General features: G+C 58.4%; 50 protein-coding genes and 2 pseudogenes (2 of these 52 only partly in view). 20 read left to right on the forward strand and 32 right to left on the reverse strand.

Features of this window, described 5'->3' with window-relative positions:
* Positions 1-400 carry the 5' portion of a LysR family transcriptional regulator gene (locus BVH06_RS15400; protein ID WP_075934632.1) on the reverse strand. 503 nt of this gene lie to the left of the window's left edge, so the window shows 400 of its 903 coding nt (coding positions 1-400); it begins with the start codon at positions 398-400; the stop codon falls past the left edge of the window.
* Positions 401-508: 108 nt separating this feature from the next.
* Here BVH06_RS15400 and BVH06_RS15405 point away from each other — a divergent pair, with 108 nt between their 5' ends.
* Positions 509-1,255, forward strand: a complete 747-nt coding sequence (locus BVH06_RS15405) for a sulfite exporter TauE/SafE family protein (protein ID WP_075934633.1) — start codon at positions 509-511, stop codon at positions 1,253-1,255.
* Positions 1,256-1,260: 5 nt separating this feature from the next.
* Here BVH06_RS15405 and BVH06_RS15410 read toward each other — a convergent pair whose 3' ends face one another.
* Positions 1,261-2,451 (reverse strand): aspartate aminotransferase family protein, encoded by a 1,191-nt coding sequence (locus BVH06_RS15410; RefSeq protein WP_075934634.1) that lies wholly within the window; start codon positions 2,449-2,451, stop codon positions 1,261-1,263.
* 104 nt (positions 2,452-2,555) lie between these two features.
* Here BVH06_RS15410 and BVH06_RS15415 point away from each other — a divergent pair, with 104 nt between their 5' ends.
* Entirely contained in the window at positions 2,556-3,479 is a 924-nt protein-coding gene (locus tag BVH06_RS15415; protein WP_075930822.1) for a LysR family transcriptional regulator, read from the forward strand.
* Between the two features lie 268 nt (positions 3,480-3,747).
* Here the strand turns inward: BVH06_RS15415 and aroQ are convergent, their stop codons facing one another.
* The 6 genes from aroQ to BVH06_RS15445 all read right to left on the reverse strand — a co-directional run bounded on the left by aroQ (position 3,748) and on the right by BVH06_RS15445 (position 8,254).
* A complete protein-coding gene (gene aroQ, locus BVH06_RS15420) occupies positions 3,748-4,200 on the reverse strand; it encodes a type II 3-dehydroquinate dehydratase (protein ID WP_218189107.1) in 453 nt (150 codons plus the stop codon).
* 206 nt (positions 4,201-4,406) lie between these two features.
* Positions 4,407-5,225: a shikimate dehydrogenase gene (aroE, locus tag BVH06_RS15425; RefSeq protein ID WP_075934635.1), complete on the reverse strand. Its 819-nt coding sequence runs from the start codon at positions 5,223-5,225 to the stop codon at positions 4,407-4,409.
* A complete protein-coding gene (locus tag BVH06_RS15430) occupies positions 5,222-6,454 on the reverse strand; it encodes a CaiB/BaiF CoA-transferase family protein (protein ID WP_075934636.1) in 1,233 nt (410 codons plus the stop codon). The genes aroE and BVH06_RS15430 overlap by 4 nt, the downstream gene beginning before the upstream one ends.
* The gene (locus BVH06_RS15435) at positions 6,451-6,909 is read right to left on the reverse strand and encodes a MaoC family dehydratase (RefSeq protein WP_075934637.1); all 459 of its coding nucleotides are present in this window, start codon (positions 6,907-6,909) and stop codon (positions 6,451-6,453) included. The genes BVH06_RS15430 and BVH06_RS15435 overlap by 4 nt, the downstream gene beginning before the upstream one ends.
* Positions 6,906-7,307, reverse strand: coding sequence for a VOC family protein (locus tag BVH06_RS15440; protein ID WP_075934638.1), 402 nt, complete (start codon positions 7,305-7,307; stop codon positions 6,906-6,908). The genes BVH06_RS15435 and BVH06_RS15440 overlap by 4 nt, the downstream gene beginning before the upstream one ends.
* Entirely contained in the window at positions 7,304-8,254 is a 951-nt protein-coding gene (locus BVH06_RS15445; protein ID WP_075934639.1) for a ketopantoate reductase family protein, read from the reverse strand. The genes BVH06_RS15440 and BVH06_RS15445 overlap by 4 nt, the downstream gene beginning before the upstream one ends.
* Positions 8,255-8,346: 92 nt before the next feature.
* Here BVH06_RS15445 and BVH06_RS15450 point away from each other — a divergent pair, with 92 nt between their 5' ends.
* Positions 8,347-9,261, forward strand: coding sequence for a LysR family transcriptional regulator (locus BVH06_RS15450; protein WP_075934640.1), 915 nt, complete (start codon positions 8,347-8,349; stop codon positions 9,259-9,261).
* Between the two features lie 25 nt (positions 9,262-9,286).
* Here BVH06_RS15450 and BVH06_RS15455 read toward each other — a convergent pair whose 3' ends face one another.
* The gene (locus BVH06_RS15455) at positions 9,287-10,312 is read right to left on the reverse strand and encodes a GlxA family transcriptional regulator (protein ID WP_075930814.1); all 1,026 of its coding nucleotides are present in this window, start codon (positions 10,310-10,312) and stop codon (positions 9,287-9,289) included.
* Positions 10,313-10,433: 121 nt separating this feature from the next.
* Here BVH06_RS15455 and BVH06_RS15460 point away from each other — a divergent pair, with 121 nt between their 5' ends.
* Both BVH06_RS15460 and BVH06_RS15465 read left to right on the forward strand, forming a co-directional pair.
* Positions 10,434-11,336 (forward strand): NUDIX domain-containing protein, encoded by a 903-nt coding sequence (locus tag BVH06_RS15460; protein WP_075934641.1) that lies wholly within the window; start codon positions 10,434-10,436, stop codon positions 11,334-11,336.
* A 14-nt stretch (positions 11,337-11,350) separates the two neighbouring features.
* On the forward strand, positions 11,351-11,797 hold the full coding sequence (locus BVH06_RS15465) for a GNAT family N-acetyltransferase (RefSeq protein ID WP_075930812.1): 447 nt from the start codon (positions 11,351-11,353) through the stop codon (positions 11,795-11,797).
* 40 nt (positions 11,798-11,837) lie between these two features.
* Here the strand turns inward: BVH06_RS15465 and BVH06_RS15470 are convergent, their stop codons facing one another.
* The 3 genes from BVH06_RS15470 to BVH06_RS15480 all read right to left on the reverse strand — a co-directional run bounded on the left by BVH06_RS15470 (position 11,838) and on the right by BVH06_RS15480 (position 14,331).
* Entirely contained in the window at positions 11,838-12,149 is a 312-nt protein-coding gene (locus tag BVH06_RS15470; protein ID WP_075934642.1) for a hypothetical protein, read from the reverse strand.
* 46 nt (positions 12,150-12,195) lie between these two features.
* Positions 12,196-13,200, reverse strand: a complete 1,005-nt coding sequence (locus tag BVH06_RS15475) for a TerC family protein (RefSeq protein ID WP_075934643.1) — start codon at positions 13,198-13,200, stop codon at positions 12,196-12,198.
* A 207-nt stretch (positions 13,201-13,407) separates the two neighbouring features.
* Entirely contained in the window at positions 13,408-14,331 is a 924-nt protein-coding gene (locus tag BVH06_RS15480; protein WP_075934644.1) for an AraC family transcriptional regulator, read from the reverse strand.
* A gap of 289 nt (positions 14,332-14,620) precedes the next feature.
* Here BVH06_RS15480 and BVH06_RS15485 point away from each other — a divergent pair, with 289 nt between their 5' ends.
* A complete protein-coding gene (locus BVH06_RS15485; protein WP_075934645.1) occupies positions 14,621-15,130 on the forward strand; it encodes a nuclear transport factor 2 family protein in 510 nt (169 codons plus the stop codon).
* Between the two features lie 125 nt (positions 15,131-15,255).
* Positions 15,256-15,495, forward strand: coding sequence for an Atu4866 domain-containing protein (locus BVH06_RS15490; protein WP_093506018.1), 240 nt, complete (start codon positions 15,256-15,258; stop codon positions 15,493-15,495).
* Positions 15,496-15,532: 37 nt separating this feature from the next.
* On the opposite strand, the gene BVH06_RS15495 is transcribed toward BVH06_RS15490, so the two are convergent.
* From BVH06_RS15495 to BVH06_RS15525, 7 genes are all read right to left on the reverse strand, one after another.
* Positions 15,533-16,015, reverse strand: a complete 483-nt coding sequence (locus tag BVH06_RS15495; RefSeq protein WP_075934647.1) for an OsmC family protein — start codon at positions 16,013-16,015, stop codon at positions 15,533-15,535.
* Positions 16,016-16,211: 196 nt separating this feature from the next.
* Positions 16,212-17,504 (reverse strand): sorbosone dehydrogenase family protein, encoded by a 1,293-nt coding sequence (locus tag BVH06_RS15500; protein WP_075934648.1) that lies wholly within the window; start codon positions 17,502-17,504, stop codon positions 16,212-16,214.
* Positions 17,501-17,929, reverse strand: coding sequence for a DUF2231 domain-containing protein (locus BVH06_RS15505; protein ID WP_013790323.1), 429 nt, complete (start codon positions 17,927-17,929; stop codon positions 17,501-17,503). The genes BVH06_RS15500 and BVH06_RS15505 overlap by 4 nt, the downstream gene beginning before the upstream one ends.
* 193 nt (positions 17,930-18,122) lie before the next feature.
* Positions 18,123-19,139: a histone deacetylase family protein gene (locus BVH06_RS15510; protein WP_075930804.1), complete on the reverse strand. Its 1,017-nt coding sequence runs from the start codon at positions 19,137-19,139 to the stop codon at positions 18,123-18,125.
* 59 nt (positions 19,140-19,198) lie between these two features.
* Positions 19,199-20,152 (reverse strand): glyoxylate/hydroxypyruvate reductase A, encoded by a 954-nt coding sequence (locus tag BVH06_RS15515; protein WP_075934649.1) that lies wholly within the window; start codon positions 20,150-20,152, stop codon positions 19,199-19,201.
* Positions 20,136-20,891 carry a class II aldolase/adducin family protein gene (locus BVH06_RS15520; RefSeq protein WP_075934650.1) on the reverse strand — a complete coding sequence of 252 codons (756 nt, stop codon included), beginning with the start codon at positions 20,889-20,891 and terminating at the stop codon, positions 20,136-20,138. The genes BVH06_RS15515 and BVH06_RS15520 overlap by 17 nt, the downstream gene beginning before the upstream one ends.
* The gene (locus BVH06_RS15525) at positions 20,888-22,201 is read right to left on the reverse strand and encodes an MFS transporter (RefSeq protein ID WP_075934651.1); all 1,314 of its coding nucleotides are present in this window, start codon (positions 22,199-22,201) and stop codon (positions 20,888-20,890) included. The genes BVH06_RS15520 and BVH06_RS15525 overlap by 4 nt, the downstream gene beginning before the upstream one ends.
* 165 nt (positions 22,202-22,366) lie before the next feature.
* Between BVH06_RS15525 and BVH06_RS15530 the strand changes: the two genes are divergently transcribed.
* Positions 22,367-23,332, forward strand: a complete 966-nt coding sequence (locus BVH06_RS15530; protein WP_075934652.1) for a LysR family transcriptional regulator — start codon at positions 22,367-22,369, stop codon at positions 23,330-23,332.
* A gap of 264 nt (positions 23,333-23,596) precedes the next feature.
* Here BVH06_RS15530 and BVH06_RS15535 read toward each other — a convergent pair whose 3' ends face one another.
* Entirely contained in the window at positions 23,597-24,253 is a 657-nt protein-coding gene (locus tag BVH06_RS15535; protein WP_139315653.1) for a hypothetical protein, read from the reverse strand.
* A gap of 268 nt (positions 24,254-24,521) precedes the next feature.
* Between BVH06_RS15535 and BVH06_RS15540 the strand changes: the two genes are divergently transcribed.
* Positions 24,522-25,049 carry a hypothetical protein gene (locus BVH06_RS15540; protein ID WP_256575185.1) on the forward strand — a complete coding sequence of 176 codons (528 nt, stop codon included), beginning with the start codon at positions 24,522-24,524 and terminating at the stop codon, positions 25,047-25,049.
* A 469-nt stretch (positions 25,050-25,518) separates the two neighbouring features.
* Here the strand turns inward: BVH06_RS15540 and BVH06_RS15550 are convergent.
* From BVH06_RS15550 to BVH06_RS15560, 3 genes and pseudogenes are all read right to left on the reverse strand, one after another.
* Positions 25,519-26,793 (reverse strand): annotated as a pseudogene (locus BVH06_RS15550) (amidase); the annotation flags it as partial.
* A gap of 16 nt (positions 26,794-26,809) precedes the next feature.
* Entirely contained in the window at positions 26,810-28,177 is a 1,368-nt protein-coding gene (locus BVH06_RS15555; protein WP_075934656.1) for a glutamine synthetase family protein, read from the reverse strand.
* A gap of 66 nt (positions 28,178-28,243) precedes the next feature.
* Positions 28,244-28,660 (reverse strand): annotated as a pseudogene (locus tag BVH06_RS15560) (aspartate aminotransferase family protein); the annotation flags it as partial.
* Positions 28,661-28,736: 76 nt separating this feature from the next.
* Between BVH06_RS15560 and BVH06_RS15565 the strand changes: the two are divergent.
* From BVH06_RS15565 to BVH06_RS15575, 3 genes are read left to right on the forward strand one after another with little or no spacing between them, the layout of a single operon-like run.
* Positions 28,737-30,203 carry a site-specific integrase gene (locus tag BVH06_RS15565; RefSeq protein ID WP_075934657.1) on the forward strand — a complete coding sequence of 489 codons (1,467 nt, stop codon included), beginning with the start codon at positions 28,737-28,739 and terminating at the stop codon, positions 30,201-30,203.
* Positions 30,193-33,507: a VPA1269 family protein gene (locus tag BVH06_RS15570; protein WP_083652068.1), complete on the forward strand. Its 3,315-nt coding sequence runs from the start codon at positions 30,193-30,195 to the stop codon at positions 33,505-33,507. The genes BVH06_RS15565 and BVH06_RS15570 overlap by 11 nt, the downstream gene beginning before the upstream one ends.
* Positions 33,508-34,152 carry a hypothetical protein gene (locus BVH06_RS15575; RefSeq protein WP_075934659.1) on the forward strand — a complete coding sequence of 215 codons (645 nt, stop codon included), beginning with the start codon at positions 33,508-33,510 and terminating at the stop codon, positions 34,150-34,152. It begins immediately after the preceding gene.
* Between the two features lie 379 nt (positions 34,153-34,531).
* On the opposite strand, the gene BVH06_RS15580 is transcribed toward BVH06_RS15575, so the two are convergent.
* The 3 genes from BVH06_RS15580 to BVH06_RS15590 form a co-directional block, all read right to left on the reverse strand.
* Entirely contained in the window at positions 34,532-35,038 is a 507-nt protein-coding gene (locus tag BVH06_RS15580; protein WP_075934660.1) for a hypothetical protein, read from the reverse strand.
* A gap of 168 nt (positions 35,039-35,206) precedes the next feature.
* A complete protein-coding gene (locus tag BVH06_RS15585) occupies positions 35,207-36,559 on the reverse strand; it encodes a DNA-processing protein DprA (protein ID WP_075934661.1) in 1,353 nt (450 codons plus the stop codon).
* Positions 36,556-38,652, reverse strand: coding sequence for a RecQ family ATP-dependent DNA helicase (locus tag BVH06_RS15590; protein WP_075934662.1), 2,097 nt, complete (start codon positions 38,650-38,652; stop codon positions 36,556-36,558). The genes BVH06_RS15585 and BVH06_RS15590 overlap by 4 nt, the downstream gene beginning before the upstream one ends.
* Positions 38,653-39,041: 389 nt before the next feature.
* Between BVH06_RS15590 and BVH06_RS15595 the strand changes: the two genes are divergently transcribed.
* From BVH06_RS15595 to BVH06_RS15600, 3 genes are all read left to right on the forward strand, one after another.
* The gene (locus BVH06_RS15595; RefSeq protein ID WP_075934663.1) at positions 39,042-39,611 is read left to right on the forward strand and encodes a DUF6037 family protein; all 570 of its coding nucleotides are present in this window, start codon (positions 39,042-39,044) and stop codon (positions 39,609-39,611) included.
* Positions 39,612-39,900: 289 nt separating this feature from the next.
* Positions 39,901-40,056, forward strand: coding sequence for a hypothetical protein (locus tag BVH06_RS25745; RefSeq protein WP_168172915.1), 156 nt, complete (start codon positions 39,901-39,903; stop codon positions 40,054-40,056).
* 65 nt (positions 40,057-40,121) lie between these two features.
* Positions 40,122-40,352 (forward strand): hypothetical protein, encoded by a 231-nt coding sequence (locus BVH06_RS15600; protein WP_075934664.1) that lies wholly within the window; start codon positions 40,122-40,124, stop codon positions 40,350-40,352.
* Between the two features lie 182 nt (positions 40,353-40,534).
* On the opposite strand, the gene BVH06_RS15605 is transcribed toward BVH06_RS15600, so the two are convergent.
* The 3 genes from BVH06_RS15605 to BVH06_RS15615 all read right to left on the reverse strand — a co-directional run bounded on the left by BVH06_RS15605 (position 40,535) and on the right by BVH06_RS15615 (position 41,737).
* Positions 40,535-40,864: a hypothetical protein gene (locus BVH06_RS15605; RefSeq protein WP_139315654.1), complete on the reverse strand. Its 330-nt coding sequence runs from the start codon at positions 40,862-40,864 to the stop codon at positions 40,535-40,537.
* A gap of 120 nt (positions 40,865-40,984) precedes the next feature.
* The gene (locus tag BVH06_RS15610) at positions 40,985-41,203 is read right to left on the reverse strand and encodes an AbrB/MazE/SpoVT family DNA-binding domain-containing protein (RefSeq protein ID WP_075934665.1); all 219 of its coding nucleotides are present in this window, start codon (positions 41,201-41,203) and stop codon (positions 40,985-40,987) included.
* Between the two features lie 39 nt (positions 41,204-41,242).
* Positions 41,243-41,737, reverse strand: coding sequence for a hypothetical protein (locus BVH06_RS15615; protein ID WP_075934666.1), 495 nt, complete (start codon positions 41,735-41,737; stop codon positions 41,243-41,245).
* A 290-nt stretch (positions 41,738-42,027) separates the two neighbouring features.
* Here BVH06_RS15615 and BVH06_RS15620 point away from each other — a divergent pair, with 290 nt between their 5' ends.
* The 4 genes from BVH06_RS15620 (at position 42,028) to BVH06_RS15635 (ending at position 48,738) form a co-directional block, all read left to right on the forward strand.
* Positions 42,028-42,486: a helix-turn-helix transcriptional regulator gene (locus BVH06_RS15620; protein ID WP_075934667.1), complete on the forward strand. Its 459-nt coding sequence runs from the start codon at positions 42,028-42,030 to the stop codon at positions 42,484-42,486.
* 273 nt (positions 42,487-42,759) lie between these two features.
* On the forward strand, positions 42,760-45,189 hold the full coding sequence (locus BVH06_RS15625) for a TerB N-terminal domain-containing protein (RefSeq protein WP_075934668.1): 2,430 nt from the start codon (positions 42,760-42,762) through the stop codon (positions 45,187-45,189).
* Positions 45,186-46,481, forward strand: coding sequence for an ATP-binding protein (locus tag BVH06_RS15630; protein WP_075934669.1), 1,296 nt, complete (start codon positions 45,186-45,188; stop codon positions 46,479-46,481). Before BVH06_RS15625 ends, BVH06_RS15630 begins: the two co-directional genes overlap by 4 nt.
* Positions 46,456-48,738 (forward strand): DEAD/DEAH box helicase, encoded by a 2,283-nt coding sequence (locus BVH06_RS15635; RefSeq protein WP_083652070.1) that lies wholly within the window; start codon positions 46,456-46,458, stop codon positions 48,736-48,738. Before BVH06_RS15630 ends, BVH06_RS15635 begins: the two co-directional genes overlap by 26 nt.
* Before the next feature lie 314 nt (positions 48,739-49,052).
* On the opposite strand, the gene BVH06_RS15640 is transcribed toward BVH06_RS15635, so the two are convergent.
* The gene (locus tag BVH06_RS15640) at positions 49,053-50,099 is read right to left on the reverse strand and encodes a DUF4062 domain-containing protein (protein WP_075934670.1); all 1,047 of its coding nucleotides are present in this window, start codon (positions 50,097-50,099) and stop codon (positions 49,053-49,055) included.
* Positions 50,100-50,637: 538 nt separating this feature from the next.
* On the opposite strand from BVH06_RS15640, the gene BVH06_RS15645 reads away from it, so the two are divergent.
* Positions 50,638-50,973, forward strand: coding sequence for a hypothetical protein (locus BVH06_RS15645; protein WP_075934671.1), 336 nt, complete (start codon positions 50,638-50,640; stop codon positions 50,971-50,973).
* Between the two features lie 102 nt (positions 50,974-51,075).
* Here BVH06_RS15645 and BVH06_RS15650 read toward each other — a convergent pair whose 3' ends face one another.
* A complete protein-coding gene (locus tag BVH06_RS15650) occupies positions 51,076-53,958 on the reverse strand; it encodes a PAS domain-containing protein (RefSeq protein ID WP_371915296.1) in 2,883 nt (960 codons plus the stop codon).
* A 483-nt stretch (positions 53,959-54,441) separates the two neighbouring features.
* A protein-coding gene (locus BVH06_RS15655) for an AAA family ATPase (RefSeq protein ID WP_075934672.1) crosses the window boundary here: on the reverse strand, positions 54,442-56,838 show its 3' portion. 30 nt of this gene lie beyond the right edge of the window; only the last 2,397 of its 2,427 coding nucleotides appear in the window; its start codon lies beyond the right edge, outside the window; its stop codon occupies positions 54,442-54,444.

A 56,838-nucleotide genomic window follows, 5' to 3' on the forward strand; every position in this document is an offset into this window, starting at 1 on the left:
TATCCACACTGGTGCGCTCCTTGAGTTCGATGCGCAGGCGCGGCCGCTCGGCCAGCCACGGCGCCAGCCGGTTGGGCAGGAACACCGTCAGCGCTGCGGTATTGGCGTACAGGTGCAGAGTGCCTCTGGCGCCGGCTGCGTAGTCCTGCAGCTCACCCTTCAAGGTGTCCTGCTGGCGCAGTATCAGCCGCGCGTGATGGGCTAGCGCCTCGCCGGCCTCGGTGGTGGTCACGCCGCGGGGGCGGCGCTCCAGCAGGGTCACTCCGACGCTACTTTCCATCTTGCGCAAACGTTCGCTGGCAGAGGCCAGCGCGAGGTTCGCCCGCTGCGCGCCCGCGGTAATGCTGCCGGCATCGGCGATGCACAGAAACAGCTGAAGGTCTGCCAGGTCGAGTCGCATAGGGCCTCTCTGCCTCTGGTTTTGCCGAAGGCTGCACTGAGTTTTCCGCATTGTGCCGAGCCCCCCGGGCAGCTTCAATCGCACCGACCACTCAATCGAGCCTTGCCCATGTACGACGCCACGCTCTACCTGCTATTGCTGATCGGTACCTTCCTGGCAGCGGGAATGGTCAAGGGCGTCACCGGCATGGGCTTGCCGACCGTGGCCATGGGGCTGCTGGGCACGCTGATGGCGCCTGCGGCAGCAGCGGCGATCCTGATCGTGCCGTCTTTCGTGACCAACCTCTGGCAGCTGTTCAGCGGCCCTGCACTGGCGCCACTGCTGCGCCGGCTGTGGCCGATGATGCTGTGCATCGTGCTCGGCACGCTGGCCGCTTCGACCTTGCTGGTGGTGGCCGATCCGCTCTGGTCGGGGTTCTGGCTGGGCATCGCGCTGATCGCCTACGCGCTCTACGCACTGCTCGCACCGGCCTTGCGTGTGGCGGCGCAGCTGGAGCGCTGGTTATCGCCAGTGGTGGGCTTGGCAACGGGGGTGGTGACCGGCGCGACCGGCGTATTCGTGATGCCGGCAGTGCCCTACCTCGGTTCGCTGAACCTGAGCCGCGACGAGCTGGTGCAGGCGCTGGGCCTGTCCTTCAGCGTGTCTACCCTGGCGCTCGCCATCGGGCTCTACTGGCACGGCGCCTTTCAGGTCAGCCAGCTCGGCACCTCAGCCGCGACCATCGTCCCGGCGTTGCTCGGCATGTGGCTGGGCCAGCGGCTGCGCGCACGGATCAGCCCCGTGCACTTTCGGCAGTGCTTCATGGCGTTCCTGATCCTGCTTGGCGTCGAGCTGGCCGCGCGGCCGTTGTTCTGAGGCGCTCATTCGCGAGCGTCTTCAGCGCCATTCAGGGTGTCGGCGATGCCCTGCACGATCGCCTCGATATCTGCAGTGCCGACGATCAAGGGTGGCAAAAGCCGGATGGTCTGGCCTCGTGTCACGTTGATCAGCAAGCCGTGATTACGAGCGGCCAGCGCCACCAGGTCGGGGATCGGCTTGCGTAGCTCGATGCCGATCATCAGGCCCAGGCCCCGCACGGCCACCACCGCCGGATGCCCGCTCAGCACCTCGCGCAGCCGTTCGAGCAAGTGCAGCCCCTGTTCACGCGCGTTCTCTACCAAACCTTGCTGCTCGATGATGTCCACCACGGTACAGGCTGCGCGACAGGCCAGCGGGTTGCCACCAAAGGTGCTGCCATGGCTGCCGGGCGTGAACAGGTCGGCAACGCTGGCTTTTGCCAGGCAGGCACCGATGGGCACGCCATTGCCCAGACCTTTTGCCAGGGTGATGACGTCGGGCACGATGCCTTCATGCTGAAAGGCGAACCATTGCCCGGTGCGGCCCATGCCGGTCTGGATTTCATCGAGCATCAGCAACCAGTTGCGCCGCGTGCAATGCTCGCGCAGCGCTTTCAGGTACCCCGATGGCGCCACCTGCACGCCGCTCTCGCCCTGTACCGGTTCGACCAGTACGGCTGCGATGCGATGGCCATGCTGTGCACAGATGCGCTCGAAAGCAGGCAGGTCGCCGAATGGCGCCTTGACGAAATCTCCCGGCAAGGCGCCGTACGCCAACCGCACGGCAGGGCCATCGCTGGCAGCCAAGGTCCCCAGCGTGCGCCCGTGGAAGGCGTTTTCCATCACCACCACAAGCGGCTGTTCGATACCTTTGCGCCAGCCATGCAAGCGCGCCAGCTTGAGGGCCGTCTCATTGGCTTCCGCCCCGGAGTTGTTGAAAAACGTCCGGTCCAGGCCGCACAGGCGAGTGAGCTTTTGCGCCAACCGGTGCTGCCAATCGATGCTGTACAGATTGGAGGTATGCAGCAGCAGGCCCGCTTGCTCACTGATGGCGGCGACCAGCAAGGGATGGGAGTGGCCGACGTTGGTCACCGCAACGCCAGCCACTGCGTCCAGATACTCTCGCCCGGCCTGATCCCAGAGTCGCGCGCCCAGGCCACGGACAAAACTCAGCGCCAGGGGCTTGTAGGTGGACATCAGGCAGTCGGTGGTCATGACGTAACGCTCCAGAGGTCATCAGGTGGTTTTTGCAGTATCGTTAGCCACCCAAACTGGATAAACACCGTAATCCTTCAATCATCTTCAACCAGGGCTTGATAATGGACTTGTTCCAGGCAATGTCGGTGTACGTGAAGGTCGTGGAAACCGGCAGCATGACCGCCGCTGCTCAGGCATGCTCGATCTCCACCACCATGGTCGGCAACCACCTGCGGGCTCTGGAGCAGCGTCTGGGCATGAGCCTGCTCAAGCGCACCACCCGCCGTCAGCGCCTGACGGAGTTCGGTACGGCCTATTACGAGCGCTGCCTGGAAGTGCTGGGGCTGGTGGCCGCCTCCGAACGCCTGGCCGAACAGGCCCAGGACGAGCCCGCAGGCACCTTGCGCATCACTGCGCCGCTGACTTTCGGCTCGGAAGTGTTGGCCCCCGCGCTGTGCGAATTCTCGCAGCAGTTTCCCAAGATCAAGCTGGACCTGGTGCTCAGCAACCTGCGGGTGGACCTGCTCGACAGCGGCTTCGACGCCGCTATCCGCATGGGCAACATGCAGGACAACGCCCGCCTGATCGCACGCCCCCTGCAGGACTACACCATGACCCTCTGCGCCTCGCCGGAGTACCTGAAGCGCCGTGGCGTACCCCTGAGGCCGCAAGACCTGCAAGCGCACAATTGCCTGACCTTCGCCTACCCCGCCGGCGACGACTGGAGTGGCGTGGACAAACACTGGCGGCTGATGGGGCCGGACGGTGAAACCACCGTGGAGATAAGCGGCACCATGGTGATGAACAGCTCGGCAGCGCTGTACAGAAGCGCCACGGTAGGCGGCGGCATCGTCATGCTGCCCGATGCCTATGCCGAACAGGATCTGCGTGAAGGCCGGCTGGTAGCGCTGCTACCCGACCACCAATTGCCTAGCAGACCGATGCACCTGATCTACTCGCCTGATCGCTATCAGCTGCCCAAGTTGCGCAGCTTCGTCGATTTTGCGCTGGCGCGCTGGGGCCAGCAGATACCGTCGACGCAATGAAGCATCGCCGCTCGTCCCTGAGAACCTGTTCATAATCGTTCACGATTTTGGCAGCTAAGTGGCGGGAGCGGCCGTTATCCGATCCATTGTGGGAGCCGCGACCTCGCGGCGAATGAGTCAGGCACCGCCGATAGGCAGTCAGGCTGCAATCGTTTCGCCCCGAGGTCGGGGCTCCCACAAGTTGGGTTGAGTGGCCGCTTCTGCCTTGTAGCAGCCTCTTTAATGTCGCCTAAAAAGATCGTGAACAGGTTCTGAGCGGCCAGTTCGCTCAAGCCTGTTCGCCGCGTGCTGCCGTCACCGCGGTGCGTAAGCCCAGCAGGTAGCTGTCCACGCCAAAGCCGCTGATCTGCCCGCGCACCACTTCGGCGAACACCGAGTGGTGGCGGAAGGCCTCACGGGCGTGAATGTTGGACATGTGGATTTCCACCACCGGCACGGTGAGGATCGCCAACGCGTCGCGGATGCCATAGCTGTAGTGGGTCCAGGCGCCGGCGTTGATCAGCACGGCGTCCGTGCCCTCCAGGAAGGCCTGGTGGATACGCTCGCACATGGCGCCTTCGTAGTTGCTCTGGAAGCTCTCGATTTGCACACCGAGGGTTGCGGCCAGCTCGCCCAGGCGTGCATCGATTTCGGCCAGGGTGATGGTGCCGTACTGCAGCGGATCGCGCTTGCCGAACATGTTGTGGTTGATGCCATGCAGCATGAGTACGTTCATCGTCAGTTCCTTTAGAGCCTGTTCAAAGTATCGCGAGCTAGAGCAATGCAAGGCCTAGGCGGCCCCGCAAAAACAGGCGAGGACCGGTCGCAGTCGCGCCCGACTTTACGAGCTGTAAATGAGCAGTCTGACGGGAACGCCTAGTTTGGGCTGGCAATCCAGCCTGTTTTTAACGCCGCACTGCCGACGCGCAGCAGACTTCGAACAGGTTTCTATACCAGTGGCACGGTGAGTCGTTGGATTACCGGCCCGGTTTCAGGGCGCACGCCGCGCCACCACTCGAAGGCTTCGGCCGCCTGCTCGACGAGCATGCCGACGCCATCCGCCAGCGTGCTTACGCCGGCCTTTTTGGCCACCTGCAGAAACGGCGTCAGCCCCTTGCCGTAGGCCAGCTCATAGGCCAGTGCCGCGTTGGCGAACACCGATTCCGGCACGGGCGGCAGCTCGCCGGTGAGGCTGGCCGAAGTGGCATTGATGACCAGGTCGAACGACTCCCCGGCCAGCTCGTCGTAGGTGCTCAGCTGTAGGCGCGGGTCACTGACTTCTCTCTCCAGCACCCGTGCCTTGGCCATGTCACGGTTGGCCAGCACCAGGCGCGCCGGGCCAGCCGCCAGGAATGGCAGCAGGGCACCGCGCACCGCGCCGCCGGCACCGAGCAACAACACACGGCGCCCAGCCAGCGGCTGGCCAAGGTTGTGCTCGATATCGCGCAACAGGCCGACGCCATCGAAGTTCTCGGCCAGCAGCGCATCGCCCTCGAACTTGAAGGCGTTGGCGGCCCGCGCCAGACGCGCCCGCTCGCTGGGCTGGGTGGCCAGCTCGAAGGCCTGTAGCTTGAACGGCGCAGTGATGTTCATGCCGCGCCCGCCCCGGGCCTGAAAACGCGCCACGTCAGCGGCGAAGTCGGTGGTCGAACCTTCGATGGCGGTGTACTCGATCCGCTGCCCGCAACTCTCCGCGAACAGCCCGTGAATCAGTGGGGACTTGGTGTGACCGATGGGGTTACCGATCACGGCGTATTGGTCTGTCATGCTTTTGCTCCATGGCTGTACAGCACGCCTTCTGCCTGTAGCTGGGCGATTTCATCGAGGCTGAGGCCCAGTTGCGCGGCGACCTCGGCGTTGTGCTCGCCCAGGTCCGGCGCGACGCGGGTGACCGTGGTGTCGCAGTCGGAAAAACGGAACGGCAGGTTCGGCAACTTCAGGGTGCCGTAGCGTGGATGCTGCTGCTCGATGAGCATGCCGCGGGCCTGGATCTGCGGGTCGTTGACCACTTCGTCGATGCGCTGCACCTTGGCGCTCGGCACGTCCACCTCATCGAGCAGCGACAGCAGACGGGCCACCGGATTGGCGCCCACCCAGCGACGCACGACGGCGAGGATTTCCTCTCGGTACTCGTTGCGCCCATTGAGCGTGTGGAAGCGCGTGTCGCTGCTGAACCCGGCAACACCGGCATCGGCCTCGACCAAGGCGGCGAAACGCTTCCATGAATCGTCGACCTGGGCGGCGATCACCAGATCGCCATCGGCGGCGCGGAATACCCCGTAGAGCGTCGAGGTCGGCATGTCATGGCCGGTTTGCTGGGGCAGGATTTCCCCGCCGGACAGGGTGTAGCACTGCACTGCATACTCGTGCATCGACACCAGGGTGTCGTACAGCGCCATGTCGATGTGCTGGCCCTTGCCGCTGTTCACACGCCCCAGCAGGGCGGCGTTGATGGCCGCCACGGCGTGGATGCCGGTGTACATGTCGCCCAGGGAAATGCGCAGCAGCGGCGGCGCTTCACCCGGCGTGCCGACCATCTGCATGATGCCGCTCTTGGCCTCGGCGATCAGCCCGAAGCCGGCGCGGTGGGCATCCGGGCCGGTGTGGCCGTAGGCGGAAATCGAGCAATACACCAGCTTCGGGTTACGCTCGGAGAGCTCCTTGTAACCCAGGCCGAGTTTGTCCAGCGCGCCGGGACGGTAATTCTCGATGAACACGTCGGCGCTGTCGCAGAGCTTGTGCATGAAGGCTTTGCCACGCGGGTCCTTCATGTTCACGCTGACGCCCTGCTTGCCCATGTTGAGCTGCAGGAAGTAGCCGCTCTGCTGGTCGTCGAGGATGAAGGCGTGTTGCCGGCCAGCGTCGCCGCTGCCAGGCCGCTCGACCTTGATCACTTCGGCGCCCAGTGCCGCCAGGCAACGCCCGACATAAGGGCCGGCGAGAAAATGGCTGTAATCGATGACGCGGATGCCTTTGAGCGGCAGTGGCTGACTCATACGCTGGCCTCCCGGCGCGGCACCATCAGGCGGTGTTCACCGCGCTGCACCACCTCGCCTTTCTGGTTGATCAATTCCGACGGCAGCACCACGATGCCCCAGCCCGGCTTGCTCTTGCTGGCACGCATGGAGCCGACGCGCATCTTTACGTGCAGCACGTCGCCGACGCGGATAGGCAGCAGGAAATCCCAGGTCCAGCCCAGTGACATGCCGGGCAGGAAGCGGTAATCGCACTGGGTCTTCAGGCCATCGGCGATGGAGAGGCCCATCAGGCCGTGAGCGACCAGGCCACCGAAATGGCTGGCCTTGGCGTATTCCTCATCAACGTGCACCGGTGTGTGGTCGCCGGTCAGGTCGGCGTACGCCAGGATGCGTTCCTTGGTCACCGTGTAGCTGGGGGTGATGGCTTCGTCGCCCTCTTGGGCATCTTCCCAGTATTTTTCGACGACGCTCATGCCGACACCTCCACACGCGCATTCACCGCCAGGGCTTCGGCCACCGCACTGGCCGGCGAGGCCTGGATGAACTCCACCGCCAGGCCATCGGGCAGGCGCAGCCAGTTGCGGCCCTGGGGCATCTCGGTCACACCCTCGAAACGCCGGGCAGCGGCCAGCGCCGCTTCCATGTCTTCGCACATCATGCCCAGGTGGCCCATGCGTCCTTCCGGACCGGCGAAGCCGGGCTGGCTGATGAACTGCATGCCGCCGAGGGTCCAGTATTGGGTTGGCTCTTCGAGGGTGCCGTGCACTTCGCGCATGGTCATGCCGAACACGTCGTGGAAAAACTCGATGTACCAATGGATATCACTGACCCAGAAGGCCACGTGCTCCAGATAGGCTTTGGGAATACTCATCGCTTGGTTTCCTCTTTTTGTTGGTCGGCCATGGCCCGCTCGATGCCCTTCACGCACGCCACCAGCGTGGCGTTGACGGGCGTGGCGATGCCGTAGCGCTGGCCGAGCCGCACCACGGCGCCGTTGATGAAATCGATTTCGGTGATCGAGCCCTTCTCCAGGCTCTGCAGCATGGACGTCTTGAACGAGGCCGGTAGCCCTTCGCTCGCCAGGTTCCAGGCCTGCTCGGGCTTGGTGAGGCTTAGGGTCACGCCCGCCGCCCGCGCCACGCCGATGGCTTCGGCCACTGCGGCCAGGGCGGTTTCGCGCAGCAGCGGCTCGCTGTAGAGCTGGCCGTAGGTGAGCATGGTGATGCCCGTCAGCGCGCCAGTGGAGACGTTGACCAAGAGCTTGTCCCACATGGTGCCGAGAATGTTTTCGCTGACCGTGGTATCCAGGCCGGCACCGCGGAACACCTCGGCAATATGGCTGACCCGCGCGCTGACCCGGCCATCGAGTTCGCCGATGAACGTCTGCTTGCCCGCCACGCCACAGCGGATACGGCCCGGTGCCAGCAACACGCCGCCCACATAAGTTTTGCCGGCAATGACTTTGTCACGGCCGAACGCCTCGGCGAGCAAGTCTTCGTGACCCAGGCCATTCTGCAGCGACAGCACCACGGTCTGCGGCCCGATCAGCGCGGTGGCGTCAGCGATAGCGCGGGCGGTGGCGAACGACTTGACCAGCACGATCAGCAAATCGACAGGGCCGACCTCTCTGGCACGCGAGGTGGCATTGATGCGCACGCTGCGCTCGATGTCGTCTTCGATCACCGTCAGGCCGCCGTGCCTGATGGCATCGATGTGCGCGCCGGCACGGTTGAGCAGCCAGGTTTCATGGCCCGCCTCGCTAAGCGCGGCGCCAAAGGTGCTGCCCAGCGCACCGGATCCGAGGATGCAGATTTTCAAGATGAGGCGCTCCTGCTTTTTTCCTCACCTTAACCACGCCCCCATTGTTGAGCTATACAATGGAATCAATAGCGCTATCAGAAAAATAAATAATGACCGCCATCGACGCCCTGCCCGAACCCAAACTGCTGCACCTGTTCGACGTGCTGTACGACACCCGCAGCGTGACCCGTACCGCCGAACAGCTGGGCCAGAGCCAGCCGACCATCAGCCTGTGGTTGGGCAAACTACGCGAGCAGCTGGGCGATCCGCTGTTCGTGCGCACGCCCACCGGCATGGCGCCCACGCCCCAGGCCGATGCGCTGATCACGCCGTGCCGCGAAGTGCTCGAATCACTGCGCCGGCTGGCGGCCTGGGAGATCGGCTTCGATCCGGCCAGCGCCCAACGGCGCTTTCGCCTGTGCCTGAGCGACGCCAGCCATATCACCCTGCTGCCGAAGATTCTCGAACACCTGCGCAGGCAGGCGCCCGGCATCCGCCTGGAGGTGGCGCGTATCGACGGCAATACCGAACGCGCCCTGGAAACCGGCGAGGCCGACCTGGCAGTCGGCTTCGTACCCTGGCTGGGCGGCGGTATCTATCAGCAGGTGCTGTTTTCGCAAGACTGGATCTGCCTGGCCAGCCCGTCCCATCCGCGCCTCAAGTCAGCACTGAGCATCAAGAAATACGTGGCCGAGGGCCATGTGTTCGTCAGCGCCGGCACGGGCCAGAAGCTGCTGGAGGCCGCCCTGGCACGTAACGCCATCGAGCGGCAGATCGTGCTGGAGCTACCGGGGTTCCTCGGATTGGGCGCCGTAATCGGCAGCACCGACCTGATCGCCACGCTGCCGCGCCACATCGGCGAAACGCTCGCCGCCGCCCATGGCCTGAAAGTTCACGCCTGCCCGTTGCCCATCGACACCTTTCTGGTCAAGCAGCATTGGCACGCCCGTTACCACCACGACCCCGGCAGCCGCTGGCTGCGCACGACCATCTCGATGTTGTTTCAGGGAACCGAGCCCAGGTGATTCCCGCAAACGCCGTCGACACGCCCTAGCGCGTCGACTTCACGTTGCCATGGCGGATTTCCCTGGACGGTGAGTTGCCGAAATAGGCCGTGTAGCACTTGCTGAAATGGCTCGGCGAGACGAAGCCGCATGCCACGCTGACGTCCAGCACCGGCAAGTCCGAGTGCTGCAGCAGGCGGCGCCCTTCGGTGATGCGCAGCTCCAGGTAATAGCGCGCCGGCGTGGTGCCGAGCTGCTGCTGGAAAAGCCGTTCGATCTGCCGCCGCGAGCGTCCCGAATAGGTAGCTAGCTGATCGGTGCTCAGGGGCTCTTCGATATTGGCGCTCATCAGGTTGATCACCGTGCGCAGCGGCTCGCTCATCTTCGCGTGCAGGGTCGGTTTGACCCGTTTGTAACGCGACTCCTCGAACGCCAGGATGCCGACGATGCCCTCGACCAGATCGTTGCCATGCAACGCGCCTATCCACTCCAGAATCATGTGGAACGCCCCGGTCGGGCTGGCCGCGGTCAGCCGGTCGCGGTCGACCACGAAACTCTCCGCGGTCACCTGGCTGTGCCGGGCGATCTCCGCCAGTGCCGCGCGGTGCTCGGGGTGGATCGCGCAGCGGTAGCCATCGAGCAATCCGGCCTGGCCAATGAACCAGGCGCCGCTCCACAAACCGGCCAGCGCCACCTGCTTGTCGGCAGCCGTCCGTAGCAGTTGCCTGAGAGAGGGAATGGGCCGCAGCGGCGTGCGCAGGCCGGCGCAGATCACCAGCAGATCCAGCTCGGCGAGTTCCTGGCCGTTCAGCTCGGCGTCCGGGCAGATGACGATGCCCAGGTCACTGGTCACCGCCTGGCCGTCGAGGCTGAAGGTGCGCGTAGCGAACAACCCTCGGTCGATCAGGTTGGCGGTGACCAGCACGTCCAGCGCCTGGGTGAAGGCCGGCAGGGAGAAGTGCTCCTGCAGAAGAAAGCCCACGCGGGTCTGCCGGGAGGCATCTTTCTTCGCCGCCACGAAGCGCAGGTTCTGCCCCTGCAGCGTCTCGCTGAAACTGCGTCTGTCCGCCATTGTGCGCCCTGCCTGCAAGCTCGATCACGTGCAGCCGATTGTGGCAGCTGGCGCGGCACTTGGGGTGGTCATTTGATTGTGAAACACTGCAGCGCTCTGATGGCCCGCGAGGACACTGCCGGTGAGCAGCCCCAACGTTCGCATCCTCAAGCAGCATCTGCTTTCGGACAATTGGTACGTACTGAAGAAGATCGACTTCGAGCTGCAGCGCCGCGACGGCAGCTGGCAGCCGCAAACCCGCGAGGTGTACGACCGCGGCAATGGTGCCACCATCGGCCTGTACAACCGGGCCCGGCGCACCGTGATCCTGACTCGCCAATTTCGTATCCCGGCGTTCGTCAACGAGCACCACGGCTACCTGATCGAAGCGGCCGCCGGGCTGCTGGACAACGCCAGCCCGGAAGAGCGCATTCGCCTGGAGGCCGAGGAAGAAACCGGCTACCGGGTCAGGTCGGTGCGCAAGATCTTCGACGCGTTCATGAGCCCAGGCTCGGTGACCGAGCGCGTGCACTTCTTCGTCGGCGAGTATCAACCCGAGGACCGCATCAATGATGGCGGCGGCCTGGCCGAGGAAGGCGAGGATATCGAGGTGCTGGAGCTGCCCTTCGCCGAGGCCCTGGCGATGGTCGACGACGGCCGCATCATGGACGGCAAGACCATCATTCTGCTGCAGTACCTGAAGAAGCTGATACCCGTTTCGCCGTTGATGATTCTGCTGACCGGCGCCGATGAGCAAGCACGGGCCTGCGCAGCGAGTCTGTTGCTGGCGGGCCATATACCGGTTCCCGCCATATGGCCCGGTCAGATGTCACAGGCAGCCGCTGCGCACGATGCCGATGAATATACCCGGCTGCTCGTGAAACGCTGCGACGCGGTACTGTGCACAGGCGCCATTTCGCCGCACACGAGCCGGCTCGTCGAACTGGCGCAGCAATACGACGTGGCCGTGTACCGCGACGTGAGCGAGATTCCGGCGACAGTGACGCACCACCCCGATGCCCGCCCCAGCGCATCGATCATCTAGAAAGGATTTCTACCATGGCAACGACCATTCGACAGGCCACCGTGGCCGACATCGACACCCTGTTCGATATCCGTACCAGCGTCACCGACAACCACCTCTCGCGCCAGCAGCTCGACGAGCTGGGTGTCACGGCAGACGCGTTGCGCCAGGCGATAGAAGAATCGCCGTGCGCGTGGGTGGCGGAGCTGGACGGTGTGCCTGCGGGCTTCGCCATGGTCGATATGGACGGTGGTGAGCTGTTCGCGCTGTTCGTGCGCCCGCAGCATGAGGGCAAGGGGCTCGGCACGCGGTTGCTGGAGGCCGCCGAACAGGCGTTGTTCGCCCGGCATTCGCTGATTCACCTGGTGACGGACGGTGACGAGGCGATTCGCGCCAACGGCTTTTACAGTCGCCAGGGTTGGTTGCAGGTTGGTGAGGTGGACGAGCGGGATGTGCGCTATGAAAAGCGCCGTGATCGATAAGGGCCGTGGGGCCTCCCTTCCCCGTTGAACAAAGCGCCGATCAGGTCTCTACACTTTCGTTGGGGAAGGTGCGTGGCTTTTCCTGCTCAGGCTGTTCCTGCTGCTGCGGCTTTTCCTCGGTGCCTTCCTTCTCTGGTTTGCCGAGCATTTCGTTGGTGGATTTCTGCACCTCGTCGATCTGTTCGTTGAAGGCATTGATCGTATCGCTGACCGCTTCGCGGGCAATTTCCTGCACGGCCTGCTCGGCCTTTTCGGTGAATTTCTGCGCCGATTCCTCGGCCATGTCGCAACCGGCCAGGGTCAGGCCGATCAAGGCGGTCAACACCAGTGCGCAAAGCGGTGATGGGTTCATGATGTATCTCCAGTGAAAAGCCCCGGCGTCGCCGGGGCGTCTGACGTCAGTGCGGGGTCTTTTCGGCGTCGACGGCCGGCGGGTCGTTGCGGGTTTTCCACATCGACAGCAGCACGCCACCGATCAGCAGGCCCAGGGTCACACTCAGGGAGATCACCGGCGGGGTCTTGCCGATGATGCCGACCAGGAAGATCTTGCCGCCGATGAACACCAGCACCAGGGCCAAGGCGTACTTGAGGTAGGCGAAGCGATGGATCATCGCGGCCAGGGCGAAGTACAGGGCGCGCAGGCCGAGGATCGCGAAGATGTTCGAGGTATAGACGATGAACGGGTCCTGGGTGATGGCGAAGATCGCCGGCACACTGTCGATGGCGAACACCAGGTCGGCACACTCGATCAGCACCAGCGCCAGGAACAGCGGCGTGGCCCAGCGCACCATGTTGCCTTTTTCATCCGGCTGACGAACGAAGAAGCGACCTTCGTGCAGGCGGTCGGTAACCCGCATGTGTCGACGGACGAACTTGATCAGCTTGTTTTCGGACAGGTCCGGGTGGTCGTCGACCTTGCTGAACAGCATCTTCACGCCGGTCAGCAGCAGGAAGGCGCCAAACACGTAGAGGATCCAGCTGAACTGCGCGATCAGGGCAGCACCCAGGCCGATCATCAGGGCACGCAGCACGATGACGCCGAGGATGCCCCAGAACAGCACCTCGTGCTGGTACTTACGCGGGATGGCCAGGAAGCTGAAGATCATCGCCATCAGGAACACGTTGTCCATGGACAGCGACTTCTCGATCAGAAACCCGGTATAGAAATCCATACCGGAGGCGGCGCCTTTCATGTGCCAGACCCACAGGCCGAACAGCAGGCCTGCAGTGATGTAGCCGCCGGACAGCAGCAGGCTTTCCTTGACGCCGATTTCGCGATGCTCGCGGTGAAGCACCCCGAGGTCGAAGACCAGCAGACTGACAACGATGGTGATGAAGATCAGCCAAAACCAGGCTGGCGTGCCGAGGAAGTCGGCGGTGAGGAACGGTACTAGGGTGCTCATGAGCCCCTCCTAAGTCAGAGTTGTACAAACTGCAACTCCGACATGGCAGCTGGTCAGCTGTCAGAGGGGCCCGGCGTCGCAGCGCCAATCTAGCAGGCGCTGCGCGCTTCTCAAGAGCCGACTCGTTGCAAATTATAACGAGCCAAAAATCGGCGAATCACTTTGAAATTCATGAAAAAGTTCCCGTAATGCGCTTTAAAATTCGCATCAGGCCTGGGCTGCAAGAGCGCCCGACTCTCGAACCGGTACCCAGGCGCTGCCACGCAACCGGCTGGCATCCCTGGCCGGTGGCAGGCCGAACAGGCGCACGTAATCGCGGCTGAACTGCGAGGGACTTTCGTAACCGACACGGTAACCAGCGCCTGCCGCATCGAGCGCTTCGGCGACCATCAGGCGGCGCGCTTCCTGGAGGCGCAAGTGGGTGCGAAATTCCAGCGGGCTCATCGCCGTGACGGCTTTGAAGTGGGCATGGAAGGTCGAGCGGCTCATGCCGGCGATATCGGCCATGTCGTCGATCCGGCAGGCCTCGGCGTAATGATTGCGCAGCCAGACGATGGCCTTGGCGATCTGATTCAGGCGGCTGTCGACCTTGACCATCTGCCGCACCATGGCGCCGCCCCTGCCGATCAGCAGGCGGTAGAGGATCTCGCGCACGGTCAGCGGTGCCAGCTCGGCGATGTCGCCGGGCGCATCGAGCAGGCCGGCAAGTCGGGCGGCGGCGTCGAGCAGTTCCGGCGTGGTTTCGCCGAGCTGGATGCCGGCAGCGGGTGCACCGTCCTTGTCGTCCGCCGGATAGCGCAGCACCAGGTCGCTCAGCACCGTCATGTCCAGGTCGACCACCAGACACAGATAGGGCTCCTGCTCACTTGCCTCGATCACCGAGCCCATCACCGGCACGTCCACGGAGGCGATCAGGTAATTGGCCGCATCGTAGACATAGGTCGTGGTGCCGGCCGTCACTCGCTTGCGCCCCTGGACGATCAGGCAAAGGGTCGGTTCGTAGACCACCGGCATCGGCACGGTCGGCGTGCAGGAGCGCACCAGGCTGACGCCGGGAATCGCCGTCGAACGAATGCCGTCACCCGGCGTATGGCGACCGATGATCTCTACCAGCTTGTGCAGCGAATCCATGGCAGCTCCTTTGATAACCAGGGTATTACAAGGTTTTTCAAGCGGACGATCAGGTAAGTATCCGGGACGATCCAGCTACGAGTTCGGCCCGGCGCAGCGGCAGACTCGGTCAGGACAGATCGGCACTCGAGCCACTGCGGCGCTCGCTTCTGCCTGCGCCGCGCAGCTTTCCGACTTCAGACGATCAGGCAGGCGAACCCGTCTGCAGGTTCCACGAAATCGATGGCCCTCGCCAGCATAGGCCAGGCGCGTCGATCAGGCAGATCAAATAGAAACGAGGAGTCCAACCATGCGTATCGAATCTCTGCGTAATGTCCGTGCCGCGGCCCTGTATGGTGCTCTGCTGCTCGGCGCCCTGTCGCCAGGCATGTCCCACGCCAACGCCGATCTGGAGGCCCGCAACAAACAGGCCGTCAGCGAAGCGTTCGATCGCTGGGCAGCCGGCGGCAACACCTTCTTTCGCGACATCCTGACGCCCGACGTGGTGTGGACCATCAGGGGGTCGGGCCCCAGCGCCGGCGTCTATCGCGGCGTGGACGCCTTCGTGGCCGAGGCGGTACAGCCTTTCGTGGCGCGCCTGTCCGAGCCGGTTCGGCCGGTGAGCAAGCAGGTGTGGGCCGATGGCGACCACGTGATCATCCAGTGGGACGGCACCGGCGTGGCCCGCGATGGCCAGCCCTATCGCAACAGCTACGCGTGGATCTTTCGCATGCGCGACGGCAAGGCCTACGAGGTATCGGCGTACCTCGACCTGCCGGCCTACGACGATGTGCTGCAGCGCATCCCAGATCCGGCGTGACGGCCATGAGTTGCCGAGCTACCTGCCTGCGCGCCCTGCTAATGGGCGCGCTTCTGGCGGCACCCGCTGCGGTGCTTGCTACCTCATCCACCACGGCGACAACGTCGCCCAACCAGGAGAACGCCATGGCCAACCATCCCTACGTCGGCATGTGGGTCACCGACGACGGTCAGATCCGCCACGAACTGCTGCCCAACGGGCGCTACGACGAAGCACGCGGCAGCCGGGAAAGTGCCTATCAAGGTCGTTATGAAATCACCGGCACCCATATCGACTACTGGGACGACACCGGCTTCACCGCCGATGGCGAGTTCGTCGACCGCGACACGCTGCACCACGGCGGCATGATCTTTCGCCGCCGCTAGCGGATGCGGGCCGCCTCGGTATCGGGGCGGCCTTTTTTCAGGCGGGAGTCTCGATCAGCAGCTCGGGCTCGTGGCTGACCGGGAAATTCATCGAGCGGGCGATAAAGCACATTTCATGGGCCTGATGATGCAGTGCACGAGCCTTTTCCAGATCGCTGCCGGCGGACAGCGTCACTTTCGGCCGCAGCACCACTGAGGTGAACTGCCCGGCACCGTCGGCCTGTTCGAGCATGGCGCCCTGGGCGTTGTCCTCGTAGGCGATCACAACGATGCCGGCACCGGCGCACAGGCCCAGATACCAGAGCTTGTGGCAGGCGGAAAGCGACGCGACCAGCAGCTCCTCGGGGTTCCAGCGCGCCGGGTCACCGCGAAAGCTCGGGTCGGACGAGCCGGCGATGGTGGGCTTGCCGCCGGCCTCGATGCTGTGGGCACGGCTGTAACCGCGATAGGAGGAAGTGCCGCTGCCCTCGTTGCCGGTCCAGGTCACGCGTACGTCGTAGTGATGCTGTTTGTCCGCCATCTGCTGCTCCTGAAAATGGATGACTGATCCAGGCAGACGAGCGTAGCGCGTAAACGCATTGGCAGTGGCGATTTCGAGGTGATTGGAGAACGCGGCAGGACGACTTAGCACAGACATTGCATCAGCGCGGTACAGCTCGATAGTCTGCTGTGATTGAGTGAATCTCGAGGCGGCTAGCCGCCCCGAGACATCAGGCTCACTGATTGCGCGTCACGCGCCAGATGGTGTTGGACAGATCGTCAGCGATGATCAGCGCGCCTTTCGGGTCGACCGTTACGCCCACCGGGCGGCCACGGGTCTTGCCATCCTCGCCGCGGAAGCCGGTGGCGAAGTCGATGGGCTCGCCAGCCGGACGGCCATCGGCGAACGGCACGAAGATCACCTTGTAGCCCACCGGGTTGTCGCGGTTCCAGCTGCCGTGCTCACCGACGAACACGCCGTTGGCGAACTGCTCGCCCATCTCCGGGATGGAGAAGTCGACGCCCAGCGCCGCCACGTGGGAGCCGAGGGCGTAGTCCGGCTTGATGGTGATATCGACCATTTCCGGCTTGTGCGGCTGCACGCGGGTGTCGGCATTCGGGCCCCAGTAGGCGTAAGGCCAGCCGTAGAACTTGCCCTCCTGCACCGAGGTCAGGTAATCCGGCACCAGGTCCGGACCCAGCTCGTCACGCTCGTTGACTACCGCCCACAGCTGGCCGGTTTCCGGCTGGATGGTCAGCGCGGTCGGGTTGCGCAGGCCGGTCGCGTAGGGTTTGTGCATGCCGCTTTCGGCATCGATCTGCCAGACCAGCGCACGGTCGGCCTCGACTTCCATGCCGCGCTCGCCGATGTTGCTGTTCGAGCCGATGCCGACATACAGATAGCGACCATCGGGGCTGATGGTCATCGCCTTGGTCCAGTGATGGTTGATCTCTTTCGGCAGGTCGGTGACCTTCGCCGGCTCGCCGCTGGCCTGGGTCTGACCGTCCTGGTAGTCGAAGCGCACCACGGCGTCCTGGTTGGCCACGTACAGGTTGCCCTCATGGAAGGCCAGGCCGTAGGGCGCATTGAGGTTCTCGGCGAATACCGTCTGGGTTTCGTAGGTGCCGTCACCGTCGGCATCACGCAGCAGGGTCAGGCGGTTACCGCCTTTGACCTTGGTATTGCCCTGGGCCTTGATGTAGCTGGCGATCACGTCCTTGGGCTTGAGCTTGGCCGCATTGCCGCCACGGCCCTCGGCCACCAGGATGTCGCCGTTGGGCAGCACCAGGGTCTGGCGCGGAATCTTCAGGTCGGTGGCGATCGCCGTGATGCTGAAGCCTTCCGGCACGTCGGGCTTGCGATCGCCCCACTCCGCCGGCTCGGCGATCTTCATGCTCGGCAACAGGCCGCGTTGCGGCTCGGGCAATTTCGGGTTGGGGCCGCGCTCGATGGTGGTGTCCGTTTCGCCGCCGCAGGCGCCGAGCAGCAGCGCCATACTCAGGGTGGTCAGTGCGCTTGCCGTTTTCATCGTTCACCTCCCGAACGCAGGTTGCTCAGGCCCAGCCAGGCGGTGATCACCGCCAGCACGGCGACGACGGCCGACAGCACCAGCCCGGTAGGCATCACCGCCCAGGCGTCCTTGGCGTGTTCGAAGGCGTTGATCAACCCGATTACCCAGGTGACCAGCAGCAACAGGAAATACAGCACCGGGCGACCGGCCTTGCGCTGCGCGCCGATCAGGTTGCCCAGGGCGAACAGCAGCGCCAGGCCGGCGAACAGCAAGCCGCCGGCGATCAGCCAGGCCGCGAAGTTGGCCCACTGGATCTGGAAGCTGTTGTAGTAGGCGATATCGCTCAGCAGCGCGCCGAGAAACAGCGGAACGGTGCCGGCCAGCAGCATCGCGTGCAGCGGCCCTGGCCTGTAGCGGTAGTCGGGGTGGGTGGTAACGGTCACGGTGGCTCCTTATCGTTCAGCGATCCCGGGGCTGGAAGCCGGCGCACCTGCACCGGCCCGTCTGGCTCGCGCTGACAGCGCATAGGGGAAGATTGCGCTGCCGGAACGTTAGTTCACCTCCATTTCAGGGCGGAAATATCTTGAAAGATCCAGTAACAGCCGGCCCGGTTCATCCTGGCTGACATCCGCCTGCTCAGCCCAGCAGCCCCTTGAAGAACCGCGAGGCGTTTTCGTCGAGGGTGGCGATGTCGTACCCGCCTTCCTGCACCACCACGCACGGCAGGCCAAGGGCGCGGATGCGCCGGCCCAACTCCTCGAACCCGGCGTGACTGACCGCGACCTTGGACTGCGGGTCGTTCTCGTAGATATCGAAGCCCAGCGACAGCACCAGCACCTGCGGCGCAAACGCGCTGATCGCCTGTTCCGCCTGGCCCAGGCAGGTGAAGAAGTCCGCCTCGGAGGCGCCATGGGCCATCGGCAGGTTCAGGTTGTAACCCTTGCCGGCCCCTGCGCCCTGCTCGTCGTCGAAGCCGGCCACCACCGGGTAGAAGTTGGTCGGATCGCCGTGGATGGAGACGTACTGTACGTCGTCACGCTCGTAGAAGATTTCCTGGATGCCCTGGCCATGGTGCATGTCGGTGTCGAGGATGGTGACCCGCTCGAAACTGGCGCGCAGCACCTGGGCAGCGATGGCCGCATTGTTGAGAAAGCAGAAGCCGCCGGCCGCCTCGGCCCGCGCGTGGTGGCCCGGCGGGCGACACAGCGCATAGGCCTGGGGCTCGCCATCGCGTACCGCCAGGGCGGCGGCGACGGCGGCCTGGGCCGACCAGTAGGCGGCCTTCCAGGTGTGCTCGCCGATCGGGCAACTGCCGTCGGCCAGGTAGCGCGCGGTTTTGCCGAGAATGCCACGCAACGGATTGTTCTCGCGGATGAAGATGTTCGACATCACCTCGTCGCCCCAGTCCTCGTCGACCTCGTGCCACTGGGCGTAGGCACTTTGCAGGTAGTCCAGATAGGCGTCGCTGTGCACCGCACGCAGCGGCGCGAGGCCGTGATCCGCCGGCTCGACGACCGCGAAGCCGAGCTGGCGGGCCATGGCCAGCAACGGGTCGATACGTGCCGGAATTTCCTGGGGCTCGCGCATCTGCCCACGGGACAGGTAGCTGCGCGGATGATGCAGGCGTTGCTGAGGGTGGAAAAAGGTTTTCATGGCGATTGTCCGTAGTCGTGACAGAGGGGGCGCGCACCCTGGCGGCGCCCGTCGGCGATTCAGTAACCCAGCGCGGGATCGACCTGATGGTTCAGCGGCAGGCCGACGTGCAGGCGCTGCAGGTTGTCGGCGATCTGCCGGGCGATGCAGGCATCGGACGCCGACGACGCCATGTGCGGCGTGACCCATACCCCAGGCGTCTGCCAGAGCGGCGAGTCGCGGTGCAGCGGCTCACTGGCGAACACGTCCAGCAAGGCGCCGCGCAACTGGCCGCTGGCCAACGCATCGAGCAGATCGGCCTCTACCAGATGCTCGCCGCGACCGCAGTTGATCAGCGCCGCGCCCTGGGCCAGATGCCCGAACAGTTCATTATCGAGCAGGCCACGCGTGGTGGCGGTCAGCGGCAGCAGGTTGACCAGCAGGTCCAGGCCATCGAGAAAGCCGGCCAACGCGTCGGCGCCGGCAAAGGTGGCGATGCCCTCCAGCTCCCGCGACGTCCGCGCCCAGCCACGTACCCCATAGCCGGCCTGGGCCAGCCGCGCGGCCACTGGCGTGCCGATGGCGCCCAGCCCCATCACGCCGACCCGATAATCCCGCGCCGCACGCTGCACCGGCCGCTGCCATTGCTGGCTCGCGCGCCCCTCGATCACCTGGTCGAACCCGCGATGAAAATGCAGCACGCCCCAGTGCACGTATTCGGCCATGCCCTGCGAGTGATCGGGGTCGACCACCCGGCACACGGGAAGCCCGGCAGGCCTGGAGCGATCATGCTCCAGGTGGTCGACGCCCGAGCCGATCGAGTGGATCAGCCGCAACCCCGGCAAACGGCCCAGGCTGCCCTCGGCGGGGTACCAGCAGGCCGCGACCTGGGCCCGTTCGGCGCCCGGTTCATCGGGGCGCAGCACCCTGAGTTCGGGGGCATGGCGGGCGAACAGCTCGGCGAGCCAGTCTTCGAGCGGCCGCTCACGGCACAGCAGCACCACGCTGGGCAGGGTTTCAGCGGCACCAGTCATCACGCTGCTCCTCGATCAGGCTGAGAGCGGCCTGCCAGGCCAGGTCGATGATGCCGTCGATGCCGTCGCGGGCGAACTGCGCAGCGGTGTGCTGGCATACCGCTTCGCTGAGAACGTTCAACGCCACGCCCGCCGCCATCGCCTGGATCTGCGCCTGGCAGGCACGCTCCAGGAAATAGATCTCGTGAAAGGCGTGGGCCACACTCTGGCCGCCGGCCAGCAGACCATGGTTACGCAGGATCATCGCCTTGTGGCTGCCCAGGTCCGCCACCAGGCGCACGCGTTCTTCCAGCGACAGGGCGATGCCTTCATAGGTGTGATACGCCAGGTTGCCGTAGAACTTCAGCGCATGCTGGGTCAGTGGCAGCAAGCCGTCACGCTGGGCGGCCACGGCCATGCCGGCAGCGGTGTGGGTGTGCACGATGCAGCGCATGTCCGGGCGGGCTTCGTGAATCGCCGAATGGATGACGAAGCCGGCAGCGTTGACCCGCCGCTGGCCACCCAGGCGATCCACCACATTGCCCTGCAGGTCGATCAGCACCAGGTCGCTGGCGCGCATCTTCTCGAACGCCACGCCGTAGCGGTTGATCAGGAAGTGATGCGCCGGCCCCGGCACCCGCAGGGTGATGTGGGTGTCGATCAGATCGGTCATGCGGTAGTAGGCGACCAGCCGGTACAGGGCGGCCAGCTCGCAGCGCGCCTGCCATTCGGCATCGCTGATGATCTCGGGCTTGCTCATGGGGTCACGACCTCCGGGTTGGACAGGCTGGGGTTGCGGCGCTCCTCGGCGCGCAAGCGCGACAGGCCGATCACGCCGACCAGCGACATCAGGGCCAGCACACTGAAGAACAGCGCCAGCGGCATCCACTGCCCGGCGAACTGCCCGGCCAGGTAGGTGCCGATCAGCGGCGTGAGGCCGCCGGTCAGGCCGCTGCCCAGTTGGTAGGCGATGGAAATGCCCGAATAGCGCACCTGGGCGGCGAAGGCCTCGGCCATGTAGCCGGCGATCGCCGAATACAGCGCCGCCAGCAGCAACACGGCCAGGGCGATACCGGCGGTCATGTAGACCAGGTTGCCGGTCTGCACGAGCAGGAACATCGGGTACGGCACCAGCATGCACAGCGCCGCCACCCCCTTCAGGAAGCGCCCTTCACCGAAGCGTTCGGCCAGCAGTGCCGAACACGGCTGGGAGAGGAACTGCAGGATGGTGACCAGGAACAGGCAATCGAGAATGGTCGACTTGGAGATGCCCTGGTACTGGGTCACGTAGGTGATCATGAAGGTGTTGGTAAAGAAGAAACCGCCCGAACCGATGGTCACCGCCGCTGCGGCGAACAGGATCTGCCGCCAGTTGTGGCGCAGCACGTCCTTCACCGGGCTCTTGGAGGTCTGCTTCTGCTCCTTGACCCTGGCGAACTCCGGCGACTCGGGCACGCCGAAACGAATCGCCAGGCCCACCAGCATCAGCACGCCGCTGAGCAGGAACGGCACGCGCCAGCCCCAGGTCATCAGCGCCTCGTGATCCATCTCGCTGATGGCGCGAAAGGCGATCAGCGCCAGCAGCAGGCCCGCCGGGCTACCCAGCTGGGCGAAAGAGGCGAAGAACACCTTGCGGCCCTTGGGCGCGTGTTCGCTGGCCATCAGCACCGCCCCGCCCCACTCGCCGCCGACCGAGATGCCCTGCAGGAAACGCAGCGCCACCAGGCCGATCGGCCCCCAGATGCCGGCCTGGGCATAGGTCGGCAGCAGGCCGATGCAGGTGGTCGCCACGCCCATCAACACCATGGTGAACAACAGCATCTTCTTGCGCCCCAGGCGATCACCCAGGTGGCCGAACACCACGCCGGCGAATGGCCGGGCGATGAAGCCGACGGCGAAGGTGGCGAACGCCGCCATGGTGCTCAGCATCGCGTTGTCGCTGGGAAAGAACAGCTGCCCGAGCACCAGCGCCGCGGCGAAGGCGTAGATGTAGAAATCGTAGAATTCGATGGTAGTGCCGATGAAGGCGGCCGCCGCGGCACGACGCGGCGTGGAGGTTGGGGTGGTCATCGCAGGCTCCCGGATTCGTTTTTATAGGCAGGAGAAAAAGCACATCCCCGGTGGGGATCGGTCGCACTCTGGCGGTGCATTGTCAGATCATGCCCCCGACCCTATGCTAAGCAAAGCTTCTAATTTCAATACTCAAGTATAAGTAAAATGGATACTTAAACGCCTATGAATGCCGGCTACCGCCATGCCGAAGCACGCCGTTTTCTCAACGACCGGCTGGACTGGAACCTGCTGCGCACCTTTCTGGTGATCGGCCAGGAAGGCAGCATCAGCCGCGCCGCTGCGCGCCTGCACTTGAGCCAGCCGGCGGTGAGCCAGGCGCTCAAGCGCCTCGAGGAGCAACTGGAAAGCGCCCTGGTGATCCGCAGCGGGCCGCGCATCACGCTGTCCAAGGCGGGTGAGGAAGTCATGCAGATCGCCGCCGAGCTGTACGGCACGGTGTCGCGCCTGGGCCCGGCACTCGACGCGCCGGAAGAAACCGTCGCCGGCAAGATCCGCATCCTGATGATCAGTCGCATCGAGTCGAGCTTCTACGACGACTTCCTGGCCAACTTTCACGTCGACTACCCACGGGTGGAGTTCGAATTCGACGTGCTGCGCAGCTCCCACGTGGTCAGCGCCCTGCTGCAGAAAACCGCCTCGTTTGGGCTGAGCCTGTGCCGCACGCCACAGCCGCGGCTGGAGCAGCGGGTGATGCTCAAGCAGCGTTACGCCTTTTTCTGCGGCAAGCGCCACGCCCTGTTCGGGCGCAACGACCTGAAGCTGGCGGATCTGAAAAGCGAGAATTTCGTGAGTTTCACCAGCGACCAGATTGGCGGCAATCTGTCGCCGCTGACCATCTTTCGCGACCAGCAGGGCTTCACCGGGCGCATCGCCGCTTCTTCGTCGAGCCTCGACGAGATTCGTCGCCTGGTCGCTGCCGGCTACGGCATCGGCTGCCTGCCCGAACATATCGTCGCCAAGGACGTGCAGGCCGGCGAAGTGTGGCGCCTGCCTCCGGCGGAGGGGGTGATCGACGTGAACGTCTACCTGCTGTGGAACCGGGACCAGAAGCGCACCCACGCCGAGGCGGTGTTTCTGGAGCGCTTCGAGCAGGCGCTACTGGCCACCGACGTGCGCAACAGGTTCTGAGAGCCTGCTCATGATCTTTCCGGTAATTTCGGCAGCGACGTGGCGGGAGCGGACGTTATCCGATCCACTGTGGGAGTCGCGACCTCGCGACGATTCGCTCAGGCACCACCGATAGGCAGTCAGGCTGCAATCGTTTCGCCCCGAGGTCGGGGCTCCCACAGGTTGGTTTGAGTGGCTGCTCCTGCCTTGTAGCTGCCGCTTCAGGCACATAAGGATCGGGATCAGGTTCTGAGCCGGGCGGCGCCAGGGCCGCCCGCGAGAAATTCAGTCCGCCGACGGCTCGCCGTAGCGCCAGCGAATGAAGTTGTGCAGGGCCAGCAAGCCGCAGATGATCACGAATGGAATCAGCAGCACGCCGGCGATGATCGAGCCCCACCAAGCCACGCCGCTCTGCCAGGTCTGGCCCTTACCGGCTGCCACGAAAACCAGGCGGGTATCCACTTCGCCAAAGCGAGCATCCGGGTTCAGCACCTGCACCTGCAGGCGGTAGTCACCGGGCTGCATGGGAATGCGCGCCACGGCGCGGGTAATCTGGTCGCTACCGTAGCTGGTCAGCTCGTCGCCCAGCGCCCCCTGCCCTTCGGACAACAGCTCGCCAGCCGGGGTGAGCAGCTTCCAGGCCAGGGTCAGCGGTGCCGGCGGGTACTCGACCCACTGCTCGTTCTCCCAGATCGGCCCGCCAGACAGCTTGCGCACCGTGAACAGCGGCAGCTCGGCGGTGGAGAACACCACGGCCAGGGTGTCGAATTCCAGGGTCCGGGTCTCTACCGGCAGCTCGACGGTTTCGCCCTGGTCGAGGCGCACCGGGGCGTCCAGCGGCAACGTGGTGGCCCAGACGAAGAACAGCCGGAACGCGACGACCAGCACCAACAGGCTTAGGCCCAATCCGCCCCAGAGAAGCGCTTTACTCTTGTGACTCAATGCTCGACTCCTACCGACCGCAGCGAAAACAGAAGCGCAAGGCTACTCGATATGAGGCGTTGGATTCACCTGCGCCAATGCGTCGCAGGCGGTGCCTGCCGCGTCAAGGCGGCTCATCTAGACAGGTTCGTGCTTTACTCCAAACCGCAGTGGCATGCGCATACGTAGATAACGCAAAAAACTTAGCTGCCACGGCCAGGTAATCCTAAGCGCTTCAAATCGGCATTTTGCCAATAGAGTCTGCGCACCCTTCAGGCAGGAGGCCTCAGTGCTCGAACCTACCCAAAAATCTGAAAAAGCACCTAATCGCCAATTGCTAAATGCCCGATTTCTTCTAGGCAAACAGCTGAGACGCCTGCTACATGATCAATATTATTTCAACGGTGAGAGAAGCCGAGAAGACATAGGTTCTCTGGAATGGCACATAGGCGACAGAGAAACTATATCGATGTATCTATTGAGTGATGGTGAAAGCGTTGGAGCAAACTTAGCCCCACTAAACATCCCGGTTTCATTTGAGTTAGGGCATGGGGCTTTCTGCTCCTGGAAACGAGAAGACCTCCTAGTACAAGTATCAGCTACTCATCTCGTCAGCACTAGGATTCATGAGGTCGAAGGAATTTTGAACTCTTTTGAAGGTCAGCAGCCTCGGCTGGCAGGTTTCAGGGTGACATTCGAAACAGGAGATTTTTTAATCTTCCTCAATCAGGGGGACGATGCCGCGGTGTTTTTCAATACTTTGCCACCGGTATGTGAAGGTCTCAGAACACGTTTCGTAAAGCAAATTGAAGATTAAGAATCCGGCCAAGTTAATTGCCGATAAATTCCACAAGCAAATTTAGGCTGCAATCTACTGCCCCCAATTGCACGGACACCTTATGTACAGAGTCACTATCAATCGGGCTCGTCCGGACTTCAGATGCTTTATCGACTTGCTCTATGGCGCCGATGAAGCGGTAGACAGCGACGGGAACGCGCACCCGGTTAGCGACCGCTCTTGGAGCTTTCTGTATCTGTGCGCCAGAAGAAGCCAGAGGTCGCCCATCGAGATATGGGCGGGTCAAGAAGATATCTCGCAATTTAGCGTCAGCTCAGACTCGTCGCAGCTTGAAGAGCTCGCAGCACTTTATCTTTATCTAACCTGTGGCGAGTCGATTTCGAGCGCAGGCCAGAAGCTCGATCAATCCACCATCGATGATTTATGCGAGCGATACTCGGTCGAGCTGAAACGTGCTCGCGAGTCGATATGGCATCAGTCGACCGAGGACAGTCCGTATCCGAACCGACAGACACCGGCTTAGCTGGATGGCCCCTGCCACGACCCAGATGCCGTTGCTCCAGCCGATATCGGCGGAGACCGGATTGACGTCCGCATCGGCCACCGCCGGGAAGATCATCGCGTCGAGCTGCAGGCTGTCCATTCAGTCCTCGAGCAAGAACTGGTGCGGCACCAGGCCACGTTTGAACAAGGTCGGAGCGCCAGGGCGGCCGCCCTCGCAATTGGAAATCAGCGGGAAGTCCCCTTCGATCACCGTCGCGCCAACGCTCTCCAGCGCCGAGCGGGCCTGTTCCCACAGCGCGATCACCGAAGCACGGGTATGGATATGCTGCCCGGTCGGGCTACCAATGCCAGGCTTTTCGCTGGTGCCGGCCAGCTCATCCTTGTTGATGTACATGCGCGGCACATCCAAGCGTTTGCCTTTCAGCGCCTCGGGCTCGGCTGCCAGAGCAAGGTAGGATGCCGGGCGAACGTCGGACGTTTTGGGCAGTGGCACCCAGGGCTGCAGGCGCCACAGATCGCCCCGGGTATCGGCGTCATCGGCGACCACCAAATCCAGCACTTCGAGCAGGTCGGTCATGCTGTGGGCGTAGGGCACCACCACGTCCATGGTCGGGGTCAGCGGCAAGTTGCCATGTACCAAGATCACTCCGCGCGAGGGCGTGTAGGCGCACAGGCCGTTGTTCGACGCTGGGCCACGGCCGCTCGACCTGGTTTCCTCGGCGAGGCCGAAGGCGGAAAAACTTGCCGCAGCTGTAGTGCCGGCGTCGTTGGATGAATCCGAGGCGAACGGCGCGGTGAGGTAGTTGGCGTTGTATGGACTTTCCGCACGGCCATACACACCGCGTTGCATGCCGCCATTGGCCATCGGCGGCATATTGGTCTTGCCCGGGCAGATGACACCGGCAGCGCGCAGCCGCTCGATGGTGAAGGCGTCGCGCTGGGCGACCAGATCCTTGAAGGCCGGGCTGCCGGAAGCGGCAGTCAGGCCCTTGATCAGGTAGCTGTCCTTGGCGGCGTAGGGAATGCCGTCCAACGGGCTCAGCAGCTCGCCGCGGACGCGTCGGGCATCTGAGGCTTCGGCCTATCCGAGTGCATCCGGATTGCGCACCACCACGGCGTTGAGTGCCGTGGCCGTGTTGGCACCACCGTAAGCATCGATCAGTGACAGGTAGGCCTTCGCCAGCTCGACCGAGCTGGTGCGACCGGGCTCGAGCGCGGCGCGCAGCTCGCCTATGGAGACTTCGGTTACTTCGATCATGTCGTCACCTATCCACTCAGGCATGGTTCAGATACCAGCGCCAGTCCTGCTCGCCGACCTCGGCCATGAACTGGCGATATTCGGTCTGCTTGATCGCCAGGAACACCTTGAGGAATTCCTCGCCCAGCGCCTCGCGCGCCCAGGTCGATCGCTCCAGAGCGCGCAGCGCGGTGAGCCAGTCGGTAGGCAGGAACTCGGTGGCCTGTTCGTAGCCGTTGCCGACGATGGCGGCGCCCGGGTCGATCTGCTCACGGATACCGTGGTGGATGCCGGCGAGAATCGCCGCGGCTGCGAGATAGGGGTTGGCATCGGCGCCGCAGATGCGGTGCTCGATGTGGCGGCTGACGGCCGGGCCGCCGGGCACGCGGAACGACACGGTGCGGTTGTTCACGCCCCAGCTCTTGGCCAGCGGCGCATAGCTGTTGGCCTGGAAGCGGCGGAACGAGTTGGCGTTGGGGCAGAAGATCGCCAGGGAGTCGAGCAGCGTGGCCATCATGCCGCCGATGGAGTGGCGCAGCAGCGGCGTGCCCTGCGGGTCCTCGCTGGCGTAGAGATTGTTGCCCTGCTCGTCGGCCAGGCTGACGTGCAGGTGCATGCCGCTGCCGGCACGGTCGCCGAACGGTTTGGCCATGAAACAGGCCTGCAGCCCATGCTTGTTGGCCACACCGCGCACCAGGCGCTTGTAGCGAATGCCTTCGTCGACGGCCTGCAGCGCATCGAAACGATGCTCCAGGGTCAGTTCGAGCTGGCCCGGCGCATACTCGGAAATCGCCGTACGCACCGGCAGCCCCTGCACTTCACAGGCCGCATAGAGGTCGTCGAGAAACGGCTGCACCTGCTCCAGCTCGTACACGCCGTACACCTGGGGCGCCTCGGGGCGCACGCCGTTCATCTGCACGGCCGGTTGCGGGCGACCGCTGGCGTCGCGCTGCTTGTCGAGCAGGTAGAACTCCAGCTCCACGGCCATCACCGGGTGAAAGCCATCGGCCTTGAGACGCTCGATCACCCGCACCAGGGCGTGGCGCGGATCGGCCGGGGCAGCCGGCTGGCCCTGGGTCGGGTGCATGCTCACCTGCAACTGGCCAGTGGGCGTGTTGCGCCAGGGTTGCAGGGTCAGGCTGCCGGGCAGCGGATAAGTCCAGCAGTCGGCGTCGGCGACCTCCCAGACCAGACCGGTGGCTTCGACGTCTGCACCCTGCATGGTCAGGGACAGGATCGAGCTGGGCAGCGGCCGACCGTTCTGGTAGATCGCCAGCAGCTCGTCACGGTGCAGCAGCTTGCCGCGCGGCACGCCATTGGCGTCGATCAGCATCAGCTCGATACTGCGCACCTCGGGGTTGGCAGCGAGAAAATCGCGGGCTTCCTGGATGTCGGCGAATTGCATGATCAGTACTCGTAAGGATTGCGGGAAACACCGGCGCGATCATCGGGATCGCACCGGCCTACGGCGTTAGGCACGGGCACCTGGAATCGCCAACAGCTCGGTCAGCCCTTCATCGAGGGTGGCGATCAGCGTGTCGACGTCGGCAGGAGTGGTCTGCGGCGTACACAGGGTCATGTTGTGAAACGGCGTGATGAGGATGCCACGGTTGATCAGATACAGGTGCAAGGCCATCTGCAAGCTGTCATGGAAGGCCGCCTCGGCTTCGGCGCCGGTTTTCGGCGAGGTGGCGCAGAACTGGAATTCGCAGCGCGCACCCAGTTCGGTCACTGACCAGTTCAGGCCATGTTTGCTGATCAGCCCGCGCAGGCCGTCGGCCAGGCGTGCGGCCAGCGGCAGCATATGAGCGTAGGCCGCAGGCGTCATCACCTGCTCCAGGTTCACGCGCATGCAGCGCATGGCCAGGGCGTTGGCCGACAGCGTGGTTCTCTACCCCTACCACCACCAACTATTACCCCCTGAAGCCCCATAAACCTCACCAGACCCAAGACGGAAACCAGAAATGACAGCCACCCCAACCACCACCGAGCCTAATGCGTTAAAGTACCAACCCCCTAACCAATATACCTTTGACATGGCCAAGACAGCCCATTCGATCATCAACATCCCCATTCTAGAAGGCCCGATTGGCCAAAGCCTACCGTTCCTGTTTTTGATTGACGGAGAGCTGAGTCTTCTTACGCTTGCATGGACGAGGTGCATCCTACTGGAGACAGAACCCTCTCCTTCGCGGCTGTCAAAAGCAGTCAGTGCGATCGGGCGCTTCTACGATTTCTATACACTTGAAAAAGCTAGCACGCCGGTTTCGGAAGGCCAACTGACTATGCTTCTTAGGCAGTTCCACGAAGCACGTCGGTTTGGGTTGCCAAGCCTTGGTTGGGAAAGTGTACGCAAGGAAACTGCAATGGCTGACGTAAGGGCCATAAGCGAGTTTTCGGACTGGTGCGCAGACAATTTCGGCCATGTTGCAGCGAACCCAGTTGAGACCTCTCTGATCACTAATTTGAGCCTAAAGGATCAAATGACGGCTAAGTTCAGAAGTGCTGCGCGAAGTAAGTGGAATATGCTTCATCACTTATACGGTTCCACAGCAGAAGGCCAAGGAATCGTATCGCAGAGAGAATTTGTACCTCAGGCAAAAAAATTTAAGCCCACTTACACGCCTGAACACTTCCCTCCGAACAAAATCTGGGAAGCCATCGGTTCTTGCCCGTCACTTCGGGATAAGCTCTTTCTAATACTCCTTTTCTTTGGGGGCTTGAGAATTTCCGAGCCTCTACATCTCTTTGTCACTGATGTGAGCGTCGGGGCGGACGGTGTCGCTATCGTGGTGCTGGGTCATCCGAAAGACGGTCAGTACAAGTGGGTAGACAGAAGTGGGAAAAACCGCAGGGGGAATCGTCAAGAGTTCTTGAAAGAGCGTTACGGTATCGGCCCTCGTAACTACCTTGCTGAAAATCACCCAATGCATGCTGGATGGAAAGGCATGACAGCCGATAACGGTTCAAAAGCAGAATCGCAGGTACATTGGCTTCGCCCAGATGCTGGAAGGCTATTTGCCAAATTACACTCCAAGTACATGAAAACTGAGCGCGCACATATCCCCGACAACCACCCGTATTACTTCGCAAACTTTCAACCTGGAGAGTTCTTCGGCGGGCCATTAAAACTATCGAACGCATCAAAATCTTTTTACAGAGCAGCAAAACGCGCAGGACTACGCACTAGTAACCCGGGAGTTAATCCCCATGGCGCCCGGCATTTTTTTGGTTTTTATTGCGCTAGCATCCTTCAACTTTCCTTAGAGCGAACGAATAAAATTATGCACCATGCTAGCCTTCAGTCCACAGAAATTTATTATCACTTAAGTATGGAAAGTGTACGCAAAGCCTTGAAAGAGGCGCATGAAAAACAGTCTGCTGCTGAACAAGAATTCATGGCTCCACCGGTGAAACTAAATGACATCTAATGCCACGACCATGGGCGCTTGTTGGTTTCCTGTTGCCAAAACGGGTTCAAATGTAGCGATAAATCTTAGTGAGTTCCAGGCCTATATCGACCCAACTCTTACCAAGGAAATATTACTCAGTGTCATTGAAGAGCATGAACGCATTCGGATTGATGAGTACTGGGCAAGCCATTTGCTGAAACCGGCTGCATCTGGAACATACATAACCGCTCTTAAAACCGTAAAAAACACATGTAACCCTTTTGAAGTTTTCAGCACCCGCCTGGCAACAGCTTACGGCAAAAACTTAAAGGGCACCAAACTCATGAGGGAGTTGAAGTCCCTACCCCTAGCTGAGCAAATCAAACTGATCGAGTCTCTGAAGCCTACTAATCGCATAGGGCTTAGCTCAGTTTTGAAAATGCCTGAAGTTGTCCTTGCACCAGATTTCGTTAAAATCTTAGAAGAGCAAGGTGGAGTTCATGAATTCATCAATTATCTTATAGAGACATCAGCCCGAAACGGTGCGGCTGGCGAAACAACACCAGAATTTCATGTTCCTCGCTATTTGGAACTGCTGACCATTTTGTGGAGCCGAAACCTCATTCTATTTCCTCAAAGCGTCTACAACTGGATTTCTCGGTCTAAGTGGACGACCCTGAAGAAGCCTAACTACTCTCTTCTAAAATATCCTTTTATTAAAGAAGTTCTGAATGCGATACACCACGCAAAAGGAAATCTTTTATCACATTCCTTTACTTTTCTGATGACAAGCCAAGTGCACTCATCAAATGATCTAACCCCAGAGCTAATCACTGCTTTTGAAGACTCCGTAAAAGATTCATTAATGCAGAGCGACTTGCAGAATAAGGTAATTCAAATACAATCAAGCATTGCCGCTCGTGCAGCTCAAATCCTGAGACTACTTTACAACCAAGCAAACCCTGACACACAAATTGATAAAACCCGATCACCCAAAAATTATCGTTCGAAAGGCGCATCAAGATCCGATGGTAAATTTGAGTGGATTAGGCAGGCGAACCCAGAATTGGGTCTTTGGTCGGATTATTTCGGGGAGTACATTGCTCAACTGAAGACAGCGCGCATCGATGGACAGGTGATGCGCCTTAACCATTTCGGTGATTACTTGCTGACATTGGAATACCCTCCGGCTGCTCCGGAGTTTGTACAGCGCCAATTCCACATAAATGATGCAACAAAACTCCATCCCAATACATTTTGGTCTTACATCGACCAGCTTGGCATAAACCCGGCCTCTGCGTCATCAATCATCTCACAAATCAGGTATTTTTTTGACTGGTATATTGAAAGCTTACACACCAAAGAAAATGGAGAAATTAAAAATTTAAAGAATCCGGTTCTTCAAACTGATAAGTTTGGCTCACGCAGAAACCATTCGCAGACTAAGCGAAATGCGCTACCAAGCTACGTCCTGAACGAACTAAAAGACATACTGATTGTAGACGACTTCGCCTTTTCAAAATCAATGAAGTTGCATTATGTCAAAGTGGTCGACAAAGAGACTGGCCATCCAGATCGGGTATGGTTTCCTGCTATTAACAACTGTTTATATATGATGCTGGAGATGCCTGTCCGCAGTCACCAAGCTCGCTGGCTTGACTCGGGCGAGTTAGACGAAGAAGTTTTTGATGAGAAACTGGGCGTTATGGTTCAGAACCAATCGCCATATCGGATTTTGGGGCGTAAAGAATGCGCTTTGAGGCTGCATCATGATGGCCTAAGGCAAAAAGACTGGCTTGGGCTGTGGATTAATACCAACAAGACTGCGAGCTACGATGGAAGGGATATAGGATATTCCATACCATACGCTTCCAATAAATTGTCTGAGTTGCTGCGGGACTCAATCCGTTGGGCAAACAGGTATACTCCGCCTATGAGTCGCCCCATCGCTTACTACGGTGATAAACAGAGCACCGCTGACAGGGAGCGAATGTCCGAAAAAGGCCCTCAGGTCACGCCACTGTTCCGCGATCCGTCGCTATTTGACCCAAATACACCAATTAGCTATAGGCGCCTCTCAATTTACTATACTTTTGTCCTACAGGAGGCGCAGACCCGTATACAAAAGAAGTACGGGCACAATCTAAAACTTGTGGAGACTAATGAAAACGGCAAGCTATCCTGGCTTGTAGACTTGCATACTTTGCGAGTAAGCGGTATCACTTCGATGATTGAAAGCGGCGTACCGCTGGAGATTGTCTCAATGTTTGTTGCTGGTCATCAGACATTGGTAATGACACTTCATTACTTGAGATACTCCCCGCTTAAAATTCGCGAGTTAATGTCCGAGGCACACGAAAAGTCTCTAAGCAACATGGACATGGTTGGATCTGAGATGTTCATGGAGGATTTTGAGCACTTTTCTCAATTCCTGCTAGGTAAGGATGGCCAAGGGCAGGGGTCTGGTTGCGATGCCATACGGCTAAAAACTGGGATAATGACCATTGGCGTGGATGGGATCTGTCCAGGTACGTCATGTAGTGACGGAGGCCCGGTCGATTCCACTAGGGTCATTCATGGCCCGGTTCCAGGTGGCCAGCGATGCGGCCTTTGCCGCCATTGGCTGACCGGGCCAGGCTTCCTCTTAGGACAGGTGGCGTCCGTCAACAATCTCGCTTATGGGATCCGTAAGAAGGGTCTTGAGCTAGCGAAGCTGAATGATGACCGACTTACATATGAAGATGAGGGAAATCAACGTAAAGCCCGAGAGCTCCGCGACCGAGCAGACCTCCTGAATCGGGAGCTCGCCATCGATATCGAAGAATGGGTTGCGCGTTATCAGTATGCAGAGCAGTCGTTGGTGCTGCTGGACGAGTACGTCGAAAGCGTTGAGCAGCGGACAGGCAAGGGCAAGCAGGTCGCTCTCCTCAGCTCATCCAGCGCCGCTGAGCTCAAAGTAACGCTGGAAGAGTCGCATGAGTTCGCGCTGTTGGATCAAATCACTCAAATGGCGGAGTTCGTTACCGGGTTTCCAAATCGTGAGGCAGAGCTTGAGAAGCATTCCATCCTCTCCCGCATGCTTGTATCTAACGGAATGGATCCGTTTTTGCTGAGGTTGAACGAGGCTCAGGCTCGTGAGGCGAGCAACTTGATGTCAGCATTGCTACTTCAGCAAGTGGAATCCCAGCACTTAAATGACGTGCTATCGGGCAACAAGAAACTTTCAGCCTATCCCAACCTGATGGCAGTGATAGGTGCTTTGGAATCAAATGGGGATGCGCAATCGCATCGGGTAGCCGAAGCGGTAAATCGTCAAAATTTCATTGAATGTGTGGAACTCTGAATGACCCCCTCAGAAACTGTATCGAAGGCCTTCGAACAGATGGCATCCGAGATCACAAATCCACGTCAGCGTGAGTCGTTTGAACGTATCAAGACGGCATGTGATTACCTCGAAGAGCAGAAACTAAAGCTGTCTCCTGGTGCAATCGAGCGGTACTGCCGCGATCGCGGCTGGGATGGCCCCAAAGCTCAGTCCATCCGGAACTCTAAGGACGTTTTACTCAAGTATCTGAGGCTACGCGCCTCGCACCAGATGCTAGCCGAGCCACGTAAACGAACGGATCGCGGGGCGCCTCTGATCGCCGATGAAAGCCTTAGGGCCTATGTCCAGCTCCTGCAGGAAGAGCGTGACCAAGCGGTTGCTTCTATTGCGCGAATAGAACGGGGACTACGATCGATCCCTGGCTTGCGGGTTGACGAGCTGCTTCTGGGGAAAACGACAACCGCTGAGTTGGATCATCAGTCGTCCCGGCCTTCGCCCATGGCGGTTGAGGCTGCACGCAGGCTCCTTGATCCTTACCTACTTTCGAAGGTCGGGCTGGAAATATTCAAAGGCAGAATCAGAGGAGTAGTTACTAAGGAAGTTCTTCTGGAGAAGGATCATTTCACAGCGATGGAAGCACTTGCGAGCATGAGCACTCAATAAATCGCAGAGTCCCAATGCCATTCATTTCAACCCAAGGCTCGAACTAGTGGCATGCGAGCCTTGAGATGGGGCATCGGGCAGATGAAAAATTCAGCTTGCGTGCCTCAGCGAGACCGATATCTTAAACCAAGCAACCCCGTCCTAGCCCTTTGGACATCCAGCCTTGCGCATGCCGCGCTCGGCTTGCCTCACTACAATTTCCGCTATAGCTCTCTTGCGCGATGATGCGCAGGGCTGTCGGACAAGAGTACAGGCTCACCGGGCGGCTGCTACACTGCCCGATGGGCCTGTACAACCAATCCTACGGCTTTCCAAGCTCATCAGCGCTGCCATCACAGGTATCAGGCAACCAAATCGAAAGGTGCTGGAACTAGCGTACTTACTCGCTCACCGCATGCTCACGAGCGCGGTGTACCCAACGCATAGTCACCAGAAGGAAGCATGTGATTCCGAGAACGTCAGCCAGAAAATGGTCGTAGGCGTGTACGAAAGGAATCCCGTTCATCGTTGGGTCAACGAACATCTCATTGCCCATCGAAAACGCCAGGGTGATCGAAGCGCCAACCCAAGGATTCCAGGGCAATCCCTCGTTCAGATCACGCACGGTAGAACGGTAGGCAACCCGCAAAAGTGCTAGTGGCCAGGTATAAAACGGGACTGCCAGTATCCGCTTCAACACCTCCGTAAGAGGTGTCATCTGGACACGCCCACAAGGCACGCTGAGATAGCTTAGAAAAAAAGGGAATGTGAATCCAAACAACCAATGGCAGACGCTGTAGTTCCAGCCGATCAGGTCGAAGTAGCGGAATTGGATCACCCAGAACCCGATCGAGACTACCACGAAGGTGAGGAACGGTATCGGAGCGTTGAGTCGTTTCAAAAGCATCAATGAATCCTCTCAGGGCAACTGCGCCCATTCAAGAGACTATGCCTCAAGGGCTTGGGTCTCAATCGAACTCGTTGCTTTTACTCAAAGAGCCGCAACGGGCCCCTTCACGCCACGACCCAAGACCTGTGCAAAACACGCAGCAGCACAGCGCGTGGATCAGTCTGGTCAATTCAGTTGGAATCCCATCTGCCCGTCAGACGCTTGATCCGACGTCACAGCGGTAGTGATTTTTACCTCACGATCATCAATCGGGAGATAGCGAACGGGGTTTGTCAGTCGCCTAACCCGGCCTTCTTTGACCGATTGCTTAAGCCATTCAGCGATCTGTGTCTTGGATATGGCCCACCGCTGGCTCAGCTCGTCAGCATTTGCAGGGCTATCAACGCATGCCATTTTTTTGAGGAAGAATTGATAGAAACTTAGGTCGGCTATAGCAGCGTCTAGAGTTGGCTTCGCATCTTGGCTGGTAGCTCCATCAATATGAGGGGGTTGTTGTGGAGCAACATCTTCAGCTGCTCCACTCCCAAGGGAGGCTTCATTCGAGCTTAAAACATTATATTCGACGGGTACCGATGAGGAAACTTCTGACTCTGGTTTGCCTCGGGCGAATAGTCGATGCATATCCACTTGTTCAACTGTCTCTTTTAGCCATTGCCCCCCTCGCGCTACTAACGCGTGGTTGCCTGACTCGGCGTTCGCATCGTACTTGACCCACAGAGGCACCCAAGCTTTCTTAAGGTTTTCAATTGCACCGTTCCAAGTTCCACCTTTCGTATCCGAGCGAATAACCACTGCAGCTTGACTGAGGCAGTAGATGTATTTATTCCTCGCCATCGCGTTGCCTGCATTGAAACCTGCCTCGGGATAAAACGGCGAAACCAACACCAGGTTAGTGCTCATCAACCCCTGTCGCCATTTAGCGGATAACGCTGCCGTAAGAAGGCTATCCGCCATGATGCCAATGACGGTTCCCTCCTGTTTCAACCCGCCCTGCATGGCAGCCTCATCGACGCCCCGTGCCCCACCCGAGACAACGCTCATCCCGGCCTTTGCGATTTGCTCGCCCAGAGACGTGGCGTAGACAAGATCGACATCATCCGCCTTGCGTGCACCGACGACACTAATACCTCCCTGATTCAGTAGTCGCGGGTTTCCGCAGCCGAATAGTACCGGTGGCGCGCTATTGCGCAGGTGGTGCTTGAGCGCCTTGGGATAGTCAGCATCTGATCGCGTCAGTACCCACAACCCCGCCCTGCTCCACTTATCCAACGCCAGAGCCAAGGCGTGGCCGCGCTCAAGTAGTTGCTCAATGCGTGCCAACTGGATTTTGTCGTCATGCCAGCCCTGAAGCACGGCATGCGGCTCAGCCGTTACCAGATCTGCAGGTGTTTTCCCTTGGGCGTTGAGCCACTGAGCAAACCGCCCCCACTCTGTTGGAGAGAGTGGTTTGGCGTCACCGACCGACTTCGAAAAGTAGGAGGTCAGCAGGAGGATCGCCTGGGTGTTGGTATTTATCATGCGTTGCTTGCCGTAGATGAAATTGCCAGCGGATAGACTTCCCCGCTGCCCGCCTGCCTAAGCAGGGCTGCGATAACGGTCATCGTCCAGCCTGAGTCGATCATGTCGTCAACGAGTAACGCCGGGCCTGGGTGGATAGTATCGCCAACGGCGAACACCCCATCTAGATTCCGGCACTGGTGATATCGGTTGTTTTGCCACTTCTGTGGCTCATTTTGCCTGACCTTTGTCACACAGTTGACGAAGGGAATTCCCAATGCTTTAGCCAAGCGCCGAGCAAAGTCAGGTACCAGCTTTGGATGCCCCAAGGACGGGACGCAGCACACCCACGTGGGTGCAGGTTTCGGCTGCCAGCGTACTTGAATCATTTCAGCCATAGCTGAAACCAGAGCATCATCAAAATCGCCACTCTCCTTCCCGTCGGCAGCGAGGTCTCCCCACCCTCCGTCACGCCATTGTGAAAGTACTCGACCTTCAGACGCTTGAATCTCAGGCGGTAGGTTGGTCGGGAAGCCATAATGTGCAAACGCACCTTTGGCTATCTGCTTACGAGGCTTGATTGGGAATTCGGCATGCCGGATAAACGAGGCCGCTTGATGCACCAATCTATTGTCCACATTGCTTGACACCAACTCCCTGCTCAGACAGCGCGAACACTTCCCGCAAGCGGCATTCTCCGGGTCGTCCAGTGCACCTCGTAGGAACTCCATCATGCACCTTGGTTCACTCAGGTATTGCTGAACCTGCCGCCATTCATCCTCGCGCAGCGCGGTAAGCGTATTGATACGGTCTAGATCTAGTTGGTAGTGGACTGGTGTACGCAGCCACTTGGTTCCTCTTTTGATGAGTGGCGATGGATTTTCGACACTCAGCTGCTTCAGGATCTTCTCGATCTGTCCTTTTGAGAGGTTGCTTCGCTCTTCCATCTCGTGAACCGTAAGCCCGTCGGATTTATCCAAGACATCGAGCAGATGATTGACTTGTCCAGAGGTAGGAAACGCTGCGCGTCTAAAAAACGCGTGAATTTCCTCATCCTCTTGCCCGGACATGAGCAAACCCAGTGAGTGCTCAATCGCTCGTCCCGCCCGTCCAACCTGCTGGTAGTAGGCAACTATCGAGCTAGGCGCTTGGTAATGGATGACGAAGTGCAGATCAGGCTTGTCGTAGCCCATACCCAATGCGGTGGTCGCTACGAGCACCTTGATCTGGTTAGCCAGCAGTTGCTCTTCAAGGTGCTGACGATACTTATCTGTACTTTCAAAGTCGGGGTGGGTAACACCACTGTGGTAGGAAGCAGCATCGATCCCATTGGCGCGAAGCCAGCTAGCGACCTGTTCACTGTCTCGCAGGGTGAGCGCATAGACAATGCCCGTCCCAGGCAGGATTGGGATGGTTTGGGCCAACCATGCGAGGCGACTCGCCTGATCCGGAATGATCAGATTCTGCAGCGAAAGGCTCTCGCGTGTCAGTGTGCCTCTAACGATATGGATGTCACCAAACTGAGCTTGGATATCGTTCACCACCCGCATGTTTGCAGTTGCAGTCGTTCCCAGGAAGGGCGTGTTCGGTGGGAGGAAGCGCATGATGTTAACAATACGCTGGTAATCAGGGCGGAAGTCGTGCCCCCAGTCGGAAATACAGTGCGCCTCATCGATGACCATCAAACCGATACGATCCGCGATTGGCTGCAGGAATATTTCCACAAAGTCTTGGTTCGCGAGCATTTCTGGTGAGACCAGCAGGCAGTCAACCTGGTCGTATCGAACTGCCTGAAGTGCCGCGTCTCGATCACTGGTATTGGTCGAGTTAATGGTGAGTGCGTTGATGCCCAGCCGTCGTGCCGACTCGACTTGGTTGCGCATCAGTGCCAGCAGGGGCGAGATGATTATGGTTGGCCCTTGTCCTCGGTCACGCAGAATCCTCGTACTGATGAAGTAGACAGAGCTCTTCCCCCAGCCGGTTCGCTGAACGACCAGCAGCTTTTTGCGGTCGTTGACCAGCGCATCAATCGCCTCCCATTGCCCTTCTCTGAAGGTAGCGGCGCCATCGTTGATAGCGACCTTGAGCAGTTTCTCAGCATCGTTCCTTTGCATAAATTCAGTCCCTTTCGATCAGTTTTCTTGAGAAACGGTTTAAGGTTTTCTAATCAAGGCTCAGCCTCTAAAACCGCAATGATGGCATTTGGCCACTCAGTCTACCTAGTCTTTGCATCGTAACAACACTAGGCATCCAGCCTTTCCGAATCTCCGAGCGCTTGATCACCCGCTCATCATTGTGAACGGACTGAATCAAGCGCCCGCGATCTGCGGCGTAACGCTGATGAAGGCCTACCTCAGTTGGCTTCCCAGCCGTTCCAATAATCTTACAAATCGAAGATTTCCCCTTGCCCTCGGCATGGTCATCATCGCTATCCAGATCGTGGATGGCCCCTGAACGGCAGGCAAGATCACACCCCATGACACACAGGAGAGCATGTGAACTGATGAAAATGACATCTTTGAAGGCCCTTCACCAAAGCATGATTGCTATAGGTTCGGACATGCAGCAGTTCCAAATTCAAGCAGGTGCAGCCAGTTTCGACTGCTTGTTTTCAACCCGGGACGCCCCTTTTGTTCTAGCGCTCACCTCCCGAGGTAACACCCCAAAATTCTTCCGCTTTGACGTCCAGCCTGGCTACAGCATCAGGCCTTACTTTGGGGACATGTACAACGACCTACTCGACGTTCTCCGCGTCAACGGCGAGAGCGGGAACTACCTCAAACCGGGTGCTTTTCTAGAACAACTGAACGGACTTATTCCACAGCAAGCATCAGCGAGAGCAAACCCAACACCGCCCGAAATTATTCGCCTACGACCTGACATCGACGAAGAGCGGGAAAAGCCTTATTTCGACACGTGGCTACGTTGGGATCCGAACGGCCCACGCCATCCGAGTAAAGAGAACAGGCGTAAAACGCTGCTGCTTCTGGGCCGTGATGCGCTGAGGTTCAGTCAGCAGATGAATGCCTCATCTCGATGGAGCGCAACCGATACGAAGCGTGACTGGAGGTGAAATAACGCTTTGGCGCAGTTTCCTAATGAGGAGTTCACGAGGTCGGCTTGCCTCACTGTGCCTTACGTTGACCCGAACTGAACATATTTTTGAAGAGCTTCATACCTCAAGACGAAGGGTATTTGAAATGGATGGTAAACCAGGAAGAAAACACCGGCGTTAGCGGCTGCCTTACGGCGTCCGCAGTAGCGGCACAAAGCTGTCCGTTTTAGTTAGGGGTTGCGCTCGCGCGCACCAAGTGATAAATATCACCAGACAAGGCAGTTTGCCACTACATGGAGAGGTACGGATGAGCGACAAGAACTTTCGCGTGACATTTACTCGCGGTACGAGCTCTTCGGTGATCACGACTAGCGTGCGTGCAAGTAGCGCTAGTCAGGCGAAAGAGAAGATCAAGGAACGTGAGCGCGGGCAGGCAAAGATCATTTCTGCGGTTGAGACTTAATCTCCTGAAATTGCTTCGATAGCGAGCTCTATGATGAGCAAGAGCTCGCTTAATAAGGAAACTACATGGACGACGAAATCCAAAATAGAAGCATACCTACCTTCAACGAATCGCTCGACAAGATGATGGGGGAGGCGTGGAACGAAGTTAAAGAAGACTTTTCGAACGGTACAGGTATTGACCGAGCCGCTTCAACAGCAAAGTTAGTCGGAAAAGGGTCTTTTTACGTTGGTGTGAAATTCATACAAAACCTGCCAGATGCGATTCAGAGGATGAAGGAGAAACAAGGAAAATAGTCGGAATTGCGTGCGGCTGGCGCCGCCGGCATCTTTGAATTCTGATCATATGGCGCAATCATCTCCCAAACTCCGGTACTATGTTGTGAGCTCAGCAAAGGAGCGCCTCAACTCTTCGAGTAAATCAGCCCGAGCTCTTCAAGCGCCTTAACACCCGCAGCGCCTTCAACTCCAGCAACATCTCAATCTGTCCAGGTCGAAATCTCGTGCTTGAGAATCTCGCCAGCCTTGAACGGCATAGTTGTCACCGCCTCCAGCCCGCCGACACGCAGGTTCTGAAAGCGGTCGATTTCGTCCAGCCGCAAAAAGAAGCAGTCGCTATAGGCCGAAAACTTCATCGTAGCGGTCTCGCGCAGCTGCAGATGCTCTCGGAGCAACGCGAGCGCGATGCCCGGCCCACGCACCGCCTCGACAGCCAAAATTAGGCGATTTGGACACAGAGGCACGTCGAAATGACCTGCTTGTTCGTCAACCTCGCGCGACGAATCAGGCTCGTCATAATCATCACTCATCTGAGTCGTTTCCATTGCCTGAATCGGCCAGTTTCACGAAGACACCAAAGCCCTGTAGATATCTGCCCAACACCTCATCGATCGCTCCTCGCAACCACGAGTCGCCCAGCGTGATCACTGCTACGCCTGCCCAGATCGATCCCAGTGCGAGACCAGCTCATCGGTGCGATCCGCGATCTCAGGAGTCTTGCTGAGTACAAGGCACTGGGCATTGCCAACGTACTCAACTAACAGGTAAACGCTATCGCCAATATTGACGCCTATCTTGCGCAACGCTTCCTCTGGAATGCGGATAGCGCCCTCCCCATCCCAGTTTTGGATAGCCACTTTCCAGTTCATTTCCCTACCCTGCTCGACTAATACCACCCGACAACAACGCTAAATTTTGATCCCAAAACCCTCAAAATCCCGCTTTAGAGTTTGATGGCTCAACACAGCGGGAATCTTGAAGAAGAATCGATAGGCATAAAATAAAAACACTGGCAATAAGAGCAACCCTAAGCCATAGGTTGCTATCGCAACAATTACGGAAGCTGGTACTGCTGCAACAGCATATATCAGGCCTTGCACCCGAGCCCCACGAACAACCTCCTTTATCTCGTCGCCATCAAAAAAGAACTCACCTCTGCTATTTTCAAAACCGACAACGACCGTAATTTTCTTTGACGTCGATTTTACAAACCAAGTTCGCGGGACATCCTTGTTATACGCCCCCTTTTTATCAAGGTAATTGGGAACCAAAAGCCCCTTAAAATAGATTGTTTTTCCCGACTCATCCTCAGCTCTCACCCGCTTGTAAAATGTCGACGAATTGCCAGTTTCACTATCCTTATGGTTTCTAACAGTCACGACGATTTTGCGCATTTGCGACATACAGCAATCCCTTTATCAATTTATCTAAATTCCGTGAGCAGGCAGTGACCAATTCGCTCCCTTCCGCCGTAACGCCGACAGCCCTGGAATATGGAAAAGGTTGTGCACCGCAGGTAGTCATCGACCACTGCCTCCGCTCGCCCATTTTTCGGAGCTGGTAGGAGGCACGCGAGCCATCCAGACATGCGCCTGAAAGCGGTGTGAAAATCGAAATCCCGCACACATGACTATATACATTTGTGAGGGCCATAACAAACACGGCATACCGTCTCCTTTTGCAGGACACGTGTATGTTGCTTCGCGATGCCTATGCCTTGACGCTCCGCTTGCTGCGGAAAAACAAGGGGTTCAAACAGCAGGATGTTTCGGCCGGCGTTGACGCGTCCTACGTCAGCCGATTGGAACGAGGTGAGCGAGCGGTAACGATCGAAGCCAACGATTCTGTTGCGCGGGGCCTTCAGGTTGCCCCGCTCACCCTCTTAGCTCTCGCACACGGCGCACAGCGCGGGGGGTCAGCCAAAGAAGTCCTTGAAGAGGCCGTCCGAGAGCTCAGAGAGCTGGATCTTTTCGATGTGCAATTGGACGCTGAACAGGCAGAGCTGACGCACCCGCAAGCGGCCAAGGGAATTGAAACAACCAAGGCGGTTCTGGCGCTCAAAGCTAAGGGCCTTAACCAGTTAGAGGTTGCTCGCGTTCTGAATCTTTCCACCTCGACAGTCGGGCGCCACTGGCGTCGGAAAAGTCATTAGCACTTGCGATGCGGAGCGACATTCAATTAAATGCACGCGCATGAAGAAATTGATCTGGGCGTACGCCTCGACAGCTTCTGCAGCACCTTTTAGACGCATTCTTGGGCGTGCCCGGTATGGGGCCAGAGCCTCGACTATGCGCAAGTAGCTGGGGAAGTCACCACCGGAGCCTTGTCGACGCTCCGGCTCAGTGCTGCATAATCACTTTCCTTGGCCTCGTCTGAATATTCCGCGATACTGGTGTTTAGCCACCATCAACAAGCGGACATAGCAATGGCACGGAAGCGCAAAGGGAGCAGCGCGGGTATGAGCGCCCTCCTACCAATCGTCATTTTGATTGGATTGGCAGCACAGGTACCGAAGCCGATCTGGATTCTGCTAGGGGTGGCTGCGTTACTCGCTACCATCGTTTGGCTGATCTTCAGGCTTCGCGAGCAAACCCAGACCGCTACCTTGCCCCCTAATAAGCCGAGCAGCTCCAAACCGAATCAGCGGGCTGTTCCCGAGCGCCCTTTGGCAACGGTCGTGCTGAGCCCTTCTGTATCAGAAGGATTTGAACGAGTGCAGTTGGGATCATCGTCTAGTCAGACGTTTACGATTCCAAAGTCGACAGCTCAAAGCACAAAACCCCGCTGGCTTAAATTGAATGAATCAGTGGAGGTTTCAGGCCTCCGTCTGCCTGGCGGGCTTTTCTACTTCACCCAACGCGGTCAGGCCTCTGGTGAGGCAGATCCATCGCTCATTGATGCATCCTTAAAGGTGTCAAAGGAGCCAATCGACGTTAGCGTTAGGCGGATGGACTATTGGCCTTACTATGCAAGCGTCACCCCAGAAGCTCGCCGCGGCTATCTGGAGTGGCAGGCCGGCGGAAGAAGCGATCCGGTCGCGGACATCGGCTACATATTTCTTTTTTTCTATGGGCTGGAGCGCCGAGCTCTGCTGGACAGCTCGACAGACGCCGACGCGAGCCTGGATATTCCGGTTATTGAGGCCGAGGTTCGGCGCCTTTTAACCAGTTACGGACACAACCACTCGTTTCGTAGCTATGCAACGCGATTTCTTGACCAGCTGAAAATAAGGGAGGTCGCGCCGAAGGCATACCTTAATGCCCCCCAATTCGATCAGACAGATTCGTACGAATTACCATTACCTATCCGAATCGCGCTTGGGCAGATGGCCGCAGATAAATGCCCACTCGATGGCGCCTGGGCACTGGCTTGGGCATTGAACGATCCCAATATCGGACGGCGTACGGCTGTAGATCGCTGTGCTGAAAAATTCGCGCTTTTGTTTCAACAAGAATTTTCGCGCCGCTACCCTAAGGGCATTGTGCTGCTGAACAATAAGACCAGACTGAAAGTTTCCTACCGTTCAGCCTCGCCTGGATTGAGAGTCCCGGCTGCCAATGTTGGTGATCTTCCGGATGTAACTGCAACATCCGGAACCCGCAAAAAGCTTCAGGCCTTAGTAGACCACTGTACAACCGTCCTCGATCCTTACAGCCGATATCTTGGCCGCAATCCAGACAGTGCAGACGCATTGGATGGTCTGGTGCTGCTGCCCACACAGCTCTGGTCTGCAGAGGCACAAAGGGAGCTTGAGATCGTTAAAGATAGTGTGGCGTTGGGCGCGTGCTGTATGAGCCTTGGAGAGCTAGCCGGGCGCTTCAACTGCGCGGGCTCGTTATCGCGTGACAAAGTCATTGCGCTGGCAAAGGCCTTCGAGACACTGAGCGTCGGCTTTGAGCCGGACGTGATCTCCGGGGCAAGAACACCCAAGGTAGATGACACCATCGCACTTTTCGCCACCTCACCTGCGGAAGCAACGCTTCGTACTGACGATGCTTACCACGCCGCAGCTGTTACATTGGATCTGGCGAGCGCGGTCGCAGTTGCCGATGGTGATGCGTCCTTGGAAGAGCTTCATTTGTTGTCGAGCCATATCGACTCCTGGACTCACCTAGCCCCTGGGCACCGCAAGCGTCTGAACGCACACCTCGCGATCCAGGTCACCCAGCCACCGACGCTTGCCAGTCTTAAGAAAAAGCTTGATCCATTGGGCATGGAAGCGAAACGAAAAATAGCCAGCTTCCTCTCTCACCTTGCCCAGGCTGATGGTCAAGTGAGTCCGGCAGAGGTCAAATTGCTTGAGCGGGTATACAAGGCGCTCTCCCTCGACCCCAAAGCCGTTTATAGCGATCTTCACTCAGCAGCTGGTAGCACCTCAATCTCGCCACCACACTCCACAGGAGAGCTCTCAGAATCGACGCTTCCGAGCAGCGTGCACCCTACAGCTGGCTTCTCGCTAAACATGAGCAAAATTGCCCAGCTTCAACAGGAGACAGCAGAAGTCTCTGCGCTGCTAGCTGGTGTATTTGCTGGTGATTCGCCAGCAGCCCCAGCAACCCTGCCAGATCAAGAAGCCCGTGAAATTCCAGATGCACTCACGTCGCCTACAACCTCTAAAGACGCTACCGTCTACGGCCTGGACATTGATCATTCGGCATTTCTGCGTCTGCTTGTTTCTCGCAAAGAATGGAGCCGCGCGGAGCTTGAAGACGCCGCATCAGATCTCGATCTGATGTTGGATGGCGCACTTGAGCAGATCAACGATATGGCATTTGATCGTTTCGATATGCCCTTCTCCGAGGGCGAAGATCCGGTCGAGATCAACCCTGAAATTCTGGACGAATTAAGCCTATGAGTACGATAAGAGCCAAGGATCGCGACGCGGTCATCCAGTCACTTCGCGCCGGTGTGGTTCCGCGAGTTGGCCAGCATCTCATCCAGGTCGGTCGGTCAGGAGAGCTGGACTCGCTACTGAAAGACGTGGATCGCCTGGCAGATGGCGGATCGGCTTTCAGGGTGGTGATCGGAGAATACGGTGCCGGGAAGACGTTTTTTCTTAACCTGGTACGCGGAATTGCGATGGAACGCAAACTCGTGACCATGCACGCCGACTTGAATCCGGATCGGCGCCTGCATGCTTCTGGAGGTCAGGCACGCTCCCTGTATTCAGAACTCGCGAAAAACATGTCCACTCGCACTAAGCCAGACGGTGGTGCAATGCAGGGGATAGTGGAGAAGTTCATCTCGCATGCCAAATCGGAAGCCAAGACCAAAGGCGTCGAGCCAGAAGCCGTCATTCGCCAGTATTTGGCCGAGCTCACTGAGATGGTTAACGGCTACGATTTCGCGGACGTGATTGCAGCTTACTACCGTGGATTTGAAGAAGGTAACGAGCAGCTGAAAGCGGACGCAATTCGCTGGTTGCGCGGTGAATTCACGACCAAGACGGATGCGCGTGCCGCGCTTGGCGTTCGTACGATTATCGACGATGCCTCTGTTTACGATCAGTTAAAGCTTCTATCGCGGTTTGTGAGACTAGCAGGCTTCGCCGGGCTGCTGATCTGCCTTGATGAGCTGGTCAACTTGTACAAGCTCGCCAACACCCAAGCTCGTAATGCCAACTACGAACAGATTCTTCGAATCCTAAACGACTCGCTGCAAGGGTCGGCTGAAGGGCTTGGTTTTGTTTTGGGCGGTACACCCGAATTTCTCATGGACACGCGTCGTGGCCTCTACAGCTACCCTGCCCTACAGTCCCGGCTCGCTGAGAATACATTTGCACGTTCAGGCCTGGTCGACCTATCTGGGCCAGTGATTCGGCTAAGCAGCCTCACCCCGGAGGACTTTTACGTGCTGCTGCAGAAGCTGCGCAATGTTTACGGTTACGCTGATCCAGCAAAGTATCTGCTGCCAGATGAAGCGATTCCGGCATTCATGGCGCACTGCAACCAGCGCCTGGGCGAAGCATATTTCCGCACTCCTCGTACCACCATCACCGCGTTCATCAACCTTCTTGCGGTTCTGGAACAAAACCCAGGTGCAGATTGGCGCGCTCTGCTCGGAGCGATAGAGCTCAGCAAAGATGACGGCGCTAAGCAGGACTTGGCAGTAGAGGCTGACGATGAGCTCGCAAGCTTCAAACTCTGACTCATCCTCATTTGAGAAGCTGCATCCAGACGTACAGCAATGGGTTTGGTCGCAGGGCTGGACATCGCTTCGTGACGCGCAAGAGTGGGCGGTGCCGGCTCTGGTTGATGCTGACAGGGACGTCATCATCGCTGCTTCCACAGCTTCCGGAAAAACAGAAGCAGCTTTTCTTCCCATCCTAAGTCACATGCTCAACTCCCAAGCGGGCTTAGGAACGGTCTTGTACATCAGTCCGCTGAAGGCGCTAATAAACGACCAGTGGGACAGACTAAGCAGGTTGTGTGAGCGTTTGGAGGTACCTGTTGTTGCTTGGCATGGTGATGTCTCGGCGAGTAGGAAACACCGGTTCCTCAAGACACCTGAAGGGATTCTGCTCATAACGCCTGAGTCGCTTGAGGCCCTATTTGTGAACCGCGGAACTGCCCTGCCCGGTCTTTTCTGTGGTTTGCGTTACATCGTTGTCGATGAGCTCCATGCATTCATCGGCAGTGAGCGCGGCAAGCAGCTCCAGTCTTTAATGCAGCGAGTTGAGCTCGTCGTGGAGCGTCAGGTACCTCGGGTTGGACTGTCCGCGACCTTGGGCGATATGTCACTCGCCCAGGCGTTCCTAAGGCCGCAGTCGCCGCAGGCCGTCGAGGTCGTCGAGTCGAAATCATCCGGCCAAGAGCTCCTGGTTCAGGTTCGAGGTTACTTGGAGCGACCGATGCAGGTAGTGCTGAGCCAAGCATCAACTCAATCAACTGACACTGGCGTCAGCAATCCGGCTAGCTCGCACGAGCTCGATGCAAGCGCTCCAGGGCCAGACGACGACCAAGAAGAAAACTCGGGTACCCGGGTAGATATCGCCGAGCATTTGTACAAGGTACTGCGTGGAAGCAACAACCTGATATTCCCAAACAGTCGCCAGCAGGTCGAATGGTACGCCGACCGCCTTCGAGCTTTGTGCGATCGCGGTGGTGTCTTGAACGAGTTCTGGCCACACCATGGCAGCCTATCCAAAGAGTTGCGCGAGGACGCGGAGGCTGCGCTGAAGGCGGGAGACGCGCCCGCCTCAGCCGTCTGCACAACAACACTGGAATTGGGAATTGATATTGGCAACATCAAGACAGTCGCACAAATCGGTTGCCCGCCGTCGGTAGCCAGTCTGCGCCAACGCTTGGGACGTTCTGGGCGCCGCGCAGATGAACCGGCAATTCTGAGAGCTTACTGCTCCGAGCGGCCATTGACTGCAAAATCTGGCCTCTCAGATCAGCTGCGCGAAACGCTGGTGCAATCCATAGCGATGATCCGGTTGCTTATCGGCGGCTGGTACGAACCACCACGCGCAGAGGGGCTGCACGCCTCCACGCTGGTACAGCAGTGCTTGTCCTCGATTGCCCAGCTGGGTGGTGCGAGCGCAGCTCAGCTCTGGGCCAACTTGGTCACCGCCGGGCCTTTCAAGAGCATCAGCAAGTCCGATTTTTTAAACCTCCTCAAGACTCTTGGCGAGAAAGATCTGATCATACAGGACAGCTCAGGTCTGCTTTTGCCCGGAGAAATTGGTGAGCGCCTAATCAATCACTACGAGTTCTACAGTGCCTTTATCAGTCAGGAAGAGTTCCGCCTCATACGGGACGGTAAGCCCCTTGGCTCTGTACCCATTGATCGACCGTTGACTGTCGGTCAGCGAATCATCTTCGGTGGGCGACGCTGGCAGGTACAGCAGGTTGACTTGGAAGCTAAGGTTATCGTCGTCACAGCGGCACGCGGCGGTGAACCCCCTCAATTCGACGGCCTCGGAGCGCAGGTTCATGACCGCGTTCGGGAAGAAATGCGCGCTGTCTTGATGAGTGAAGAGCTTTACCCATTCCTGGACAATGAGGCCAAGAAGCTGCTCAGCGAAGCTCGACAAACCTTTAAAGCACTTAGACTGGATAAACACACTTTATTTGGATCTGCGAACCGAACCTACCTACTGACATGGCGCGGGGATCTGACCAACGACGCTCTGGGGCTCACCCTCAATCACGCTGGAATTGATTGCGAAGTCTCTGGACTCGCACTTGAACTTGGCGCCTCTCCAGACAAGACCAAGTTGGCCTTGAAATCAATCGCTCGCGCAGAGGCGCCGAGGCTCGAAGATATCCTGTCTGGGGTTGAAAACTTGGCAAATGAAAAATGGGATTGGGCGCTGCCGAAACCATTATTGATGAAGTCTTATTCTTCGAGCCATCTGGATTTTTCAGGGGCTATCGCGTTCGCTAAAGCGATAGCCTGAAACCAATGAACAGGCACCCATTCACACGTTCATCAATTGTGAAATCTCCGGGCAACCAGTTTTGTGACAGCCGAGAGCATCTGGATGATGAAACCATTTTGAGGCTTACATGCACGTCGAATTTGATCTCAACCACAACGACCGCGACGCCCTCCTTCGCCACTGCCAGTCGTTCCAGCCAGCGACTGGTGATCCCAGAGAGGATGCGCGCCTGGCAGATGCGCTAACTGCGCTTCAAGAGGCGCTTGAGAGCGCCGAGTGACGAATATGAACCTCGCTAACGTACCGTCTCCCTATCGCCGCCGGGCCTATGCCTAAGTCGTCAGCTTCCGCCCAATTCGGAAGAGTGCTTCATCCAGCCAACGCTCATACGCTGCTGAAGACGCTGGTATCAGTAGTACCCTTTCCTCGACTTTGTCCGTTGGGCTGTGCGACATGCTAATGCTGTTGCCATGTGAAGCCGGTGGCTCTTGGAACAGCTTGTGAGAAAGTCCGTAGAGCCCGAGCTGGAACCACCCCCCTTTGCTTTGATTAATCAGCCCGAAGGAGGACTCGGCGATCCGCCTTACCCGAGAAGGAGGTATGTAATAGCTTGCGAAAGGATTGCCATTTGAGGCCGGCGACGTGAGCACAACCGACAGCTTGGCCAGCCCGCAATCGTGATAACGCCAGCGCACCGACTTGGTATCGATACCAGTGACGTCGCCTTGGTCGAAATCCTCGTAACCATCTTTCACCGAGCTGAGGCCGGCGTTGCAGAGTTTTAGGAAGAAAGACTCATGTTCACCGTGAACCCGGCGCAATGAACCTGCCAGTTCGGGCTGCGGAAGGAAGGCCAGCTCTAGGCGGGTTTCCTGGTTCCAATTTCCAAAATGGCTATGCCCTTGCAACGCCCTTAGTCGCTCGGCGAATTCCGCTTCGGCGACCGCGCTGCGTGTAACGGTGAGTTGATTCAATCCCTGAACGATCCCATCAGAGAGCTCCTGTTCACTGGCGAATGTCACGCGAAACAAACCGTCGACATAGTCCGACACTTCGCGGCGGAACGCGTCCTGCAGCTCTTCCGCCGGCACATTCTGCAAGAAAGCGAGCACCGGCTTGCGCCCCGCCACAGCGCGCCGAAACTCCTGCTGGGTAACTGACTCGCCACTGCTTGTGGCGAATCCGAAATCAGCGCCCAGCACCATGACCACAACGTCAGCCTGATCGACCTCGGTCATGCAGGCCATTTCTGACGAATACGGGCGAGCGCCAAAATCTTCGGACATCACCGGGTGGTGCCCTAACAGCATTACAGCCTTTTTGGCCGTAGCCCTGTAAGCCTCGAATCCCCGTACCACCGAGCTTATGAACACATTCATAGAGCGCCTCCTCGCCGGATCGATGCCCTCGCCTGGTCAGCCATCTGAACCAAGTGCCAGACCTACGGGCGTTGAGGCTTAGAGGCTCGCCGTGCATTTTTGTTAAGAAAAATCGGTGGCCGGGACGGCCAGCATGGAGTCTGAGTATTCAGGCAGCGGGATCCGAGAGCCCCTGCTTTAGAGACGAACATCAAAGAACCACAACATATAGTGGTCTCTGAAAAAAATTGCCCTATTTTCCCAATTATTTGAGATCAAAAGAAAAGTCGCAGCCTTTGGCTGCGAAATAACGATCCCCTAGGGACGCCCTGTCGGGCTGTTCCGTAGAGACCGCCCTCCCGCATCACCGCATCGAAATCGCAAAAAAGCTCACCGCAAAGGCCCATAACAACGCTGGAGAAATTGGAAGAATTCTGCGGACAACGGGACTGTCCTATCGCCGCTTTTCCTTTGCCCTCAAATATATAAACTCCGTCTCGTTTAAAATTTTTTAAGGGGGGGGAAGTAAAAAAACTTGGTTTACCGACGAACGGTAGCGTTGTACGAAGCTGACCTATTCATCGAGCACGCCTTACTGGTGAGCGTGGCAAAGATCTCGCAAGGCTTACTTGAGGAAAAAGTTTTGTCGCTGCTAGAGGTTCAGGCAGGTATGAGGCGCACCAGGGATCTAGGCAGTGAAGAGGACGTACAGCACCTGCAGGGTGACAGCGACTACACCCTGGGCGCCAATTTCCCTCTGTCGTTGGCAAGATTTTTTAACAGCGCCAAGATTTTTTTAAAATTTGCTCAGAACACTGAGAAAAAATTAACCGAGGATGGCCGCGCAACCAGGTTGGTGAGCTGCCCGACGGTTACGAAGGAAGCAGCCTTCTAAGAGCCAGACAGGATATTTTGAGCGCAGCAGCCGATCGCGTGCTGGACATCTATAAAGCGCTCCATCGAGCCAGCACCGTTAATCGATATCGCTTCTGCCCGCTTACTCAGCGGCCATTAACTCCTGAACCCTTGCAGTGAGGGAGTCCACTGAAAACGGCTTTGTTATCACCTGCATACCTGGCTGCAAATGCCCATCACTGATAGCGGCATTGGCAGCGTACCCCGTGATGAACAACGTCTTCAGGCCTGGCCGAAGCTCTCTGCCAGCATCAGCCATCTGACGTCCATTCATTCCGCCTGGAAGTCCTACATCGCTGATCAGCAAATCGATATGCACATCCGAGCGCAGAACCTTGAGGCCAGCGACGCTATCGGCTGCTTCAATAACCGAATAGCCACATTCGCTCAACGCCTCAACCAACAACATCCGCACCGTCGGCTCATCATCGACGACCAGTATCGTTTCCCCCTGTTCTGATAGCTCGACAGCATTGGCGTAAAGCTCTTCGCGCTCGGCATCCACGCTACCAAAGTATCGCGGGAGGTAGAGAGTAAGGGTCGTTCCTACGCCCACTTCAGATTTGATACGTGCCTGCCCACCTGACTGTTTCGCAAAGCCATAGATCATCGACAACCCAAGGCCGGTGCCATGCCCTATCGGTTTCGTGGTGAAGAACGGGTCGAACGCTTTCGCAACGACGTCTGGAGTCATGCCGGTGCCCGTATCCGAGACGCTTACGGCAAGGTACTGGCTCTCAGTGAGGTCGTAAGTTCGAGCAGCGTCGCGATCCATCCAACGGTTGGACACTTCGATTATGATCCGCCCCCCGTTAGGCATAGCATCCCTCGCGTTGATACATAGGTTGAGTAGCGCGTTTTCAAGCTGGCTACTGTCTACCTTCACCGGCCAGAGCTCAGCAGCTGCGACTGTTTCGAGACTGATGCTGGGGCCCACAGTGCGCTGTATGAGTTCGGTCATTCCCAGCAACAACGCATTCACGTCGGTAGGACGTGGATCAAGCGTCTGTCGCCGTGAAAATGCCAGGAGTCGGTGTGTCAGGGCAGCCGCTCTTCTAGAGGCTCCCTGAGCCGTGAGAATGTACTTCTCAAGTTCGTCCACTCGGCCTTGAGCAATACGTATGCCCATCATCTCCAGCGAGCCGGAAATGCCTGCCAGCAGGTTGTTGAAGTCGTGAGCCAAGCCACCTGTGAGCTGACCAACTGCTTCCATTTTCTGCGACTGTCGCAGCTTTTCCTCTGCCTGCATCAGGTCTGCTGTGCGTTCCGCGACTCGCTGCTCCAAGGTGTCGTTAAGCGCTCTCAACGCAGCCGTTGCGTGGTCTCGCTCATCCATAAGAGCACGACGTTCCTCGACATCGATCAGCACACCCGGAAAGTTCAGGGCGCCGCCATCAGCAGCGAGTTCGACACGCCCGTTTGCCTCAATCCAGTAGTACCTCTCGTCTGTGCGCTTCACACGGTACTGGTGGGAAAAAGCCCCGCCACGGACACTCACCTCATCGATGGCAGAGATCAACCCTTCTCGATCATTGGGATGAACGGTGGCAATAATTTGTTCGAGGCTGAGCCCCTGGAATCCAAGTGCTGGATCAAGCCCGAAAGCCTCGGCAAATGCCTTGTCTACCGTGAAGCGGTCAGTGGGTACATGCCAATGCCAGGTACCGATGATCGCACCGGCGGCAAGAGCAAGCTGGACACGCTCGATATTCTCGCGAGCAACTGCTTCACTGGCTTGCAAGCGATCTTGAGCATTACGTCTAGCAGTCACATCATTGAAGAAGACGCCGATCTGTCTCTCAGCGGGATCACCTACTGGAACAGCCTTTACGTCAAACCAACGCTCAAACGTATTTGCGTAATTTTCGAAGGCCAGTGGCTCACGCGTTTTAGCGACATGGCCGTAGGTATCAAACCAGAACTGCTCCAGTTCTGGTGCATACTCAGTCACCCACTTGCCACGCAAGTCGACGCCTGACTCACGCTCAAACGCCGGGTTAACCTCGATGAATCGGTAATCTACAGGACGATCTTGAGCATCGAACTTGACCTCAACGATGGCAAACGCGGTTTCGATTGTTTCGACGATTGTTCTAAAGCGCTCTTCGCTTTTGCGAAGCGCCGTTTCTGATTTTCGCCTGGATGTGAGGTCGAGCATGGCCCCAATCATGCGTTGGGCTTTGCCTTCAGCATCCCGGATTACATGACCTCGGTCGAACACTTCGGCGTAAGAGCCATCGTGGCGTTGAAAGCGGTACTCATCACTCCAGGAACTACCTTCGCCATCGATCACGCCGTGGATGGAGTGGTAGATACGATCCCTGTCATCAGGGTGAATGTGCTCCAGCCACCAATCACCGGTGGACTCCAAACCCGATACGGATTGGCCATATGCGTCGGTGAGCGCGTCGTTCCAAAGAACGTGATTGGCTGTGAGATCCCAATCCCAAATGGCATCGTTCGTCGCTTTCGCGGCCAATCGATAGCGCTCTTTGGTTTCCTCCATGGCTCGGGTATCGAGATGCTCCTTAGTACGATCACGCAGAATCGTCATGAACCCCAGATGCGCCTGCTTTTCCGAGTAGAGCGGCATCGTCTCGCCGGAGACCCAGATCGACTGACCATCCTTGCGCAGGTGCCAACGCTCATTCGAGGCATACCCGAATTCGATCGCATGCCGCATCCCGGACTCAATGAGGCCATCGTCTCGATCTTGAGCGGTATAAATTCGTGCCACGCTCTGGCCGAACATTTCCTCCGCGCTCCAGCCCATTACATGAACAGCTGCGGAGTTCCATCCGGTGATCGTGCCGGCAGGGTCGGTCAAGATAATCGCGAAGTCGACAGCGCTATCAAAAACAGCCTTTTGACGTGCTGCGTCCTCAACAGAGCCCGCTTGGTCTTGGCGAGGGCTTTCATCCAGACTATCGGGCTCCACGCCGGCTCGCCTAAGGGCAGCGCGCAGTCGCTCGTTTTCGGATTCGAGCTGCTCACGGGTAAGGCTTTTCAGAATGTGGCCCTCACGAGAAACGGTATAAGCGCAGACTCATCAACGCATTCAGCGACCAATCATAGGCGGTGGATGTGAGATCCAGCATATGAGCTCCAAAGTAAGGGATTTTCTCGCTTATTTTAAGGTTTTTGCATAGGTATTGGCGGTTTGCAAAATGCGACGCTTTGTACCACCCTCCGCCACCGGACGAACCGCCATCTTTAGCGCAGCGATTTGATCGGGAAAAGCGATAACGGCGGGCAGCTCCTGGCCTACTTCTGCCAGTTGGCGACAGGCAGAAATCGGCCAATAGCGGACTCTCGACCTAGTACGGCTAACGACCCAGGGCTGCCCTTGGCAGAGGCCAGATCTGGGTGAATAGCGGGCCATGGAGTACGTCAGGCTACCGCCCAATAGACGATCGATTTGGTTGGCAGCGTTCCCGAAAACTGTATCTCAAGCCGCCCGCTCAGGTTCGCCGATGCTTTTCAGCAGAGCATTATATTGGATGGGGTCAGAAGCATGTATTTTGTCCAATACGTAGTTTGCTACCATAGCGATCTCGGGGATTTCTATCGGCTTAAAGCTTCTATCTGGTACGGCTTCTAAATGAGAAAATTCATTGTTGAGCCGATTGACAAGGGCGATGGCTGTGTCCTCTTCTTCCCCGAAGAACTTTTTGATTCGTTCAAAGCTGTCGCTTTTGTCATCATGGTAGGGATATTTGAAGAAGAGGAAGGCCTCAAGGAATTTCCGCAAGTTATTGCCGAAGCCAAAGAAGGGCTCGTGACTGACCTGTGCAGCTGCTTGGTCTTTGCACTTGTAGATTTGGTGGAATAGATAGTGGAATTCAGTAATGTAGTCCTTGAGGTAAGACGGCATGAGCAGGATGTTACTTCCTGCCCCGTTGCGTTCAATCATGAAATGCTCGTGGTCAGAGCTGCTTTTCGTCTTACCGTCCCCAGTAGCTATCTTTTTCGTTGGAATAGATAAGCGTTTGAGATATTTCAGAAAGTCTAAGTTGTGTGTTGAGATAAAAAGCTGCTTGTATCGATAGGCGTTTGAGCTATCGGCTTTTTTTACTGGCTTGGCAATCAAGCTCTCAATTAAGCTAAACATGAAGAATATATGATTGCTGTCCAAGCTCGAAATTGGGTCGTCGATATATATGATTAATTCTTTGCCCTTGCTATCAGGGTCTTCTAACTTGGCGATGAAGTAACAGAAGGCAATCAAGCTGCACTCACCTTCGCTTAGGTTGTACGCTGCCTTACCGTCTCGTGTGATCTCAAATTTGACGGTTGCCTTGTCAGGACTGTCACGAGGTTCAAGCTTAAGGCCGTCATGACCGAAGAAGTTGTTGAGCAGTGAGTTGACACGTCCAGCACCTTTGCGCTCATCCCTCTGCTTGTTTCGCAAAGTTTGGACTTCGACCTCCGCGTCACGAATTTCTTTTTCCGCACTCGTATAGGCTGTGTCTGCGGTATCGGCGTTAGTCTTGAGGGTTGCTATGTTGGCAAGTTCCGAGTCGTAGGTAATCGCATCCGCAAATGCAGACACGTCAGCCAATCGAAGCGCATCCTTGGCGGAAGCCTTATCCTCTTCCAGCGTTTTTGTTTTGTTGTTGTTAGTGGCAATCAAGTCATTGATAGCGTTCACATGCTGCTGGATCTCTTTGGGGTTGTGCAATGAGGGCGGCAGTTCCACCGGTTGGAAAAGATCATTTTTTCGTGCTTCCAGTAATTTTTTTAGCCCCTCCAAGTCTTTCTTGTAAATACCCAATTCATCTGCAAGCGCCTGGCTGCATGTATCGAAGGAAGAGCGCTGCTCCGTGTAGAACTGATCGTTTCTCAGCGTGATTAAGCCAGCCACAGTTGCGATCTCGCTTTTCACTGCGTCGATGGTATTCTCCAAATCTTTTTCTAGGTCGCCAGACTCCTTGCTGAAATGCTCATCGAGGGTCTGCCAAATGTCATGGGGCAAGCTCTGTCGACAGAAAGCACATACGTCCCGTTTATCACGATGATGAGGGATGCCTTGCTTAACCCATAGTTGCAAAAGACTGTCGTTGAGCAGCTCTTGGATAGGCTTGGTCGGCGTAATCGATTTGGATAGAAGTGGTTCAGCTTGGCTCTTCAGTGATTCATATCTGAGCGCAATGGCAAGTGTAGCTGTAATGTCAGGCAAGGCCTCTTGCTTGAGGAGCGCAGCCTTTGCAGCCTGCTCCAGAAGTGTCAGTGGAGTAAATCCAGCCGTCTTAGTAGTTGCAATGTCGCGTTTGATGTTATCGATATTGTAGACGGGAACGCCGTATTGGGGATTCTTCTTGATCTTGTCAGCGGCGTGTGAGCGGAGCTTGCCATCCAACGCACTAAGAGCAGCACTGTGGCCGCCCTTGGTACGATCTCGCTCTTTTTTTCTTCCCTCCAGATCAAAGCGGAGGCCGGCCTTGGCCTCAACGCTGCCCAGCTTGGTTTCGACGGCAGCAATGGCGTCGTCAATCTCTTTGTTTTTCTCACCGACGATGGCGAAGGTCTTGATCTCCCCGCCTATATCCTGGTTGACCAGGAAGCCCAAGTTCTCGGCCACAAAGTCGCGGTTATACACTCTCACGTCATAATCGTGTGTCAGTAGTTCGGAGCAGGTGACAGCGCCCTTGTTGCCAGTAACGGTGAAGGACGCACCCGTGTAGTTCGACGGAAGCTTGCCTGTTTCCAGCGCACGAAAAATACGCGAAAGGGTCGTCTTGCCCGAGTAGTTACGCCCGTAGAGAATGTTTAGACGCTGGAATGTTTTAACGTTTTTTCCGCTGTCTCTTACGACCTTCTTCCATACTAGGCCGGAAAAGCTGCC

This window comes from Pseudomonas sp. PA27(2017) (assembly GCF_001945445.1).
GTDB lineage: Bacteria > Pseudomonadota > Gammaproteobacteria > Pseudomonadales > Pseudomonadaceae > Aquipseudomonas.

Excerpts from the sequence above, each read along its gene's own strand:
- BVH06_RS15625 (WP_075934668.1), top strand. The coding sequence starts at position 42,760 with ATGGCACGGAAGCGCAAAGGGAGCAGCGCGGGTATGAGCGCCCTCCTA.
- BVH06_RS15500 (WP_075934648.1), bottom strand. The coding sequence starts at position 17,504 with ATGAAAACGGCAAGCGCACTGACCACCCTGAGTATGGCGCTGCTGCTC.
- BVH06_RS15640 (WP_075934670.1), bottom strand. The coding sequence starts at position 50,099 with ATGAATGTGTTCATAAGCTCGGTGGTACGGGGATTCGAGGCTTACAGG.
- BVH06_RS15565 (WP_075934657.1), top strand. The coding sequence starts at position 28,737 with ATGACAGCCACCCCAACCACCACCGAGCCTAATGCGTTAAAGTACCAA.
- BVH06_RS15485 (WP_075934645.1), top strand. The coding sequence starts at position 14,621 with ATGCGTATCGAATCTCTGCGTAATGTCCGTGCCGCGGCCCTGTATGGT.
- BVH06_RS15475 (WP_075934643.1), bottom strand. The coding sequence starts at position 13,200 with ATGAGCACCCTAGTACCGTTCCTCACCGCCGACTTCCTCGGCACGCCA.
- BVH06_RS15595 (WP_075934663.1), top strand. The coding sequence starts at position 39,042 with ATGAAAATGACATCTTTGAAGGCCCTTCACCAAAGCATGATTGCTATA.
- BVH06_RS15465 (WP_075930812.1), top strand. The coding sequence starts at position 11,351 with ATGGCAACGACCATTCGACAGGCCACCGTGGCCGACATCGACACCCTG.
- BVH06_RS15450 (WP_075934640.1), top strand. The coding sequence starts at position 8,347 with ATGACCGCCATCGACGCCCTGCCCGAACCCAAACTGCTGCACCTGTTC.
- BVH06_RS15440 (WP_075934638.1), bottom strand. The coding sequence starts at position 7,307 with ATGAGTATTCCCAAAGCCTATCTGGAGCACGTGGCCTTCTGGGTCAGT.
- BVH06_RS15410 (WP_075934634.1), bottom strand. The coding sequence starts at position 2,451 with ATGACCACCGACTGCCTGATGTCCACCTACAAGCCCCTGGCGCTGAGT.
- BVH06_RS15585 (WP_075934661.1), bottom strand. The coding sequence starts at position 36,559 with ATGATAAATACCAACACCCAGGCGATCCTCCTGCTGACCTCCTACTTT.
- BVH06_RS15405 (WP_075934633.1), top strand. The coding sequence starts at position 509 with ATGTACGACGCCACGCTCTACCTGCTATTGCTGATCGGTACCTTCCTG.
- BVH06_RS15610 (WP_075934665.1), bottom strand. The coding sequence starts at position 41,203 with ATGAACTGGAAAGTGGCTATCCAAAACTGGGATGGGGAGGGCGCTATC.
- BVH06_RS15570 (WP_083652068.1), top strand. The coding sequence starts at position 30,193 with ATGACATCTAATGCCACGACCATGGGCGCTTGTTGGTTTCCTGTTGCC.
- BVH06_RS15435 (WP_075934637.1), bottom strand. The coding sequence starts at position 6,909 with ATGAGCGTCGTCGAAAAATACTGGGAAGATGCCCAAGAGGGCGACGAA.
- BVH06_RS15495 (WP_075934647.1), bottom strand. The coding sequence starts at position 16,015 with ATGGCGGACAAACAGCATCACTACGACGTACGCGTGACCTGGACCGGC.
- BVH06_RS15415 (WP_075930822.1), top strand. The coding sequence starts at position 2,556 with ATGGACTTGTTCCAGGCAATGTCGGTGTACGTGAAGGTCGTGGAAACC.
- BVH06_RS15555 (WP_075934656.1), bottom strand. The coding sequence starts at position 28,177 with ATGCAATTCGCCGACATCCAGGAAGCCCGCGATTTTCTCGCTGCCAAC.
- BVH06_RS15530 (WP_075934652.1), top strand. The coding sequence starts at position 22,367 with ATGAATGCCGGCTACCGCCATGCCGAAGCACGCCGTTTTCTCAACGAC.
- BVH06_RS15635 (WP_083652070.1), top strand. The coding sequence starts at position 46,456 with ATGAGCTCGCAAGCTTCAAACTCTGACTCATCCTCATTTGAGAAGCTG.
- BVH06_RS15510 (WP_075930804.1), bottom strand. The coding sequence starts at position 19,139 with ATGAAAACCTTTTTCCACCCTCAGCAACGCCTGCATCATCCGCGCAGC.
- BVH06_RS15615 (WP_075934666.1), bottom strand. The coding sequence starts at position 41,737 with ATGTCGCAAATGCGCAAAATCGTCGTGACTGTTAGAAACCATAAGGAT.
- BVH06_RS15600 (WP_075934664.1), top strand. The coding sequence starts at position 40,122 with ATGGACGACGAAATCCAAAATAGAAGCATACCTACCTTCAACGAATCG.
- aroE (WP_075934635.1), bottom strand. The coding sequence starts at position 5,225 with ATGACAGACCAATACGCCGTGATCGGTAACCCCATCGGTCACACCAAG.
- BVH06_RS15480 (WP_075934644.1), bottom strand. The coding sequence starts at position 14,331 with ATGGATTCGCTGCACAAGCTGGTAGAGATCATCGGTCGCCATACGCCG.
- BVH06_RS15515 (WP_075934649.1), bottom strand. The coding sequence starts at position 20,152 with ATGACTGGTGCCGCTGAAACCCTGCCCAGCGTGGTGCTGCTGTGCCGT.
- BVH06_RS15575 (WP_075934659.1), top strand. The coding sequence starts at position 33,508 with ATGACCCCCTCAGAAACTGTATCGAAGGCCTTCGAACAGATGGCATCC.
- BVH06_RS25745 (WP_168172915.1), top strand. The coding sequence starts at position 39,901 with ATGAGCGACAAGAACTTTCGCGTGACATTTACTCGCGGTACGAGCTCT.
- BVH06_RS15605 (WP_139315654.1), bottom strand. The coding sequence starts at position 40,864 with ATGAGTGATGATTATGACGAGCCTGATTCGTCGCGCGAGGTTGACGAA.
- BVH06_RS15590 (WP_075934662.1), bottom strand. The coding sequence starts at position 38,652 with ATGCAAAGGAACGATGCTGAGAAACTGCTCAAGGTCGCTATCAACGAT.
- BVH06_RS15470 (WP_075934642.1), bottom strand. The coding sequence starts at position 12,149 with ATGAACCCATCACCGCTTTGCGCACTGGTGTTGACCGCCTTGATCGGC.
- BVH06_RS15430 (WP_075934636.1), bottom strand. The coding sequence starts at position 6,454 with ATGAGTCAGCCACTGCCGCTCAAAGGCATCCGCGTCATCGATTACAGC.
- BVH06_RS15520 (WP_075934650.1), bottom strand. The coding sequence starts at position 20,891 with ATGAGCAAGCCCGAGATCATCAGCGATGCCGAATGGCAGGCGCGCTGC.
- BVH06_RS15620 (WP_075934667.1), top strand. The coding sequence starts at position 42,028 with ATGTTGCTTCGCGATGCCTATGCCTTGACGCTCCGCTTGCTGCGGAAA.
- BVH06_RS15580 (WP_075934660.1), bottom strand. The coding sequence starts at position 35,038 with ATGCTTTTGAAACGACTCAACGCTCCGATACCGTTCCTCACCTTCGTG.
- BVH06_RS15525 (WP_075934651.1), bottom strand. The coding sequence starts at position 22,201 with ATGACCACCCCAACCTCCACGCCGCGTCGTGCCGCGGCGGCCGCCTTC.
- BVH06_RS15630 (WP_075934669.1), top strand. The coding sequence starts at position 45,186 with ATGAGTACGATAAGAGCCAAGGATCGCGACGCGGTCATCCAGTCACTT.
- BVH06_RS15455 (WP_075930814.1), bottom strand. The coding sequence starts at position 10,312 with ATGGCGGACAGACGCAGTTTCAGCGAGACGCTGCAGGGGCAGAACCTG.
- BVH06_RS15490 (WP_093506018.1), top strand. The coding sequence starts at position 15,256 with ATGGCCAACCATCCCTACGTCGGCATGTGGGTCACCGACGACGGTCAG.